Raw genomic sequence first — 52,849 nt, forward strand, 5'->3', positions numbered from 1 at the left:
CTGCGGTCAGCGTGGTTTTGCCGTGGTCAACGTGGCCAATCGTGCCGATGTTGACATGCGGTTTTGTACGCTCAAACTTTTCCTTTGCCATGATGGCCTCCTTTTTCGGTAATGAAGGGAGCCCCTTACCGGAGCTCCCTCAAATCTTCGCTTATGCGTATTTCGCCTGAATCTCGTCCGAGATGTTCTGCGGAACCGGATCATAGTGGTCGAACTGCATGGTGAACTGGGCACGGCCCGACGACATCGAACGCAGAGTGTTGATGTAGCCGAACATGTTCGCCAGCGGAACGAACGCGTCGATCGCGATTGCGTTGCCGCGCGGTTCCTGACCAGACACCTGGCCACGACGCGAGGTCAGGTCGCCGATGATACCGCCGGTGTATTCTTCCGGGGTGATCACTTCGACCTTCATGATCGGTTCCAGCAGTTTCGCGCCAGCTTTGCGCATGCCTTCACGCATACACATACGCGCCGCGATTTCGAATGCCAGAACGCTCGAGTCAACGTCGTGGAACTTACCGTCCAGCAGGGCAACCTTGAAGTCGATCACGGGGAAGCCAGCCAGCGGGCCGCTGTCCATAACCGACTGGATGCCTTTTTCGACACCCGGGATGTATTCCTTCGGAACGGCACCACCAACGATGCGGCTTTCGAACGAGTAACCTTCGCCCGGCTCGGTCGGAGTGATCTCGAGTTTAACTTCACCGAACTGACCCGAACCACCCGACTGTTTCTTGTGGGTGTAGGTGTGCTCGACCGGCATCGAGATGGTTTCACGATAGGCCACCTGCGGTGCACCGATGTTCGCTTCAACCTTGAACTCGCGCTTCAGACGGTCAACCAGGATGTCCAGGTGAAGTTCGCCCATGCCCTTCATGATGGTCTGACCCGATTCCAGGTCGGTTTCCACACGGAAGGACGGGTCTTCGGCGGCCAGACGGGCCAGACCCTGGGACATCTTCTCTTGGTCGCCCTTGGTTTTGGGCTCAACCGCGATCTCGATCACTGGATCGGGGAAGGTCATGGTTTCCAGAACCACCGGATCCTTCGCGTCACACAGGGTATCACCGGTGGTGGTGTCTTTCAGACCCGCCAGCGCGATGATGTCGCCTGCAAACGCTTCTTCGATCTCTTCCCGGTTGTTCGAGTGCATCATCATCATACGACCGATGCGCTCTTTCTTGCCTTTGGTCGAGTTCAGGATCGAGTCACCCTTGTTCATGGTGCCCGAGTAGATCCGGGTGAAGGTCAGCGAGCCAACAAAGGGGTCGTTCATGATTTTGAACGCCAGACCCGAGAACGCCATGGCGTCATCGGCACGACGGGCGATGTCACGAACTTCTTCCTCGTCGCCGGGTTTGAAGCCCATGTAATCAACAACGTCCAGCGGGCTGGGCAGATAGTCGATCACAGCGTTGAGCAGCGGCTGAACGCCTTTGTTCTTGAACGCCGAACCACCCAGAACCGGAACGAACGCGATGTCCAGCGTACCTTTGCGCAGCAGGGCGCGCAGGGTCGGAACGTCGGGCTCATTGCCTTCCAGGTATTCCATCATCGCGTCGTCGTCCATTTCGACGGCCGCTTCGATCATCTTGCCGCGCCATTCGTCAGCCATGTCCTTCAGGCTGTCGCGGATCGGAGCTTTGATCCAGCTTGCGCCCAGATCTTCGCCCTGCCACAGCCACTCTTCCATGGTGACCAGGTCGATCAGGCCTTCCAGCTCGGACTCGGCGCCGATCGGAATACCAACCGGAACAGCGCGTGCGCCGGTGCGGTCTTCGATCATGCGAACGCAGTTGAAGAAGTCTGCGCCGATCTTGTCCATTTTGTTGACGAAAACCATACGAGGAACCTTGTAGCGGTCAGCCTGACGCCACACGGTTTCGGTCTGGGGTTCAACACCGGCGTTTGCGTCCAGAACGCAGACGGCACCGTCGAGAACCGCCAGCGAGCGTTCAACTTCGATGGTGAAGTCAACGTGGCCGGGGGTGTCGATGATGTTCAGGCGGTGCTTAGGGGTATCAGCGGTCTGACCGTCCTCGGTGCGTTCCCAGAAAGTGGTGGTCGCAGCCGAGGTGATGGTGATACCGCGTTCCTGCTCCTGCTCCATCCAGTCCATGGTGGCTGCACCATCGTGCACCTCACCGATGTTGTGGGATTTACCAGTGTAATACAGGATACGCTCCGAGCAGGTGGTCTTACCTGCGTCGATGTGCGCCATGATACCGAAGTTACGGTATAGTTCGAGAGGATATTCGCGTGCCATTGGTCTAAAGCCTCTAGATTACCAACGATAGTGGCTGAAGGCTTTGTTCGCCTCGGCCATCTTGTGGGTGTCTTCGCGCTTCTTAACAGCGGTACCGCGGGACTGTACAGCGTCCAGCAGTTCGCCGGCGAGGCGTTCTTCCATGGTGTTTTCGTTGCGGGCGCGGGCAGCGGAGATCAGCCAGCGGATGGCCAGAGCTTCGCGGCGCTCAGGGCGCACTTCTACCGGAACCTGATAGGTTGCACCACCAACGCGGCGCGAGCGAACCTCGACCGACGGTTTGATGTTGTCGAGCGCTTCGTGGAACACTTCGACCGGTGCGCGCTTTACCTTGTTTTCAACGCGGTCAAACGCGTTGTAAACGATGCGTTCTGCGACCGACTTCTTACCGTCGATCATCAGGTTGTTCATGAATTTTGTCAGAACCTTGTCGCCAAATTTGGCGTCAGGCAGGACTTCGCGTTTTTCGGCGGCGTGACGACGTGACATATCAGCCTCTCCTTCTTACTTGGGACGCTTCGCGCCGTATTTCGAACGACGCTGCTTACGGTCTTTAACGCCCTGAGTATCCAGAACACCGCGCAGGATGTGGTAACGCACACCGGGAAGGTCTTTCACACGGCCGCCACGGATCAGAACAACCGAGTGTTCCTGCAGGTTGTGGCTTTCACCCGGGATGTACGAGATGACCTCGAACCCGTTGGTCAGGCGCACCTTGGCGACCTTACGCATAGCCGAGTTCGGTTTCTTAGGTGTGGTGGTGTATACACGTGTGCAGACGCCGCGTTTCTGCGGGCACTGCTCCAGGTGCATGGACTTCGAGCGTTTTACTTTGGGCTGCCGCGGTTTGCGGATCAGCTGTTGAATAGTTGGCATTCCGGTTTCTTCCCCGTTTTGCAACACACATGACATGCACGCGCATTGCGTGCGGTTAAACTTGCTGCACTTATGCGTCCACAAGCGCAAAACCCGCGAGCGTTCCCATTCCGAGGTGAACGTCGCGGTTGGTTATCAGAGGACGCGAACGGCAAAATTGTCCGGGTCTTGACCAGTCCATTACTGAAATCGGTTTTGGGGCGGCCCCCAGTACCGAGATGACGCGCGTAATAGGGGGAGTCGGCCCGACTGTCAACAGTGCGACCCGATTGGGTGCCTCGCCGGGCCGGTTCAGGCAAATTTATCAGGGCGTGACAGGGATTTCCAGCGCCACAGTCGTTGCGGGGCCCTGTCTGCAAGGGCATAGTCCCGTTACCAGACTGACCCACGGATGAATCATGCAAGTTATCGGCCTTTGCCGTTTTTCCTATCCTGCTTATGGCGGCTTTCAGGTGGAACATGACACGATCGAGGAACGCAGGCAGTACCTCTATAACCCCGCGCGTCTGGAAGAACGGTTTCGCCTGTTCGAAACCGTTACGCTGCCCTGCTTCAAGGAACAGACCGATGAGGACTTTAAGCTCCTCATTGTGATCGGAGAGTGCCTGCCCAAACCTGCCTGCGACCGCTTGCACGACCTGACCGCAGGAATGAAGCAAGTGAAGATCGTCAGCCGCGAACCGGTGCGCCACCGCACGGTGATGAAAGAGGTCATAAACACCGCGCGCGGCAATACCGACGCGCCCTGCCTGCAATTCAGACACGATGACGACGACGCCGTATCCGTGGACTTCGTTGAACGCCTGCGCGGTGCTTTGGACGATGGCAGAGGACTGATCGAGAAAAATAGAACCGTCGCCATCGACTATAATAGCGGCTTTCTCGCGCGCTTTGGGCCCGACGGGATTCTGGCCAGGCAGAAATTCCAACCCCTGCTAGGGGTAGCGCTGGGTATGTATGTGGGCGAGGGGTGCGACCAGACGATCATGAACTTCGGCCATCACCGGATCGGGAATTTTATGCCGGTGATCAGTTACCCCGACGCACCGATGTGGGTCCGCACACTGAACCAATTCAACGATTCCATCCATGCCCGTAAAAACAAGGCCGAGCTTCTGCCTCTGACACCGGAACAAGAAGGCGAATTCATCGCGCGTTTTGCTATTGACCAGAACGCCGTGAGGCGGGTTCATTCGGCAGCGCGAGACTGACGTTCGCGGAACAGAGTGAACAACCCTGCCCCAACGACCAGAGCAGCCCCGAACGTCGTAATCGTGTCCGGCCATTCGTCGAAAACAAGCCAACCAAGCCCCAATGCCCAGATCAGGCTGGAATAGCGAAACGGTGCGATGAAACCGACCTCTCCCACGCGCATAACCATCACGCTAAACAGATAACCCATCAACACGAACACAGCCGCCGACGCGACAAGCATTCCGGCCCCTGCCGACACGGGCGCCCACCCTTCGAACACCGAAACGAGACTGGCGGTCAGAGTAATCGTCAGTGATGTGGCCAACGTCACAACCATCGACGGCACATGGGCCGACATTCGGCGCGTTATCAGATCGCGAACAGTCACAGACGCCATCGCGGCCAAGGCATAGATCGCATAGATACTGAACCCATCCGGCCCCGGACGCACAATCAGCAGCATACCCGCAAACCCGATCACAATGGCTGTAATCCGTCGCCACCCGATTTGCTCTGAAAAAAACAGGGCCGCGCCCAGCGTCACCGTCAGAGGCAAAGCCTGCAGAACCGCAGTGACGTTGGCCAACGGCATGTGTTTCAGCGCGATCAGAAAGAAAAACGTCGCTGAAATCTCAGCACAGCATCGAACCGCCACCAGCCATTTGTCATGGCGCGGAAAGTTCAGATGCAACGCCCCCAGATTGCGCGCCAGCACGTAGACTAGGGCGGTGGCCAGCGCCCCGCGTATCGCCACCAACTGGAACAGAGGCATCTCCTGCAAGGCCACCTTGACCAACGTGTCGTTCACGGTAAACGCGGCCATGCTGCCCATCATCAGCAGCGCGCCTTTCACATTCGGGGTCATGCAGAGAATTTCCAACGCTTCGAAATAGCGTGCATTGGCAAGATCACCTCAGCCCTTGTCAAGACGCCTTTCCGTTCTGTCGCAGAAAGCGGTGAAACATGGAAGCGCCGAGAAGACAAAAAATGTGTATACTACGGTCATTCCAACCGTGGTCTGGTTATGCGGAACGCTCGTCTGTTTGAAATTGGGGTTATTTCTATCGGCGTTATCATCCTAACGCTCTCGGTGATCTCGGCCATTCTCTACTCAATTTTGCTCGGACTACTGCTGTTTGTCGTGCTGACCGCAGCTTTTGTCTGGTACGTCTACAACCACGACGCATGGATCGTAAGTCGGCTGACATCGGACGATGACCCGCTCATCCTGAACCTTTGCATGACAGGATTTGTTGGCCGAGTCCGAGCGATAACGCGGTTTTTGCCTGCTTCACCCCGTTGCCGGTTTTGTCTCGTGCCATTTCAAGGTTTGGGAAAAATTCTGGGAATTAAGCCCTCGGCTAAGAACCCTAACTTTTGTCAAAGCTGTTTTACAGCTCTGCCTGCGGTGACAATCAACCTTGAGGTTGGGATTCTCTTCGCCGATCTCCGAGGGTTTACAGCTTGGTCCGAAAATCACGCGCCTGACGAAGTTGCGGACGTATTGACCCAGTTCTACGAGATCGCAACCAAGGAGATCACGCGCGACGACGCGATTGTGGAATACATCGGTGATCAGATAATGGCGATCTATCCTGTGCCCTTGCCGTCGCTGGGTGTACGTACAGCAGACAAGATGCTGGCAGCTGCAAAAAGGCTGGTCGCAGGCATAGACCAAGGACATCTGCCTCTCGATGTCGGGATTGGAATGACTTTGGGAACCGCAAATGTAGGGTCAATTCAGACCGGTGCCGCCAAGGATTTTACTGCAGTTGGAGATACTGTGAACACAGCCGCACGATTCCAGGCGGAAGCTGGACCAAGGGAACTGGTCTATTCCGAAGCTTTCTCTGAAAGCCTTAGCAGCGAACCAGATATAGCGGAAGACCGCACATTCAGCCTGAAAGGCAAGGCCGATCCTGTGAAAGCCCATGTGCTGTTTGTGTGAATGCTGACGAGCATCTTCTGACGTGATCCGGGCGGCACGCACATAACGAAATGCCCGTGGTCTACAAAAAAGGCCCCGCGAAATCGCGGGGCCTGATCTTTGGATTAAGAAGCCGCTTACTCGCGGCTTTCCGGAGTATCCACCAGAACGTCCAGCTCGTCGCCGACCATGTCGTCGTCGATCATTGGCGCAGCCAGAGCAGCGGCCGCTTCGGCCTCTTCCCGGCGGGCTTCGATCACGACGTTGTCGCGCGACTGGGCAACCTGGCGCACAGCCTGGGTCGCACCACCGGTACCGGCGGGGATCAGGCGACCGACGATGACGTTCTCTTTCAGGCCGACCAGTTTGTCCTTCTTGCCCTGAACCGAAGCTTCGGTCAGCACGCGGGTGGTTTCCTGGAACGACGCCGCCGAGATGAACGAACGCGTTTGCAGCGAGGCTTTGGTGATTCCCAAGAGGATCGGCTCGCCCTGTGCCGGACGACCACCGCGAGCGATGGTCTTCTCGTTGGCCGCGTCGAACTCCTGCTTGTCGACATGCTCGCCTTTCAGCAGGGTGGTGTCGCCTGAATCCAGGATCTCCCACTTCTGCAGCATCTGGCGCACGATAACCTCGATGTGCTTGTCGTTGATCTTCACGCCCTGCAAGCGATAGACGTCCTGCACTTCGTCGATCATGTAATCCGCCAGCGCTTCGACACCCATGATGGACAGGATGTCATGCGGAGCCGGGTTACCGTCCATCAGGTATTCACCCTTCTGGATGAAGTCCCCTTCGGCGACCGGGATGTGCTTGCCCTTGGGCACCATGTACTCGATGGTCTCCATGGACTCGTCAGCCGGTTCGATGCTGATGCGGCGTTTGTTCTTGTAGTCGCGGCCAAAGCGCACGTAACCATCGGCTTCTGCGATGATCGCGTGATCTTTCGGACGGCGGGCTTCGAACAGTTCGGCCACACGCGGCAGACCACCGGTGATGTCCTTGGTCTTGGCGCCTTCACGCGGGATACGCGCGACAACGTCACCGGCCTCGATGGTCTGACCATCTTCGACCGACAGGATCGCATCCACCGACATCGGATAGTGAACCGGGTTGCCCGCATCGTTGCGGACCGGCTCGCCATCTTCTCCGACCAGTATGATTTCGGGCTTCAAGTCGCTGCCTTTGGGGGCGGCGCGCCAGTCGATCACGATCTTCTGGGTCATACCGGTTGCTTCGTCGGTCTCGTCGCGGACAGCAAGGCCCGAAACCAGGTCAACGTATTTCGCGGTACCGGCTTTCTCGGCGATGATCGGTAGGGTGTAGGGATCCCACTCGAACAGCTTGTCGCCACGGGCCACCTTGGTGCCGTCCTTGACAAACAGCTTGGAGCCGTAGCCCAGCTTGTGGCTGGCACGCTCTTCGCCGTGCTCGTCCTTGATCACCAGCTTCATGTTCCGGCCCATGACCAGGCTTTCGCCTGCCGCATTGACCAGGATCTGCGGGTTCTCGAAGGAAACAACACCTTCCTGGCTGGCTTCCTGGAACGACTGCTGACCACCTTGCGCAACACCACCGATGTGGAAGGTCCGCATGGTCAGCTGCGTACCGGGTTCACCAATGGACTGAGCGGCGATGATGCCGACAGCTTCACCCGTGTTCACCATGGTACCGCGTGCAAGGTCACGACCGTAGCAGGTTGCACAGACGCCTTCCTCGGACTCACAGGTCAGAGGCGAGCGGATGCGCATCGACTGAACACCAGCTTCATCGATGGTGTCAGCCATACGTTCGTCGATCAGCTGACCCGCAGCCACGATCACCTCATCGGTGCCCGGACGCAGAACATCGTCAGCCGCCACACGACCCAGCACACGCTCAGCCAGCGAGGCGACAACCTCACCGTCGTTCACGGCGGCTTCGGCAGTGATCGCACGCTCGGTGCCACAGTCGATCTCACGAACGATACAGTCTTGCGCCACGTCCACCAGACGACGGGTCAGGTAACCCGAGTTCGCCGTCTTCAGAGCGGTATCCGACAAACCCTTACGAGCACCGTGGGTCGAGTTGAAGTACTCGAGAACGGTCAGACCTTCTTTAAAGTTCGAAATGATCGGCGTCTCGATGATGTCGCCATTCGGCTTGGCCATCAGGCCGCGCATACCGCCCAGCTGCTTCATCTGCGTGACCGAGCCACGTGCACCCGAGTGCGCCATCATGTAAACCGAGTTCGGTTCCTGTTCCGAGCCGTCCGCTGCCCGATCCGAAGACGAGATCGTGCTCATCATCGCCTCGGTGACACGGTCGTTACACTTCGACCAGGCATCGACAACTTTGTTGTACTTTTCGCCCTGAGTGATCAGGCCGTCCATGTACTGTTGTTCAAAGTCCTTCACCTGACCGCGGGTGTCATCGACGATGCCCCACTTGTCGTCCGGGATAACCATGTCGTCCTTACCGAACGAGATGCCCGCCTTGAACGCTTCTTTGAAGCCCATCGACATGATCTGGTCACAGAAGATAACCGACTCTTTCTGACCGCAGTAACGGTAGACGGTGTCGATCACCTGCTGCACTTCTTTCTTCCGCAGCAGGCGGTTGACCAGATCGAACGGCGCTTTGTTGTTCATCGGCAGCAACGCACCCAGACGCAGACGGCCCGGAGTGGTTTCATAGCGCTTCTGAACTTCGTTGCCTTCGTCGTCGATCTGCGTGATCCGCGCGGTGATCTTGGTGTGCAGATGCACTTCACCCGCGTCCAGCGCGTGCTGAACTTCTTCGATCGAACCAAAGACCTTGCCTTCGCCAGGCATACCTTCTCGTTCCAGGGTCACATAATACAGACCCAGGATCATATCCTGCGACGGTACGATGATCGGCGCGCCGTTTGCAGGCGACAGAACGTTGTTCGTCGACATCATCAGAACACGGGCTTCCAGCTGTGCCTCAAGGCTCAGCGGCACGTGAACGGCCATCTGGTCACCGTCGAAGTCGGCGTTAAAGGCCGAGCAGACCAGCGGGTGCAGCTGGATGGCTTTACCTTCGATCAGAACCGGTTCGAACGCCTGAATGCCAAGACGGTGCAGCGTCGGCGCACGGTTCAGCATGACAGGGTGTTCGCGGATCACCTCGTCGAGGATATCCCACACTTCGGGACGCTCTTTCTCGACCAGTTTCTTCGCCTGTTTCACGGTCGAAGACAGACCCTTGGCCTCAAGGCGCGAGTAGATAAACGGCTTGAACAGCTCCAGCGCCATCTTCTTGGGCAGACCACACTGGTGCAGCTTCAGCTCGGGGCCGGTCACGATGACCGAACGGCCCGAGAAATCGACGCGCTTACCCAGAAGGTTCTGACGGAAGCGACCCTGCTTACCTTTCAGCATGTCCGACAGCGATTTCAGCGGACGCTTGTTGGCGCCGGTGATCACGCGGCCACGACGGCCGTTGTCGAACAGAGCATCCACGGATTCCTGCAGCATCCGCTTTTCGTTGCGGACGATGATGTCAGGCGCGCGCAGTTCGATCAGACGCTTCAGACGGTTGTTCCGGTTGATGACGCGGCGATACAGATCGTTCAGATCCGACGTCGCGAAACGGCCACCATCCAGCGGAACCAGCGGACGCAGTTCCGGCGGAATGACCGGGATCACAGTCATCACCATCCATTCGGGGCGGTTGCCCGACTCGAGGAAGGATTCAACAACCTTCAGACGCTTGATGATCTTCTTGGGCTTCAGCTCGCCGGTTGCTTCGGCCAGATCAGCACGCAGCTGCTCGGCTTCGGCTTCCAGATCGATCTGGGCCAGCATCTCACGGATGGCTTCAGCACCGATATTCGCGGTGAACGCGTCCATGCCATAAGCATCCTGTGCGTCCATGTACTCTTCTTCGGTCAGCATCTGGCCATAGGTCAGGTCGGTCAGACCGGGCTCGATGACAACGTAGTTTTCAAAGTACAGAACGCGTTCCAGATCGCGCAGCGTCATGTCCAGCATCAGACCGATGCGGGACGGCAGCGATTTCAGGAACCAGATATGTGCGACGGGCGCGGCCAGTTCGATATGGCCCATACGCTCACGACGGACTTTCTGCAGGGTGACTTCCACACCGCATTTCTCGCAGACAACGCCGCGATACTTCATCCGCTTATATTTGCCACACAGACATTCGTAGTCTTTGATCGGGCCAAAGATACGCGCGCAGAACAGACCGTCACGTTCAGGCTTGAACGTCCGGTAGTTGATGGTTTCGGGTTTCTTGATCTCGCCATAGGACCAAGACAGGATCCGCTCGGGCGACGCCAACGAGACCTTGATCTCGTCGAATACTTTCGGGGGCGTCAGCGGGTTGAACGGGTTGTTGGTGATTTCCTGGTTCATTGGATTTCCTTTCCAAGCTCCGGGCATTCGTAGAATGTTCCACGGCGGTATGCGCGCCACTTGATTGTTTCGTCAGTGACGCGTCCCACGCGCGGCTGTTCAAACATGGGAACGTCGACACGTTTTAGGTTCTTGCGGATTGGAGGAGTTTCCACCGGCTCGCCCCATTGCCAACCGAAGCCATCGTCGGTTGGGCACCACATTCCACTTTGGCTTGTGGCATGAGACTCAGCTACAGCGTAATACTTGCCCGTTGAGGCATCATACGCTGCGTACCCGCCAAATACTTGGCAGGCACTCAAAGCAACCGGTGAGATAGCTATTGCTACCATAGCTCTCACTCATCGACCTCCGCATCCAGGAGTTCCATATTCAGGCCGAGGCCACGGACTTCTTTAACCAGAACGTTGAACGATTCCGGTACGCCCGCTTCAAAGTTATCCTCGCCCTTGACGATCGACTCATATACCTTGGTCCGGCCGGCGACGTCATCCGATTTCACGGTGAGCATCTCCTGCAGGGTGTAGGCGGCACCGTAAGCTTCCAGAGCCCAGACTTCCATCTCACCAAAGCGCTGACCACCGAACTGCGCCTTACCACCCAGCGGCTGCTGGGTAACCAGGCTGTACGGCCCGGTCGAACGCGCGTGGATCTTGTCGTCCACCAGGTGGTGCAGTTTCAGCAGGTACTTGATGCCCACGGTCACCGGACGTGCGAATTGCTCACCGGTACGACCGTCGAACAGAACCGACTGACCGCTTTCCGAGAAGCCTGCACGCACCAGCGCGTCGTTGACGTCCGCCTCTTTGGCACCGTCGAAGACCGGGGTTGCGATCGGAACACCACGGGTCACGTTGCCCGCAGCCTCGATCAGGCCATCCTCGTCCAGACCGGTGATGCCTTCTTCGTAGACATTCTCACCATAGGCCAGCTTCATCGCTTCGCGTACCGGAGTCAGATCGCCGGACCGGCGGTATTCACCCAGAGCGTCGTCGATGTTCAAACCCAGACCGCGCGCGGCCCAACCCATGTGGGTTTCCAGAATCTGACCAACGTTCATACGCGAAGGCACACCCAGCGGGTTCAGACAGAAGTCAACCGGCGTACCATCGGCCAGGAACGGCATGTCTTCCATCGGAACAACCTTGGAGATCACACCCTTGTTCCCGTGACGACCGGCCATCTTGTCGCCCGGCTGCAGCTTACGCTTCACGGCGATGAAGACTTTGACCATCTTCATCACACCCGGCGGCAGGTCGTCGCCACGGCGAACCTTTTCGACCTTGTCTTCAAAACGGGCGTCCAGAGCACGCTTTTGCACTTCGTACTGCTCGTTCAGAGCCTCGACGATCTGTGCGTCCTGCTCACCTTCCAGCGCCAACTGCCACCACTGACCACGGGTCAGAGTTTCCAGCAACTCCTCGGTGATCACCGACCCTGCCTTTACGCCTTTCGGGCCTTTGACAGCGGTTTTACCCAGGATCAGGCCTTGCAGACGCGCATAGATGTTGCGGTCAAGGATCGCCAGCTCGTCGTCCCGGTCACGGGCCAGACGTTCGACTTCCTCACGCTCGATCTGCAGCGCACGCTCGTCTTTTTCGACACCGTGACGGTTAAAGACGCGGACCTCGACGACCGTACCGTAATCGCCCGGCTTCACGCGCAGCGATGTGTCGCGCACGTCAGATGCTTTTTCACCAAAGATGGCGCGCAGCAGCTTTTCTTCCGGGGTCATCGGGCTTTCGCCCTTCGGAGTGATCTTGCCGACCAGAATATCGCCCGGCTCAACATCCGCACCGATGTAAACGATGCCCGCCTCGTCGAGGTTGCGCAGCGCTTCTTCACCGACGTTCGGAATGTCGCGGGTGATCTCTTCCGGGCCCAGCTTGGTGTCACGGGCGGCGACTTCGAATTCCTCGATATGGACCGAGGTAAAGACGTCATCACGCGCGATACGTTCCGAGATCAGGATCGAGTCTTCGTAGTTGTAGCCGTTCCACGGCATGAACGCGACGACCACGTTCTTACCCAGAGCCAGTTCACCCATGTCGGTCGACGGACCATCAGCAATGACTTCGCCCTTCTGGACGGTGTCACCCACTTTGATCAGCGGACGCTGGTTGATGCAGGTGTTCTGGTTCGAACGCTGGAATTTGCGCAGACGGTAGATGTCAACGCCAGCGTCGCCCAGTTCCAGGTCTTCGGTGGCGCGGATAACGATACGCTGGGCATCGACCTGGTCGATGATACCGGCGCGTTTCGCCTGAATCGCAGCACCCGAGTCGATCGCAACCTTTTCCTCGATCCCGGTACCGACCAGCGGCGCTTCGGCGCGCAGCAGCGGAACCGCCTGACGTTGCATGTTCGAGCCCATCAGAGCGCGGTTGGCGTCGTCGTTTTCAAGGAACGGGATCAGCGATGCGGCAACCGAAACCAGCTGTTTCGGCGACACGTCGATCAAGTCCACATTCTCGCGCGGAGCCAGAGTGTAGTCACCGGCCTGACGGGTCGAAACCAGATCGTTGATGAACTTGCCGTTCTGATCCAGCGTCGCGTTCGCCTGCGCCACGGTGTGACGCATTTCCTCAGTCGCGGACATGTAGTGAACCTCATCGGTCACCTCGGCGTCTTTGACGACGCGATACGGTGTTTCAATGAAGCCATACTTGTTCACGCGGGCAAAGGTGGCCAGCGAGTTGATCAGACCAATGTTCGGACCTTCGGGCGTTTCAATCGGGCACATCCGGCCATAGTGGGTCGGGTGTACGTCGCGGACCTCAAAGCCCGCACGCTCACGTGTCAGACCACCCGGGCCAAGCGCCGAGAGGCGGCGTTTGTGGGTGACCTCGGACAGCGGGTTGGTCTGGTCCATGAACTGCGACAGCTGCGACGAGCCGAAGAATTCGCGGACAGCAGCCGCAGCCGGTTTCGCGTTGATCAGGTCTTGCGGCATGACGGTGTCGATCTCGACCGACGACATACGCTCTTTGATCGCGCGCTCCATGCGCAGCAGACCGACGCGGTACTGGTTTTCCATCAACTCGCCGACCGAACGTACACGACGGTTGCCGAGGTGGTCGATATCGTCCACGTCGCCTTTGCCGTCACGCAGTTCCACCAGCGCCTTGATGCAGGCCACAATGTCTTCGCGGCGCAGAGTGCGCAGGGTATCCGGCGCATCCAGAGCCAGACGCATGTTCATCTTCACGCGGCCAACGGCGGACAGGTCATAACGCTCGCTGTCGAAGAACAGGGTGTCGAACAGGGCCGAGGCCGCTTCGACGGTGGGCGGCTCGCCCGGACGCATGACGCGGTAGATGTCCATCAACGCGCTTTCACGGTTCAGGTTCTTGTCCTGAGCCATGGTGTTGCGCATGTAGGGGCCAACATTGACGTTATCGATGTCCAGAACCGGAATGTCGGTGATGCCCGCATCGATCAGTTCCTTGACGGTGCCACCGATCAGGTCGCCGTCCTTGTCGTATTCCAAGGTCAGCTCATCACCGGCTTCGACATAGATCGCACCGGTTTCTTCGTTGATGATGTCCTTGGCGACGAACTTGCCAACGATGTTGTCGAACGGAACCAGCAGGTCAGTGACCACACCTTCTTCGATCAACTTCTTAACCGCGCGCGGGGTAACTTTCTTACCCGCTTCAGCGATTACTTCACCGGATTTCGCGTCGATCAGGTCATAGGTCGGACGGGTGCCGCGCACACGCTCGGGGAAGAACGGCGTGACCCAGCCCTTCTTCTTGTCCAGCTTGTAGGACACAGTGTTGTAATACGCGTCCATGATCGCTTCCTGATCCAGACCCAGCGCATACAACAGGGTGGTAACAGGCAGCTTACGGCGACGGTCGATACGGGCGAACACGATGTCCTTGGCGTCGAACTCAAAGTCCAGCCAGCTGCCGCGATACGGGATGATGCGGCAGGCAAACAGCAGCTTGCCCGAAGAATGGGTCTTGCCCTTGTCGTGGTCAAAGAACACACCGGGCGAACGGTGCATCTGGGACACGATCACACGCTCGGTGCCGTTCACGATGAACGTTCCGTTCGGCGTCATCAGGGGCATGTCGCCCATGAACACGTCCTGTTCCTTGATGTCCTTGACCGATTTCGCGCCGGTGTCCTCGTCGACATCGAACACGATCAGACGCAGAGTGACCTTCAGCGGCGCGCTGTAGGTCATGTCGCGCTGCATGCACTCTTCGACATCGTATTTGGGTTTTTCCAGATCGTATTTCACGAACTCCAGAACGGAGGTTTCGTTGAAATCCTTGATCGGGAAAACCGACTGGAACACGCCTTTGATGCCTTCGCCGTCAGTGGGCTGCTCTGCATCGCCGGAGCGCAGGAAAAGATCATAAGAAGATTTCTGTACCTCAATAAGGTTCGGCATCTCCAGCACTTCGCGGATTTTGCCGTAATATTTACGAAGACGTTTCTGGCCAAGGAACGTTTGAGCCATGTCAGATGTCACCTTTCGATGTTCTCAGCGGGCAAAGACACCGTCGGGCCCCGGCGCCTTGCACATTCGAGAGGACACGTCCGGATCAATTCATGGCCACCGTCCCGAAGGCAGCCTCCCGATCCGCGAACCGCGTCTTAGAAAACGCCCCCTGAAAGAGGCCCTTTCTAAGACAGGTTCGGCTGGACCCGGATTTCTCCGGACCCAGCCAAATTTTTCGGCGCATCAGCGATGCACCAGAGACTAAGCTTAGGCCAGCTCGACTTCGGCGCCAGCTGCTTCCAGCTTGGCTTTGACGTCTTCTGCTTCTGCTTTGTCCACGCCTTCTTTGATCTTGCCGCCGGCTTCGACCAGTTCCTTGGCTTCTTTCAGGCCCAGGCCGGTGATGCCGCGAACTTCTTTGATGACGTTGATTTTCGAAGCGCCGGCGTTCTTTAGAACGACGTCGAATTCGGTTTTTTCTTCCTCAGCTGCACCGCCGGCGTCGCCACCAGCAGCCATGACAACTGCGCCGCCTGCTGCGGGCTCGATGCCGTATTCGTCTTTGAGGATGGTTTTCAGTTCTTGTGCTTCCAGCAGGGTCAGGCCCACGATGCTTTCTGCGAGTGCTTTCAGATCAGCCATTGTATTAGCTCTTTCCGTTTTACAGTGTGTGTTCCAACGTCAGGGTGTTTCCCCTACGCAGATCATTCAGTGCCAACCGCTTACGCAGCTTCCGCCTTCTCTTCGATGGTGGAAAGGATGCTTGCGATGTTGCTTGCAGGTGCGCCAATTGCACCGGCGATGTTCGAAGCAGGCGCGCCAAGCATACCGGCGATCGTAGCAATAAGCTCTTCACGCGACGGCATTTTCGACACGGCTGTAACACCAGCACGGTCCAGAGCGTTCTCACCCATCGCACCGCCAAGAATTTCGAACTTTTGGTTCTCCTTGGCGAAGTCCTCGGCCACTTTGGCTGCTGCCACAGGGTCCTCGGAATAGGTCAGAACGGTCATCCCTGTCAGCAGGTCGGCCATGCTTTCACACGGCTTACCCTCAAGGGCGATTTTGGCGAGCCTGTTTTTGGCAACACGCACGGAGCCACCCGCGTCACGAGCACGTGCGCGAAGGTCCTGCATCTCGGCAACTGTCAGACCGGCGTAATGGGCAACCACTACGACGCCAGAGCTTTCGAAGATTTGGCCGAGTTCCTCGACCACTTTCTCTTTCTGGGCTCTATCCACAGTTCTCTCCAAGTTAGGGGCGATACCTCACCCCGGCTCATATTTGCCAAGGCTAAAACCCCGGCGTTCAGGTCCGTTGTCACGGGATGGGCCAAAATGCGCCCGAGGGTGGGACCCTCAGAATTCTTTGGTCTTACCCGTCTCAGGCAGGGAATTAAGGGACCGGATGGACCCACCCACCGTCTTGGACGAAACGAAATAAAGCGCACGACGAATCGCACGCTTTACTCCGCAGCTCTCATTAGGGCAAATACGAGGGGTTTCCAAGGGGTAAATTGCGCTGTTTTTAGGTTTGGCAAGACCCTACTTTTGTCAGCGATTGACATGCCCTGCAGGCTGGGGTCCTGTCAAACACAAAACTCGATTGCGTCCCCTCCCCATTGACTTGCCCCAGCATGCTGACTCTCACCAAAGATGAACACAGACGCGCCACTGGCTTTGTCGAGGAATTTTCTCACAACATTTCAGCTGGTGGCGTGTTGCCTTTTGAGTGCATGTATCGATCACACGACTTTCCTGACACGCGCATAGTACTGCGGGTCAAAGGGCCGTCACGTGATTTTGCCCTGAAAATTGATACTGCTTCGCCCGGCTCGGGTCGGCTGCAAAACGAGTTCGAACTACTGACCCGGCTTACGCATGCTTTTGAGCAGCACAAGACATCCCGAGTGGTGCGCCCATGCTATATGTCCCCTGGATGCAGGTTCTTTGTCACAGAACTGATTGACCGCCCCACCTGTGTTGACGTGATCCATAACAGCAGGGACGACGACCAAGTTTCACAAATCTACCGCCGCGCCGGGGCGTGGCTGCATGATCTTCACAGTTTTCGGCCCCACAAGGATTACGGCTTTCGCCCACGCTGGATGACCGACAGCATCAATGCACTGCTGACCGAGGTACCGGCTGAAAAACGGCAGGAAGCGCAACCAATGGCCGAACGGCTTGAAAAGGATGCCCAGTTGCTGAAAGGCATCCCGGAAACGCAGGTCTTCTCACACGGAGATTTCCACGGCCAGAACCTCCTGGTCGGCCAAGGCGAAATGATTGGACTGGATTTCACCGAGGCGCGCGAAAAGTTGGCCGTCTATGATATCGTTGACTTCCTGAAATCGGACATTTTCCGGGAAGCATCCCCCTCGGCCATTGACCGCAGTGGCATAGTGAAACGCAACAAGGACATGTTCTTTCGACGGTATCGGCACTCAATACACATGGGGATTCTGGATTTCTGCCTTCGCGGCCGCCTTTTGAAGGACTGGCTTGCCCTTTGGCAATTCAACTATGTCTGCAGTCCCCATGAAGAAGACAGGCGGCAGCGCTTGGGCGACAGGCTGCGGATCGCCTTTCAGCGCTGCTGACTCGCAGCGGCATTCTCAAAATTGACATGATTGTGTAATGGCACTGATGTACAATGGCGTTGACGGCGCGTTCTCGACCCGATCTTTATTCCGGGTATAAACACCGAGCGGCTGCACACAGGCATGGCCATCGTAACAAGTAAGTAATGGGTGATCACGCCAATGGTTCTTCGCAGTTTCTTTGCTCAGGACAGCTCCAGCCTCATCGCTACGTTTGTTCCCAGTACAGCGGATTCCAATGACATTGCGGTTGGTGGATCGGTCATCAACAACTCGGACACGCCGAATGGAACGGTCTTTGTATATTCCGGTGGCACAGGAACAACCGTCACACTGGACGACACCAGCGGCAGTTCGGACGTGTTCAATGACGATCAGGAAACCGGCCACGTTATTACAGACGGCGGTGGCATTGTCGCTAATGGAACTCAGGTCGAATCCGAATCCATCATTACCGTGCGCGCGCTCGACGAAGATGGAAACCAAACCGGCCCCGAGATTGACATCTATGTGTTCTCCCAGAACGGAAACACACAAGACGTTTGGGGCTATGGCACCTCGGCCCCGCTGGAACCCGGAATCTCCTACGTCAAAATCAGCGGCTCAAATGCAGGCAGCTCGGGTTATTCGGACTACATCACCTGCTTTGGCGCCGGGACGTTGATTGAAACCGCTGAGGTTGAAGTCGACGTGCAAGATCTTGAGCTAGGACAGCTTGTCTGGACCAGGGACAATGGGCTGCAACCGATCCAGTGGATCGGAACAACAGAGGTTGCCGGTTTTGGCGCATATGCTCCGGTGGTAATCGAGGCCGGAACGCTCGGGAACACGCGCGACCTTATCGTGTCGCAAGAACACCGGGTGCTGGTCACGTCACCCGCGACAAACATGCTGTTCGCAACACCCGAGGTCTTCGTTGCCGCCAAACATCTATGCGGGCATCCGGGGATTTCGATCCGCGAAACGGATCGCATCACCTATGTGCATTTCATGTTTGATCGACACCAAATTGTAAGGTCGAACGGAGCGTTGACAGAAAGCTTCTACTACGGAAACGCCGCAAAATACGCGCTCTCATCCCCTCAGCGAGCAGAAATTAGGGCGCTCTTCCCGACGATTGGGAACACAACGGATGCCCTCTGGCATACAGCTGCGCCCACAATCAACGCACGTGAAGCCAGCGTACTGCGCGCCTATCTCTAGGAAAATTTAGGCCAGAAACGAAAAAACCCGGGCTGCGACAGCAACCCGGGTTTCTCTTGAAAGCACTTGGCTTGGGCTTATTCGCCCGCCGCCGCAGCTACGTCCAGAGTCACGCCCGGACCCATGGTCGAGCTCAGCGCGATTTTCTTCATGTAGGTGCCTTTGGCGCCCGACGGTTTCGCCTTGGCAACAGCAGAGACGAAAGCACGGACGTTTTCGGCCAGCTTGGCTTCGTCGAACGACGCTTTGCCAACGCCAGCGTGCACAACGCCGCCTTTTTCCGCTTTGAACTGAACTTCACCGCCTTTGGCTGCTTCCACGGCCGCTTTCACGTCCATGGTCACGGTGCCAACTTTGGGGTTCGGCATCAGGTTGCGGGGGCCCAGAACCTTACCCAGACGACCGACGATCGGCATCATGTCCGGGGTGGCAATGCAGCGATCGAATTCGATGGTGCCGCCCTGAATGGTTTCCATCAGGTCTTCTGCGCCAACGATGTCCGCACCAGCTTCTTTCGCTTCATCAGCTTTCGGGCCGCGAGCAAAAACAGCAACGCGCATCGCTTTGCCGGTGCCGTTCGGCAGGCCGACAACACCGCGAACCATCTGGTCTGCGTGACGGGTGTCAACGCCCAGGTTCAGTGCGATTTCGATGGTCTCGTCGAATTTCGAGGTTGCGTTGGCTTTGACCAGGGCAACTGCTTCTTCGACCGACAGGTTTTCCTTGCCGGCGACAGCTTCGCGCGCAGCGCGGGTACGTTTACCGAGTTTTGCCATCTTACTTCACCTCGATGCCCATAGAGCGGGCCGAGCCCAGGATGATCTGCATTGCGCCTTCGACGTCGTTGGCGTTCAGATCTTTCATTTTGGCTTCGGCGATTTCACGAACCTGCTTCGAGGTCACAGTTGCCACGGTCTCACGACCTGGGTTTTCCGCGCCACGGGGTCGGTTACGTTTGCCAACCGGCTTCAGACCAGCTGCTTTTTTCAGGTAGTAAGACGCGGGCGGCGTCTTGATGTCCATGGTGAAGGACTTGTCCTGATAATAGGTGATCACGGTCGGGCACGGAGCGCCGGGCTCCATGTCTGCGGTCTTGGCGTTGAACGCCTTGCAGAATTCCATGATGTTGATGCCGCGCTGACCCAGCGCCGGACCAACTGGCGGCGACGGGTTCGCCTGACCTGCAGGAACCTGCAGTTTCATTGTACCAGCAAGCTTCTTAGCCATTTGGTTTTCCTTTCAACGTAGGTGAAACGCGTTCCACCCGGTTTATGTTGCGTGGTCCGATCCGGGATCGCGATCCCATCAACCTCCCACAAGAGATTCTCGCCAGAAGACGATAGGGGCGGCGTTTAAAGGGGAATGCGGGGATTGGCAAGTGCCGATGCCACTCCGTTCCGAGCAATCGAATCGAACTCGGTGAGGGTCCAGCAAGGCTGACGGAATGCGAATCCTTATTGATGCGGCATAGCACCCCACCAAGACCTTAATAGAACAGCATAATAACCGTACAAGTATACCCTTAAGCCAAGGCCAGACCTTTGTATCACATTAAGACCACCTGTCGTGCTATACTCCGTGAAAATGAATTTTCAGTGGAGGCTTATTATGTTCTTTCGGTTAATAGTAACGCTTGGTGTCGCGCTCTCGTTCGCGACGTCCTCTCCTCAGACAGCACGGGCCGATGCTGGCGAGATTTTAGGCGGCGCTGTCGTTGGCGGCGTAATTGGCTATGCGATTGGTAAAGACCAACAAAGGAAACAGCAGGCCCGCACAAGAACGACCACGCGCTCATACCGATCGGGCATACCGTCGACCTCGCAAGGAGCGCAGACCCAGACAGCACTCAATTACTTCGGCTACAATGCCGGACGGGTCGACGGACAAGTTGGTCGCGGCACACGTGCAGCGATCGAACGTTACCAAGTGTCGATGGGTTACCCCGTGAATGGCTATGACTTCCAGCCGTATCAGCGTGATTTCCTGATGCAAGCCTATTACTGGGCGACAAGCGGCGGGCAGGCAACAACGCAACTTGCCGGTCAACCTCTGCTTATGGCGTACCGCCAACGCCTCCATAGCGGATCTGCTGTGGCGGCTGCCCCTCAGGCGCCCGTGGCACCGGTTCCTCTGGCTCCGGCAACGGCTGCTCCTCTGCCTCAGGCAGCGCCCACGCCCGTTGTCACGCCACAGGCGGCTGAACCTCAGCCACCCGCGACCGAAACAGCTTCTGCCAGCTTGCCTAGCCTGTTTTCCGGTGGCACCGGAGGCCCTTCACTCGCCAATCGCTGCAGCGCAGTTATGCTTCAAACGTCGACCAATGGCGGCTATACGACTCTGTCAAACATGTCCGACCCTGATTTTGCGCTCAGCGAACAATTCTGCCTCGCGCGTAGCTATGCGATGGGGCGCGGTGAGGACCTGATGCAAGACATTCAGGGGCTGACACCGGATCAGGTGACCGCTCAGTGCGACTCGTACGGTGAAATGTTGGCGCCGCAAGTTGTTGCGCTGCCTCTTAGCTCAAAAACGGACGCGGAAACTCAGATGCGCAAGTTGGCGTTGGACTCCGGGCTTAGCCCAGCAGATCTGGCAGCAACCAGCAAAGTCTGTCTGGCGATTGGCTACCGTCAGGACAACATGGATGCCGCAATCGGTTCTGCACTGATGCTGGTCGCAATGGGCGAACCTGCCTACGGCGAACTGATCGGCCACCACCTGCGCGAAGGCTTCGGCGTGCAGGAACGCCGCGATCTTGCGATGCAGTGGTACGATGCGAGCCTTTCGGCGCTGGACTCCGGCTCGGAAGCCGTATTCCTGCCGTCCCAGTCGGATCGGCCGCAACTTTTACGAGCGGCTATGGTTCAGGCGCAATAAGCGAGGCACCTGACAAATTCACCCGCTTCCACAAGCAAACGCCGCGGTGCTCATTGCATCGCGGCGTTTCAATTTCGTTATGAACCTGTTTAGCTCTGCTTCGTAACCTGCGTGAAGTCCAGCTCGACAGGCGTCTCGCGACCAAAGATCGAGACCGAGACCTTCAGCTTCTGGTTCTCGTCGTCCACGCCTTCGACCATGCCGTCGAAATCTTCGAACGGGCCGTCGTTGACCTTGACCTTTTCGCCGACCTCGAAGCTGATCATCAGCTTCGGCGCCTCTTCACCTTCCTGAACGCGGTTGAGAATCTGGTTCACCTCGGCATCGCGCATCGGCATCGGGCGGCCTTGCGGCCCTAGGAAGCCGGTAACGCGGTTGATCGAGTTGATCAGGTGATAGCCCTGATCCGACATTTCCATATGCACCAGAACATAGCCGGGCATAAAGCGGCGTTCGGTCGTGACCTTCTTGCCCCGGCGCACTTCGATCACCTCTTCGGTGGGCACCAGAACCTCGTCGATATCGTCCTCAAGGCCCTGTTCGGCCACGGACGTGCGGATCTGCTCTGCGATCTTCTTTTCGAAATTCGAAAGAACGCTGACCGAGTACCACCGTTTCGCCATGAACCTGTCGTCCTTGTTTGCCTTAGGCTGTCCTGATTGCCGGACATGCCGTTATTGAAATCCTGTCACGTCACCCGGAATAAAAAGCGGCGCGCAGCCCGAATCGCCGCACGCCCATTCCGAATAGTACCGCGTCAACTACTCTGACATTGCGTGCTGTGCAAGAGGGCAGTGGCGTTTCCACCATGCCTGAACCGACTTAGCCGAACGCGCCCAGGATCAGTTGCAGACCGCCGCGAATGCCCAGATCAACCAGAGCAAAGAATACGGCCGTCAGAGCCGCCATGATGAACACCATGACCGTGGTCAGCAGCACCTCGCGCCGGGTCGGCCAGACGACCTTCGCAACTTCGGCACGGACTTGCTGAATAAACTGGATCGGATTCATAGTTGCCATTTGGCTTGGTTCTCTCTGCTAGCGGACAGGCCGGACATAACCGGACATTGCGGCAATTTCAAGGGCGGTTGGCGGTTGCTCAGGGCTTGGGCTTGTCGTCCCACTCATCGCTGAGAATACGCCGCGCGTCGCCCTCGGGGTCGTCATATTGGTTTGAACGAACCGTGTAGACAAAAGCCACAAGGCCAACCCCGCCCAAAAACAGGGAAATCGGTATCAGATAGGCCAGAACTTCCATTAGCTTACCTTAGTCGCAGAGCGTTCAGAGACACGGTGATAGACGAAGTCGACATTGCGAGCGCCGCAATCAGCGGTGTGGCAAGGCCGATCACCGCCAGCGGTACTGCAATGATATTATAGACGGTGGCGATGCGGAAGTTTTCACGAATCCGTTTGGTCGCCTTGACCGCCGTCTCACAGGCATCGGCGATTGGGGCCAGATCATTCCCGAGAAGAACGATGTCCGAGGCCACCCGCGCCGCGTCCAACGCCGAGGCCGGAGAGATCGACACATGCGCCGCCGCCAGGGCTGCGGTGTCATTCAGACCATCGCCAACCATCAGCACGTGACAACCCTGATCACTCAGTTCCTGCACGCGGGCTGCCTTGTCCTGCGGCAGGGCCTGAGCAACCCAATTGTCGATCCCCAGCTTTCCGGCCAAAGCCTGAACCGCGCCCTGCGTGTCGCCGGAAATCAGAATGACCTCTTTCCCCGCATCGTGGAATGCCTGCACAGCTTCGGCGGCACCGGGGCGCAACGAATCCGAGAACATAAAGGCCACGGGCTCTTGCCCTGAAACCGACAACCAGGCGGCAGTTTGATCGCCCTCTTCTGCACCCGTCCACGCCGCGCGACCCAGGCGGGCGCGCTGACCGTGATAGGTGCCTTCGGTGCCATAGCCCGGCACCTCGGCGATATCGGTGACGTGGGCCGGTTTGATGCCCGCCTCTCGAGCCGACTTAACCAACGCCACCGACAAGGGATGCGAAGACGCCTCGGCCAGCGCCAGTGCAACCTCCAGATCAGCGCGCGAATGATCACCCAGATTGGTGAGTTCGGGCGTGCCCGAGGTCAGCGTGCCGGTTTTGTCGAAAACGACCGTGTCGACCTCGGCCAAGCGCTCCAGCGCAGTAGCATGTTTGATCAGCATGCCCTTTCGGAACAACCGGCCCGAGGCGGCGGTCGTCACGGCTGGCACCGCCAACCCCAGCGCACAAGGGCATGTGATAATCAGAACGGCAGCGGCGATGTTCAAAGCCGTACGAATATCGCCGGAATAGATGTACCAGCCCAAAAAGCTGAGCGCCGACAGGATGTGAACGCCCGGCGCGTAAAGCTTGGCCGCCTTGTCTGCCAACGAGGTATAGCGCGACCGGCCGGATTCAGCGATGGCGACCAGATCGGCCATGCGGTGCAGCGAAGTCTCCTCTCCCACCGCAGTCGCGCGGATGGTCAGGGGGCCAGTCAGATTGACCTCACCGGCGCTGACGGTCAGGCCCGCCTCGGCGAAGACCGGCAGGGTTTCCCCGGTCAGCAAAGAGCGATCCAGTTCCGACTGACCGGATACGATTTCGCCGTCCACCGGCATGCGCCCCCCGGGCCGGACAAGGATCAGATCACCGACGGACAGCGTGGCCACGGCCACCTCTTCTTCGGTCCCATCAACCAGCTTGATGGCACGGGGCACTTCAAGCGCGGTCAGTTCCTCGGCCGCTGACCTTGCCGCGGCACGGGTCCGGTAATCCAGATAGCGCCCTGCCAGCAGGAAGAAGGTCAGCGCCAGGGCCGCGTCGAAATAGGCATGCTCACCGCTGAGCGCGGTTTCCCAAAGCGATGTGATCATCGCGAGCACGATCGCCAGCACAATCGGCACGTCCATGTTCAGTCGGCGCACGCGCAGAGCGCTCCACGCGTTGGCAAAGAAAGGCTGCGCGGAAAAGGCTATTGCGGGCAGCGCAATCGCTGCCGAAATCCAGTGGAACATGTCGCGCGTCGCGTCCGAGGCCCCTGACCAGACAGACACCGACAACAGCATCACGTTCATCGACGCAAACCCGGCCACCGCCAGCCGCATCAACAAATCGCGCCCCGCTTTGTCAGCACTGGTGGCCGACAACGCGCCGGGGTCCAGCTCATGCGCTTCAAACCCGGCCTGCTCAAGCACCGGAATCAGATCGGTGGCGCGCAGATCGGGTGCAGCTTTGACCATTGCCCGCTTGAGCGTCAGGTTGACCCGCGCATCCTCGACCCCCGGATGGGCGTTCAGCTCACGTTCGACCGTGGCAATACAGGCCGAGCAATGAATGCCCGGCAGCGACAGCGCAATCTGCACATCCTGCGGGATAGGCCGCGCCGGTTCCGCCGGGCTGGCGATACATCCCGGACAGGCCGCTGTGCCAGAGGTCATTTGCGCCGTCATCCAATCACCCCTTCACATACAGCGGGACCCGCTGCGCAAATTCCGCGCCATCATGATCTTTGGCGACCAGACGGATGTTCCAGTTGCCCTTGCCCAGCGCCGCAGGGGTCGAATACGCCTGACCGTCAAAGACGAAATCGGGCGAGAAATCCTCTTTCACGTGGGTCGCGCGCCCCACAACGGCTTGCAATTCGGCAACTTGGACAGGGGCACCCGTTTTGTCGATGATGTGCAGGATCAGCAACCCACCCGACACTTCAGCGCGAATTTCCCAACCCAGCGCCTGCTGTTCCTGCAGGCGCTCGTTGAATTCCTGACTGGCGACGTAGGAGTTTTTGACCTCAAGCCCCGGAAAGGTTTTGACCGCGCTGTAGGCCAGAACAAGGTTCACGGCAATGATCACACCAAAGGCTGCGACGAACACCGCGAGGGCATGCTTTCCGGTGAATTGACGCTCAGCCATCTCAGTTTCCTTGTCCGTTGAACGTGGTGTCCTTGTAGGCGCGTTCGCCACTTTGCACATCTTCGACCCAAATCCGTACCGGCGTCACATCCACACCAGCAGGCCCGGTGCCTTTTGCCGACGTGATGTAAACCCGCGTCAATTGTGCCGTATCTGCGGTGACATTGACAGAGTTGCCTTCGACCCCTTCGATCTGCAGTTGCAACGCCGGGTCACCGGACAGTGTCAGCTGGAAAGGACGATCTTCGCCATGTTTGTTGCGCAGGCGTACATCATAAGTGTTACGGATGGTGCCGTCAGACAGGGTCACGAAGGTCGGGTTACGCACCGGCGCCACGGTCAGGTCGATATCGGACCGTATGAACAAGGCAAGCAACAGCGCAAAGCCGACCGCCGCCCACATGGACGTATACATAATTGTCCGAGGCCGCAGAATATGTTTCCACACATTCTTGGGTGGCTGGCCCGCGCGCTCGCGCGTCTCATCGCTCAGCGCCATATAGTCGATCAGGCCACGCGGTTTACCGATCTTGGCCATCATGTCGTCACAGGCATCAATGCAAAGGGCGCAGGTGATGCACTCCAACTGCTGACCATCCCGGATGTCGATGCCCACCGGGCAGACATTCACGCAGGCCATGCAATCGATACAATCGCCCAACTCGGAATCGGCGGTGCGTTTCCCCTTGCCGCGCGGCTCACCCCGCCATTCGCGGTAGCCGACGACCAGAGTGTCCTCGTCCATCATCGCAGCCTGAATACGCGGCCACGGGCAGGCATAGATACAAATCTGTTCGCGGGCAAACCCGCCAAACAAGAAAGTCGTGCCGGTCAGAATAAGCACAGTCGTATAGGCAACCGGATGAGCGTTGCCTGTCACCAGATCATGCAGCAAAGTCGGCGCGTCCGCGAAATAGAACACCCAGGCCCCCCCGGTGGCTACACCGATCAGCAGCCACACGGTCCATTTCGTAAGCCGCAACCGAGCCTTGCGGAAATCCAGTTTTTCCTGACGATGCAAGCGCAGCCGGGCGTTTCGGTCGCCCTCGATCCAGCGTTCGACGAGGATATAGAGGTCGGTCCAAACGGTCTGCGGGCAGGCATAGCCGCACCACACACGTCCAAGCGCTGAGGTGAACAGGAACAGGCCAAGACCAGCCATGATCAGCAAACCCGCCACGAAATAGAATTCGTGCGGCCAGATCTCGATCCAGAAGAAGTAGAAACGACGGTTTGCCAGATCCAGCAGAACCGCTTGATCCGGCAGGCTGGGGCCACGGTCCCATCTGATCCAAGGCGTCACATAGTAAATACCCAGCGTGACCGCGAGGATGATCCATTTCAGGTTTCGAAATGGCCCGGACACGCGTCTGGGAAAAATGGGCTCCCTAGCAACGTAAAGGCTGGGGGCGGGGTCGGAATCGCTCACGAGCTGGCTCCAAATGTGGCTGTTTTTTAGGCGTCTTGTTCCAGATCACAAAGATAGCCTCTTTGACATGGGTCAAAAGCGCATCGTACAGACACCTTTTGTCACATCTTACCAGCTTGTCGCCTCAGCCACCCAACAAAAGTTTTGACCGCAGGGCGCAATGGCGCATCGCCGGTGACAATGTGGTATCCAAGCGCTCCGGGCTCGCGAAACAGCTCGATGATGCGACCGGCTTCGATATCCGCTTCGACAAAATGTCGCGCCGTGACTGTGACCCCCTGCCCGGCGCGCAGCCCCTCGAGCACAAGGTTGCCCGGCAAGGTGATACGAACGGCGTGCGGTCCATGCTCGACACCCCGCCGCGCCAGCCAAGTGGTGGCTTCGGTTGTCCCAAGCTCTTCGAGCCAGGGCAATTGGCCCAGCTCTTCCGGCGTCATCGACGTCCGACCGCCTAACAGCGAGGGCGCCGCGACGATCACGATCGGGCTTTGCATCAGCAGCTCTGCGTCCAAACCGGGCCAATTTCCATCCCCATAGCGGATTGCCACGTCCACCCCGCCCGGACGGAAGCTGACCAGATTGGGCGAAGGGTCCAGCGCCAAGGGGATATCCGGGTGTTCGGCCTGAAACACCGGCAGGCGCGGCATTAGCCATGATGCGGCAAACGATGCGGTCAGCGAGACGTGAACCGGGCGATCTTCGGTGATGTGCATCAGGTCGGCCACGGCATCCCCGATGGCGCCAAAACCAAGATGCAGGGCGCGGGCCAGTTTTTCACCTTCGGCGGTCAGGATCATCGACTTACCACTCCGGTCCAGCAGGGCCGCGCCCAAGTGTCTCTCAAGCGCGCGCAACTGCTGACTGATAGCAGCGTGGCTGACATTCAACCCCACGCCTGCATCGACAACATTTCCCTTTTCGGCGAACGCAGAAAAGGCCCTGAGCGCCGCAAGCGGCGGCATCTTCAACCAATCCATATGTAATCCAGTCTTACATTACGAAATTCTAATTGAGTCGCATTTCAAATCTTAAAAATCAATCCTGACCTTAAATCCAAGCTACTTAAGGAGGGATCACATGCTTTCGATTTTTGCCCGATCTTTCATGATCGCCACCCAAACGGATGAGCGCAGCGCTCAGCAGAATCTCGAACAACGCACAGAAGATAACTGGTGGAAGAAAACAACGCGCGCTTCACGTTCCTGTTCCAAGTGACTGGTCCTCTGGACCGGATTAACGCAGACAACTAGTCTGAGCTAATAGCACCGGCTGTTCAGGAAACGCGCGAACAGATGGAACAGCCGGTGCATTAACCTTCGGGCGGCGAACCGTCCGAAGGTATTCTTTTGTCGTTACTGACCGCCACCCAATTGGTGGACATAAGCCGTGACAGCGCGGATTTGCGCGTCGGTCAGACGGTTTTCCCAAGCAGGCATCACACCAAAGCGGCTGTAGGTGACCGTCTCGGTCAATGCCTCTTCGCTGCCGCCATAGAGCCAGATCGCGTCGGTCAGGTTCGGCGCACCCTGAGTGACGTCGCCTGCGCCGTTCTCGCCGTGGCAGACTGCACAATTGTCCTCAAAAACAACCTTGCCCGCCTGCGCCGCCGCATCATCGGACTGCGCATTGGTCAGCGACATGACGTACTGAACCACCTGAGTGATCTCTTCCTTTTCGAGGATTTCGCCAAAGGCCGGCATTTCGGAATAGCGCGCATCGTCGCTTTCTTCGTTCCGGATACCGTGGGCAATGGTGAACTCGATATCTTCGAGCGAACCACCCCATAGCCAAGCGTCGTCCAGAAGGTTCGGGAAGCCCGGCGCACCTTGCGCGCCCGAACCGTGACACTGCGCACACCAGGTGCGGAAGACAGCGCCACCCGAGTTCACCGCATATTGCTGCAATTCCGCGTCGGCCGAAATCTGCTCTAACGGGGTTTCGACCAGTTTCGCATTCCAAGGGGCGTTGGCCTCTTCGAAGGAGACCATCTCCTCTTGCACTTCAGCGCGCGAAGACCAGCCGGTCACACCAGCCGTTGCCGACTGAACCAGAGGCCATGCTGGATACATGATCGTATAGATCACACCCCAGATGATGGTGGCGTAGAAGGTCCACAGCCACCAGCGGGGCATTGGGTTGTCAAACTCTTCCAAACCATCCCAGCTGTGCCCGGTTGTCTTAGGATCGCCCGGCAGTTTTTCAGGTGTCTTACTCATTGCCGCGCCTCCTTAGATTCAGATTCGGCGGGTTTATCTTGATGCCGGAAGGGGATGTTGGCAGTGTCCTTGTATTCCTTGCTGGCACCGGGGCGGAAAACCCAGATGATGATGCCAACAAAAAAGACAAACAGCACAAGCAGCATCCAGCTATCCGCGAACTGCCGTAAGAGAGTATATTCTTCCATCACACCCTCCTTAGCGGCTTGCGTCAGGGGTGAAGGTCGAGAAATCGACCAGCGTGCCCAGCATCTGCAGATAAGCAACCATCGCGTCCGCCTCGGTCAGTTCAGGCTGACCGTCGAAGTTGCGCACACTGACCTTGTCGCCATAGCGCTCCAACAACCCGTCATAGTCACTGTCCGGGTCGGCCTGCGCACGGAAGTCGGCCTGAGCATTCTCCAGCATCTCCTCGGTGTAGGGCGTGCCAAGAACCGCGTTCGCCTTCATGATATCGGCGATGTACTTTCCGTCGATCTTACGGTTCTCGAGGAAACCGTATTTCGGCATCACCGATTCAGGCACCACAGACTGCGGATCGCGCAGGTGGTCGATATGCCACTGATCCGAGTAACGCCCACCAACGCGAGCCAGATCAGGTCCGGTGCGCTTGGACCCCCACTGGAACGGATGGTCATACATCGACTCAGCCGCCAGAGAGTAGTGGCCGTAACGTTCGACCTCATCCCGCATCGGGCGGATCATCTGGCTGTGGCAGACATAGCAGCCTTCACGCAGATAAATCTCACGCCCTGCCATTTCCAAGGGGGTGTAAGGGCGCATCCCCTCCACCTTTTCGATGGTGTTCTCAAGATAGAACAACGGGGTGATCTGAACGATGCCACCGATGGTCACGACCAAAAAGCTGAACACCAGCAGGAGGGTCGCGTTGGTCTCGAGGATCTTATGTTTGTCGAGAATTGCCATTGCTCCGGCCCTCCTTATTCAGCCGGGACCGCGACGGACAGGCTGGCCTCTTTGGCCGGCGCTTTCCGCACAGTCATCCACAGGTTGTAGCACATGATCAGCGAACCAGCGACGAACATCACGCCACCCAGAGCACGCACCACATACATCGGGAACTTGGCGGCCACGGTGTCGGCGAACGAGTTCACCAGGAAGCCGTTGGCATCCACTTCGCGCCACATCAGGCCTTCCATGATACCGGTCACCCACATCGACGCGGCGTACAGAACGATGCCGATTGTGGCGAGCCAGAAGTGCCAGCTGACCATTTGCAGCGAATACAGACGCTCACGCTTCCACAGGACAGGCACCAGGAAGTACAGCGCACCAAAGGTGATCATGCCGTTCCAGCCCAGCGCGCCCGAGTGCACGTGACCAATGGTCCAGTCGGTATAGTGGCTGAGCGAGTTCACAGCGCGGATCGACATCATCGGGCCTTCGAACGTGGACATGCCGTAGAAGCCAACCGAGATCACCATCATGCGGATCACCGGGTCGGTGCGCAGCTTGTCCCATGCGCCCGACAGCGTCATCAGACCGTTGATCATACCACCCCAGGACGGCATCCACAGGATCACCGAGAACACCATGCCCAGCGTCGAGGCCCAGTCAGGCAGCGCGGTATAGTGCAGGTGGTGCGGACCGGCCCAGATATACAGGAAGATCAGCGCCCAGAAGTGGATGATCGACAGCTTGTACGAAAAGACCGGACGCTCGGCCTGTTTCGGGATGAAGTAGTACATCATGCCCAGGAAGCCTGCGGTCAGGAAGAAGCCCACAGCGTTGTGGCCGTACCACCACTGGATCATGGCGTCTTGAACACCCGACCAGACGATGACAGATTTCGAACCCCAGATGCTGACGGGGATGGTCATGTTGTTGACCACGTGCAGCATCGCAACGGTGACGATAAAGGCCAGATAGAACCAGTTCGCCACATAGATGTGGGGTTCTTTCCGCTTGACCACGGTGCCAAGGAACACGGCCAGATAGGCGACCCAGACGATGGTCAGCCAAAGGTCAACGTACCATTCGGGTTCGGCATATTCTTTCGACTGTGTACCGCCCAGAACATAGCCGGTCGCGGCCAGAACGATGAACAGCTGATAACCCCAGAACACGAACCATGCCAGATTGCCGCCCCACAGGCGCGCGGCGCTTGTCCGCTGTACCACGTAGAACGAGGTCGCGATCAAAGCGTTGCCGCCAAAGGCAAAAATCACCGCCGAGGTGTGCAGAGGACGCAAACGGCCAAAGTTCAGATAGCCCTGCGCCCATTCGAAGTTCAGCGCCGGAAAGGCCAACTGAAACGCGATAAAGGTTCCCGCAAGGAACCCGACCACGCCCCAAAAGGCGGTTGCGATCACGCCATAGCGGATCACGCCATCCATGTATTCCGCAGAGCGGTCCACGAGAATATCTGGCTCATCTGTGTTTCTAAGCGTCCAGATGAACAAACCACCGGCGATCAGCATCACCAGAATTGCATGCACCTGATACGCCAAATCGCGTGCATAATTGGACCCGATCGCGGCGAAAACCACAACGAGACCAAGCACGATCAGCTTGATGTAATTTGACATATTGCGTCCCTTTGCCATGCCCCGCGTGATTCTTTTGTGTCGCAGGACCTTTTTGACTGGCCGCTGTTTTGTCGGACGGCGGCCAGTTTTGCTTTGATCTGTGTCAAGACAATAGCCTGAAATCTGTGACAATCGTAAATTGACAGCTGGGCCATTGAGCCGCAGGTGGATGGCCTATGAAGACAAGAGGTTCAAATGGCTTACAAATCTCTTCTCACCGTCATGACAGATACACGGCAGAGTGACTCAGCCCTGGCGCAGATCGCTGCCCTGGCATCCGCGCAGGACGCGCATGCCGAAGCCCTCTGCCTTGGCGTCGACCGCAGTCAGACCGGGTATTACTACGCCGGGGCAAATGCATTGATCCTGCAAGAGACCTTGAATCGGGCAAACGCCGAAGCCGAAGAAACCCTAAGCTATGCCAAGTCGTATCTTGGTAAGACTGGAACCCGCTGGTCCGCCGAAAGTGGTGTAGCCCAGATCGCGGATATCGGACGCCATGTCGCGCACAGGGCCCGGTTTTCTGACCTTGTCGTCCTGCCTCAACCTTACGGAGATGATCGGGGGGCCGAAGCCGAACCCATCCTTGAGGCAGCCATGTTCGAAGGTCATGCGCCCGTACTGGTCACCCCGGATGATGCAACCCCCTTTACGCGCCCCGGCACGATCCTGATCGGTTGGAATGAAAGCGTCGAGGCCATGCGGGCCATTCGCCGTGCCCTGCCCTTCCTGATTGAGGCCGATTTGGCGCGCATCGTTGTGATCGACCCGCCGCGACACGGCCCCGACCGATCAGACCCCGGTGGAATGCTGTCACAGATGCTGGCCCGTCACGGTGTGAAATGTGAAATCGACGTGCTGAGCAAGACCATGACCCGTGTGTCGGATATCCTGAACCGACACGCCTCGGACACCTCAGCCGACATGATCGTAATGGGCGCTTACGGCCATTCGCGGTTCCGCGAAGCCATTCTGGGCGGGGCGACCCGAAACATGCTTGAACAGGCCTCGGTCCCGGTGTTCCTGGCCCATTGAGGAGAACAACCTAAAAACCGCCCATCAGGGCGGTTTTTTACTTTTTCACCAAGCCGATCAGGAACAACAAGATCACCGCGCCAATGGTGGCGAAGAATATGGACGAAAAGAGACCACCGCCTACAGAAAATCCAAGCGCCGGGAAAATCAATCCTGAAAGAAATGCGCCGACGACACCAACAATGATGTTGCCGATCAGGCCGAATCCCCGGCCTTCCATGATCTTGCCCGACAGCCACCCGGCGATGGCGCCAATGAACAGCATCGCCAGAATGCTACTGAATTCCATGACTTACTCCTGCGGTTATTCTGCTCAGGCCCAGTTAAGCATGGCAGCAAGGCCCAGTCACGCCTCAAGCGTATCAGACCAGAAACCCACCATCTGAGTCGTCACCAGCCTCTTCCATCAGACGGCCCATATCGGGGATCGTGACGTGGCGTTTACCCTCAAGCAGGATGACCTCGTCCTTTTTCAGGGCGGAGATCTGACGACTGACCGTTTCCAGCGTCAATCCGAGATAGTCCGCCATCGCCTCGCGGGTCAGGGGCAGATCAAACACGATCGGGCCGGTATTGCCCTTCTGGTTGATTGACGCATCTCGGCGCGCGATGATCGACAACAGGCTGGCAATCTTTTCTCGCGCGGTTTTGCGCCCCAGCACAAGCATCCATTCGCGGGCAGCGTCCAGCTCGTCCAGCGTCATTTGCAACAGGCGATGCGCGATATGGGGTGTGGTGCCCATCAATTCCTCAAACGGCTTTTTGCGAAAGCAGCACATGACCAAATCGGTGGTTGCCTGAACGTCATATGGGGCCGAGTCGCGCCCCGGTCGCCCGACGAAATCGCTGGGCAACAACAAGCCCACCATTTGCGTGCGCCCGTCCTCCATTGTCTGCGTCAACGACGCGATCCCTGACACGACAGAGCCGACAAAATTCATCTGGTCGCCAGACCAGATGATCGTCTGACCGGCTTCAAAACTGCGGTAATATTTAATGCTTTCAAGTTCTTCCAACTCGTTCGCATCACAGTGCGCGCACACTGCGCGATGCCGGATGGGGCAATCTTCACAGTTCGTATGGTCGATTTTGAATATCGGTGTCATGCACGTTCCCACTTGATCTCTGTCAAAGCATCCAGGCGAGCTGTCATTTAAAGGTATCGCCATGATAGTGAAACCACAATTGGCAAAGCTTGGACTATTTGACGCGAAAGTTCCGCGTTACACAAGCTATCCCACCGCCCCCCACTTCAGCAATGATGTGGGGTCAAGTCTTTATGGTGACTGGATTTCCGGGATAACGCCCGGCAGCGAAGTGTCGCTGTACATCCACGTTCCGTTTTGCCGCAGACTGTGCTGGTTCTGCGCCTGTCGCACCCAAGGGACCCAAACTGACAACCCGGTAATTGCCTATGTGGATGTCCTAAAAGCCGAACTGGATCTTCTGGCCGCACACCTGCCCGAAGGTGTCACCCTATCGCGTCTGCATTGGGGCGGCGGCACTCCGACCTTGCTGAACCCCGATCTGATGCGCGAGCTGGCGGCGCGGATTCTGGACGTGTTGCCACTGGGGCCGAACGCCGAGTTTTCGGTTGAGATCGACCCGAACGAGATTGATGAGGCGCGTCTTGACGCACTGGCCGAGGCTGGGATGAACCGTGCCTCAATTGGGGTTCAGGATTTCGATGACGAGATTCAAAAGACCATCGGGCGCATCCAAAGCTATGACACAACCCGAGATGCGGTGGACATGATCCGCGCCCGCGGTATCACCAGCCTGAATGCTGATATCCTTTACGGTCTGCCGCATCAGACCAAATCGCGCATGACGGAAAGCGTGCAAAAACTGCTGTCGCTTAGCCCCGACCGGGTGGCGTTGTATGGCTACGCGCATGTACCGTGGATGGCCAAACGGCAGCAGATGATCCCGTCGGACGCGCTGCCCACGCCCGAGCAACGGCTCGACCTGTTCGACACTGCCCGCCGTCTGTTCATGTGGGACAATTACGCCGAAATCGGCATCGACCATTTTGCGACTCAGGACGATGGCCTGACCCATGCGCTGAAAGCCGGACGGCTCAAGCGGAACTTCCAAGGTTATACCGACGATCAGGCCGAGGTTCTTATCGGCATCGGCGCCAGTTCAATCTCGCGCTTCCCGCAAGGGTATGCACAGAATGCGCCTGCGACGTCGGCGCATACCAAAGCCATTCGCGAAGGAAGGTTTTCGACCTCACGCGGGCACCTGTTCAAAGGGCAAGACGCCCTGCGCGCCCGCCTGATCGAAGCGCTGATGTGCGATTTCCAGATCAATTCAGCCGAAATCCTGCGCGACCACGCGATTACCGAGGCTGAATTGCAAGGCATGTATCAGGCCGCGAACGCAGCCTTTGACGGGTTGCTGCGGATCACCGAGGACGGTTTGTTCATCCCGGTCGAAGCCCGCCCGCTGACCCGCATGATCGCCCGCAGCTTTGACGCCTATGATCTAAGCAAGGCGGGTCACAGCTCGGCCATCTGATTTGTTCGAAGGTCAGGGCTTGACGCGACGGGTCGGTTTTTTCCACACTTGCAGGGTGGGCGGCACCCGCCCGCGCCTGAGGCAGGCCCCGTATCAGACAATGCGCCAGCGCATCCGCGTAAGGCTTTCCCTTTCGTGCAGCTGAACTGCAATTTGAAAGAGGGACAGCACTCATGCGCGTTTTCACCGTCCTCGGCCCCAGCCAATCGGGCAAAACCACTCTGGTCGAGGCTATCAGCCGCCTCGACGGGCGGCCCACAACCTTCGACGTATCCGGAACCGTGCATTTGCACGGTTTTTCTTATTTGGACGAGCCATGGTGTGCCATCGACGTAGACGGCGGCGGCGACAATCTGGCCTATGTCGGCCCGGCCATGGCAATCTCGGACGCCGCCGTGGTGGTGGTGCCCCCCGACCCGAATGCAGCCGTTTTGAGCGCGCCGTACCTGCGATTGGTCGAAGAGGCCGGCATTCCCTGTTTCCTGTTCATCAACCGCATGGACAATCCAAACGGACGCATTCGCGACATCATCGCTGCGCTTCAGACCTATTGCACGCACCACATCGCCCTTCGCCAAGTTCCGATCCGCGAGGGTGATACGATCATCGGCGCGGTCGATCTGATCTCGGAACGGGCATGGAAGTATCAGGAGGGGCAGCCTTCAGCCCTGATCGAACTGCCGCAATCGGTCGAGGATCGCGAACAGGAAGCCCGCACCGAATTGCTGGAGACCTTGTCGGATTTCGACGATCACTTGTTGGAGCAACTGATCGAAGACAAACAGCCACCCAGCGCCGAGGTTTATGATTTGGCCGCGCAGGTGTTACAGAATCATCAACTGATCCCCGCCTGTCTGGGCGCGGCCAGCCACGGCAATGGGTTGACCCGTCTAATGAAGGCCTTGCGGCACGAAGCACCTGAATTCAACATCGCTGCCGATCGGGACGAAGCCGAAGAGAACGCACGCGCAATCGCAGGCTTTGCGGATGTGAAGAAACATATCGGCAAAATCGTTGTTCTGCGCGGGCTGGGTGCTGGTGTGAAAGCGCATGAGAATCTGGGCGGAGAAACCGTTGGCAACCTGACCACTTTGGACGCCAAAACGCAGATCTCCGATCTGCCCGCGGGGCAAATCGGGTTGGCCGTGAAGTCAGACCATCTGAACCCTGGCAACCTCTATGACAGTTCCTCCGCCACCCCTCTGCCCGAATGGGCGGCCTCGCATCCCGCTGCGCATCGGCAGATCGTGTCCCCCGCCCATGAGCGCGACGACGTGCGCCTGTCCAACGCCTTGCACCGACTGGTCGAGATCGACCCCGGCCTGCATCTGGGTCAGGACGAGCTCAGTGGGCACGCCGTTCTGGGTTCGCAGGGGCCGCAGCACATGCGGCGGGTTTCGGCCAAGCTTGACGAAGATTTCGGCATTGAGATTGCCACCGACACGGTCGAGACCGCCTATCGCGAAACCATCCGGTCACCCGTCGAGCACCGCCATCGCCATCGCAAACAATCCGGCGGGGCCGGGCAATTTGCCGACGTGGTAATCTCGGTCGCGCCGATGCCGCGTGGTTCCGGTTTCCAGTTCGAAGAGATCGTCAAGGGCGGCGCGGTGCCTAAGAACTATATCCCTTCGGTCGAGCACGGTGCCAAGGACGCGCTGGCGCAAGGCCCGGAAGGTTTCCCGGTGGTGGACGTCAAAGTCACGCTGAGCGATGGCAAACACCACAACGTGGACAGCTCGGACTATGCGTTCCGCACGGCAGGCAAGAACGCTGTGCGCGAAGCCCTGCCACAGGCAAAACCTGTGGTTCTGCAACCAATTCTGAACGCCGAGATTCACCTGCCCTCGGATTTCGTCGGAGACCTTGTGCCGACCATCAGTTCTTTGCAGGGTCAGGTTCTGGGCTTTGAAGGCAACCCCAACGCCTCGGGCTGGGAGATCTTCAACGCACAATTGCCTGCCGTGGCCGAAGACGAGCTACATCGTACCCTCGCCAGCGCCACGCGTGGAACTGGATGGGTCAGGCTGACCTTCGATCACTACGAGGAGTTGCGCGGGCCGGTGCCAAAAGCGGCTGCCAAAGAAAGCGCAAATGCCTGAACCAGTGGCGCGGGCTGGGGTCAGCCCGCTGCCGCAATCAGTTCGCGGGTATAGTCGGTCTGAGCGTTTTCGAACAGATCTTCGGCCGATCCCATTTCGATCACGTCACCGTTCCGCATGACGATCACCTTGTGCGACATCGCCCGCACGACCTTCAGGTCATGGCTGATGAACAAATAGGCCAGCCCGTATTTCCGTTGCAGATCCCGCAACAGATCAACGATCTGCACCTGCACGGTCATATCCAGCGCACTGGTGGGTTCGTCCAACACCAGAAGCTTGGGCCGCAGCACCATGGCCCGCGCAATCGCAATACGTTGCCGTTGACCACCTGAGAATTCATGCGGATAGCGGTCCATCGCTGCCGGGTCCAGGCCCACTTCGGTCATCACCTCGGCCACCAACTCGCGCGGGGCGCGGTGTGGGTCGACTTTGTGAATCGCCAGCCCCTCGGCGATGATCTGTTGGCAGGTCATCCGAGGGCTGAGGCTGCCGAACGGGTCCTGAAACACGATCTGCATGTCTTTGCGCAGCCGCCGCAGCTCACGCGTGGACCAGCGCCGCACGTCCTGATCACGGAAGGTGATGCCGCCCTCGGACGCTATCAGCCGCATGATCGCCAGCGCCAGCGTGGTCTTACCCGAACCGCTTTCGCCGACAATGCCCAAGGTTTCACCCGCACGCACACTAAGCGTCGCATCGTTCACGGCCTTTACATGACCAACAGTGCGCTTCAGAAACCCGCGTTGGATCGGGAACCAGACCTTCAGGTGGTCGGTTCGGGCGACCTCTTCTGCCTTGGGTGCAACCGGATCAGGTTGGCCCGAAGGCTCGGCCCCCAGAAGCTTGCGCGTGTAGGGATGCTGCGGGTTGTCAAAAATCTCGGCGGTGGCGCCAGTTTCGACGATCTCACCATCCTTCATCACGCAAACCCGGTCGGCGATGCGGCGCACAATGCCCAAATCATGTGTGATGAAAAGCATCCCCATATTCTCGGATTTCTGCAGCTCGGCCAGCAGTTCCAGAATCTGTGCTTGAATGGTCACGTCCAGCGCGGTTGTCGGCTCATCCGCGATCAGAATATCCGGCTTGTTGGCCAGCGCCATGGCGATCATGACCCGCTGCCGCTGACCGCCTGAAAGTTGGTGCGGATAGCTGTCCAACCGCTCACGCGGATCACGAATACCAACCTTGGTCAACAGTTCGACAATGCGTTCCCGTGCCGCGTCACCCGTCAGCCCCTGGTGCAGGGCCAGTGACTCGGCCATCTGCTTTTGGATCGTGTGCAGCGGGTTCAGCGAAGTCATCGGCTCTTGGAAAATGAAACTGATGTCATTTCCGCGCACATCCATCAGCTTGTCCTGCGAAGCGCCGATCATCTCATCCCCGTCATATTTGACGGACCCCTCGACAATCGCACTGTCGCCCAACAGCGACACGGTCGAGAGCGCCGTGACCGACTTGCCCGAGCCGGACTCTCCCACCAGCGCCACGGTTTCACCGCGATCCACGGTGAAAGACACCCCCTTGACCGCCGCCGAAACTTGCCCGTCCTGCCGGAACGAAACCTTGAGGTTGTTCACATCCAAAAGGCTCATGAGAAGGTCTTTCTGGGATCAAACGCATCGCGGACGCCTTCAAAGATGAAGACCAGCAGCGACAGCATGATGGCAAAAGTGAAGAACGCTGTGAAAGCCAGCCACGGAGCCTGCAGATTCTGCTTCGCCTGCAAGGTCAGCTCGCCCAACGAAGGGGCCGAAGATGGCAAGCCAAAGCCAAGAAAGTCCAGCGAGGCCAAGCCACCGATCGTGCCGGTCACAATAAAGGGCATGAAGGTCAGTGTCGCAACCATCGCATTCGGCAACATATGGCGGAACATGATGGTCATGTTGCCAACGCCAAGCGCCCGCGCGGCACGGACGTATTCCAGATTTCGGGCGCGCAGGAATTCGGCCCGAACCACACTCACTAACCCGGTCCAACTGAACAGGATCATCAGCGCCACCAACAGCCAGAAGCTTCGGCCCAAAATGGCGAACATGATGATGATGACGTAAAGCGACGGAGTGGCCGACCAGATCTCGATAATGCGCTGGAACACCAGGTCGAGCCAGCCGCCAAAGAACCCCTGAATGGCCCCTGCGAAAATACCGATCATGCTGGCAACGCCTGTGACCATCAGCGTGAAAAGGATCGACAGGCGGAAGCCGTAGATCACCCGAGCCAGAACGTCGCGTTTGGTGTCATCCGTGCCCAGAAGGTTTTGCCCATTGGGCGGCAGCGGCGCGGCTCCGGGGCGGTCAACGCTGGTGTTGAAGGAATATGGGATCAGCGGCCAGATGGCCCAGCCACGTTCGAACCCTTCTTCTTCAAATGTCCCGGCCTTAATCTCGTCGATGATCCCCTCTGGGTCGTCGAAACATGACTCGAGCCCACCGCTGTCGATCAGGCATTGCACCTCGGGGTCGCGATAGATCGCTTCGGTCTGGAAATCACCGCCGAAGCGGGTTTCCGGGTAGAAGTTGAAGATCGGCGTAAAGAACTCACTCCGGTATTTCACGAGGATCGGTTTGTCGTTGGCGATGAACTCGGCGAACAACGACAATCCGAACAGGACCGAGAAAATGATCAGCGACCAGAACGCCCGACCATTGCGGCGGAAGTTGCGCCAGCGGCGCTGATTGAGTGGGGACAATGCCATTTACCCCTCCCGCTTTTCGAAGTCGATGCGCGGGTCGACCAGCACATACATCAGGTCACTGATGATGCCGACAACCAGCCCCATCAGGCCAAAGATGAACAGCGTGCCGAAGATCACCGGATAGTCGCGGGCCACGGCGGCCTCAAACCCAAGACGGCCCAGACCGTCCAACGAGAAGATTGTTTCGATAATGATCGAGCTTCCAAAGAACACGCCGATGAACACCGCAGGGAAACCCGCAATGACGATCAGCATGGCGTTGCGGAAGACGTGGCCATACAGCACTTTACCTTCACTTAAGCCCTTGGCGCGGGCGGTCATGACGTACTGTTTTTTGATCTCATCCAGGAACGAGTTCTTGGTCAGCAAGGTCAGCGTCGCAAAGGCCGAAATCGTCAGGGCAATCACCGGCAGAGTAATGTGCCAGAAATAGTCGATGACCTTGCCAAACAGACTAAGGCTGTCCCAGTCGTCCGAGGTCAGCCCCCTCAGCGGGAAGATTTGCCAGTAAGACCCACCGGCAAACAGGACCAGCAGCAGGATCGCAAACAGAAAGCCGGGGATGGCGTAGGCAACGATGATAGTGCCGCTGGTCCAAGTGTCGAACCGCGACCCATCTTTCACGGCTTTTCGAATACCCAGCGGAATCGACACCAGATAGGCAATCAGCGTCGACCACAGGCCAAGTGAAATTGACACCGGCATCTTCTCAAGCACCAGATCGGTCACGCTGATGGAACGGAAATAGCTCTCTCCGAAATCCAGCGTCAGGTAATTGCCCATCATGGTCAGGAACCGCTCGACCGGGGGTTTGTCGAACCCAAACTCCTTTTCCAGTTCTTCGATGAACTCAGGCGGCAGGCCGCGCGCCCCGACATAGCGGTCGTTGGCCCCACCGGTCTGCTGCTCGATATCGCTGCCACCGCCGGCGATGCCTTCGAATACGTCACCGCCGCCTTCCATCTGGGCGATGATCTGCTCAATCGGGCCGCCGGGGACGAACTGAACCAGCGTGAAGTTGACGATCATGATCCCAAGCAAAGTGGGGATGACCAACAACAGGCGTCTTAGAATATATGCTCCCATGGGGGCGGATTACCTCAACGCGCCTGACGATTTCAACTCGGCTTCTTTCTCGGCGTTGATCCACCAGAGGTCTTGCACGCCCAAGGCATAAGGCGGCAGGTTTTCGGGGTATTCGTACATGTCCCAATAGGCGACCCAGTATTTGCCCAGATACCAAGTCGGCACCATAATCCGCTTGGCGCGCAGAACGCGATCCAAGGCGCGAACATTGGAAAAAAGCTCCTCGCTTTCGGTGGCTGCCACGATGTTGTCGATCAACGGTTCAATATCTGGTCCGTGCGCGCCCGACGGGTTGAATACGGAATACGAGGCCGCTTCGGTCCCGAATTGCTGATACAGGCCGGTCGACGGCTGCAGCGAGGTCGGATAGCCGCCAACGATCATGTCGAAATCCCGGTCCCGGCGGCGTAGGGTAAACTGGGCATTGTCGACGCGATTGTAAATTGCGTCGATCCCCATGGCGCGAAGGTTGTCAACAAAAGGTTGAACAATGCGATCCAGCGTTGGTTGATCTGACAGGAATTCGATTGAAAGCACCTCTCCGTCTGCGTTGCGGCGGATGCCGTCGTCACCCACAAGCCAGCCGGCTTCGTCCAAAAGCTTCATGGCGGAGCGCAAATTGCGACGGTCATTCTGACGTGCCGGGCGGGATTCATGGGCGCTCACGGGTTCTTCGGTCAGAACTGCCGGATCGACGGCATCACCAAGGGCCTGCAGCACCTCCAACTCGCGCCCTTCGGGCAGGCCAGTGGCCTCAAGATGCGTGCCCTCCCAGAACGAGCTGCGCTGCTGGAATAGCCCATATTGCAGGCTTTCGTTGGTCCATTCGAAGTTATAGGCAAGTTGGACCGCTTCACGCACGCGCGGGTCCTGAAACTGCGGACGGTCAAGGTTCATGACGAACCCTGTTGCCGACGGGACGTTACCGTCTTCTAGTTCGGCCCTGATCACATCACCGTTGGCAATCGCCGGAAAGTCATAAGCCGTGGCCCAGCTTTTCGAGTTGTTTTCCTGACGCAGTGTGAACGTACCGGCCTTGAACCCTTCCATCGCGGCAATCGAGTCGCTGAAATACTCGATACGAATAGTGTCGTAGTTGTTGCGGCCGACATTCACGTTGATGTCGTCGCCCCAATAGTCAGGGTTGCGCTTGTAAACGATGCGACGGTTGATGTCGTAGTTGTCCAAGACATACGGCGCCGATCCAATACCCGGAACCAGACGGGATTTGTCCAGACGACGGTTTTCAGGATCAGCTTCAAACCACGCCTTCGAAAACACCGGCGTGCCGCCCACCTGCGAAATCAACGCCCGGCGCGAGATGTCCGGTGCAAAGTAGAACTTAACCCGATGCTCATCCAGCGCCTCGGCGCGGGGGATACGTTTACGCACCGCGTCTGCGTAGGACTTAAGTCCTTGATCCAGCAAAAGGTTATGCGAGAAAACAACATCTTCGGCGGTAACAGGGGTGCCATCTGAGAACCGCGCCTCGGGCCGCATGTTGAAAACAACCCAGTCCTGGCTTTCCGGGTATTCCAGGCTTTCCGCTAGCAAGCCGTAGTAAGACGCAGGCTCGTCATAAGACGGAACCAGCAGAGATTCGTACTGATCTGCCGACCGCGCCCCGGCCCGACCCTGTCGCGTGAACGGGTTGAAGCTGTCGAACGTTCCCTGCGCGGCATAAGACAACTCTCCGCCTTTGGGCGCATCCGGGTTTACATAATCGAAATGGGCAAAGCCTTCGGGATACTTCAGATCACCGAATTCCGAGAACCCGTGGCTTTTGATGATCTTTTCTTCGGCAAACAGCTGAGTTGCCGCCAGCAGAAACAACACGAGACCCGCCATCGAAGCGTGCAACCAACCTTTGAAATCCAATACGCGCGCCTGTGTGGTTACTCTGCCGGATCTCATATTGCTCATCCCCTGCTTGGCCTCTGCCTTTAATCTTATACGCGCCAGCTAAATGACCAGCACTGTCAGGTTCAAGTTTAGAATGCGTGAACGCTTTGTGAAGATGTTCTTAGGCAAAAATAAAGCCGCTGCACGAGGCAGCGGCTTTGAAACTTGCCATTCTGATCACAGGATCAATTGCCGATGGTCTGCAGATAAGCAATCAGATCGGCGCGTTCCTGCGGCTTTTTCAGGCCCGCAAAGCTCATAGAAGTGCCCGAGATATAAGCGCTGGGACGGGTCAGGAATGCATCCAGTGCTTCGGGCGTCCAGTTGCCGCCGTGCGCCTGCATGGCCGCCGAATAACCGGTGAAACCCTTGGCGGCAGCCACAGGGCGGTCCACAATTGCGTAAAGGTAGGGGCCGGTGCCATTTGCGCCGTCTTCCAGCTTGTGGCAGGCCGTACACTTGCGGAACACCTTGGCGCCTTTTTCTGGGTCAGCAGCGGCCAGCATGTCTTCGAACACCACCTCTTCGCCGTCGGCGCTTTCACCCGCGCTTTCGGTCTCGATAATATAAGAGGCCGTCTCGCCATGGCCATCCGCATGATAGAGCATCTCGGCTCCCCATTTGGCCAGAAGCAGCACCAGAAAGGTGCCAAACAGGCCTGCCGCGGCCTTTGTAACTGTCATCGTGTCGAACATTGATCGCGTGTCCATTTCAGCTGTCTGCGGGGTGTCTAAGGCTTCCCCTTGCAAGAGGCAAGGTATAGACACCGCGACTAAACGCCCAATTCACGAACTTGTTGCACGGAATCGACCAAATGACCAATCGCATCGCATTTCAGGGAGAACCCGGCGCCTATAGTCACGAGGCTTGCCGCAATGCCCGCCCCGATATGGAGCCCCTGCCCTGCCGCACGTTCGAAGATGTGATCGAATCGGTCCGCTCGGGCGAGGCTGATCTGGCGATGCTGCCCGTCGAGAACACCACTTATGGCAGAGTGGCCGACATTCACCGTCTGTTGCCCCATAGCGGGTTGCACATCATCGACGAAGCTTTCGTGCGCGTACATATCAACCTGCTGGCCGTGCCCGGTGCAACGCTTGAGGATATCACCGAGGCGCATTCCCATCTGGTCTTGCTGCCGCAATGTGCGGGCTTTCTGAAGGAACACAATATCCGTGGCCGTGTCAGCCCCGACAACGCCCGCGCGGCGCGTGAGGTCGCCGAAGTCGGGGACAAACACTCGGCCGCGTTGGCCAGTGAACTGGCGGGGGAAATCTATGGTCTGGACGTGCTGGCCCGGCACATCGAGGATCAGGACAACAACACCACCCGCTTTCTGGTGATGTCGCGGCAGGCGGACCTTTCACGGCGCGGCCCACACGGAATGATCACCAGCTTCGTATTTCAGGTGCGCAATATCCCTGCAGCCCTGTACAAGGCGCTGGGCGGCTTTGCGACCAATGGTATCAACATGACCAAGCTGGAGAGCTACATGGTCGACGGTTCATTCACCGCGACGCAGTTCTATGCCGATATTGTCGGTCACCCTGAGGACCGCAATGTGCAGCTTGCGATGGACGAACTAGAGCACTTCACCACCAATGTCGAAGTGCTGGGCGTCTACCCTGCCGCAGAGCCGCGTGGGTAGCGGCGGTCAATGAGTTGACTGGATGGAAACACCGACCTTAACGTTAGTCGATTCAGTCAACCTCCATGCAGATGGCGCTCTTCCATTTCTCGGGCAAATTCACTGAGCCGCACTTGAAACTGACGCCGAAATCGCGCCTGACCCAGCCGCATCGATTGCAACAATAGCCGCGCGGGCAGAGATTTCGCGGTCAGCGACATTTCTATGCTCAGGCGGGTGCGGCGCTGCGACAAGGCCAAAAATTCAACGGTCGTTATTCCATTCATGCCCTTGCCTGAGGCTTCAAAACGCATGTGTGAAGGGGGTTCACACTCGGCCATGTGAATCGCAACGTGGCGCGGCTTGCCACGCAGTTTGAATTCGGTTTCCCACTGTGTACCCGGCACCACGCCCATGTGACCGGATAACCGACGCACCTCAACCCCTCGGCGCATCGCCATACGCTCGAAACGCTCAAAATCGGCTACCATTTCGAAGACCGCATTGATCGGGGCCTCGATATCTTCGCGCGCTGTAAACTGCATGGTGCTTCGTGGTTTTCTTTTCTATTGGGCCAGTATTTTTTCAGTCCAACGTATCCGCAAGCCAGTTTTGCAGCAGAAAATGCGCAATGGCACCCTTGCGGGCGGGCAACAATTTAGGGTGCTCTCCGGCGAAGGCCTGCATCATCTCAGGTTTGCTCACCCACATTCCGTCTTCGATTTCCACCGGATCAAGGGTGATCTCGCGCGACAGTGCCTCTCCCGCGCAGCCGAACATCAGCGAGGCTGGGAACGGCCAGGGCTGGCTGGACAGGTAACTGACGGACCCAACCGGAACGCCTGCTTCTTCCATCACTTCGCGCCGCACCGCAGCCTCCAGCGTTTCGCCGGGTTCCACGAAACCCGCCAACAGCGAATACATCCCCTCGGGCCAGCCCGGAGACCGCCCCATCAGCACCGAATCCCCGTGCGTGATCAGCATGATGACCACCGGATCGGTGCGCGGAAAATGCTGCCCTCCGCAAGAGGGGCAACTACGCTGCCACCCGCCCTGCGACACCTCGCTGGCGGCACCGCAACGCGCGCAGAACCGATGAGTTTCGTGCCAGCCGATGACCGCCTTGGCCGCCGCGGCCAGTTCCGCATCCCGTGCGGACAAACGGGTCATGATCCGGCGCAGCTCGGCAAACACATAGCCTTGAGGCAGGTCCGGGTGCTGCTGTTCAGATGAGTCGACAAACCCACCGATCTGCGACATGTCCATCCCCTCGGGCGACCAGTTCGAGATATCCAGTGCAAAGACCGGCACGCCATCCGACAGACCAAGAAACACTGGTTCTTCGATGCTGCCACCGGGGCCATTTTCCACCAACCCATGGGACATGGAAACAAGCCCCAGCTGATCCAGCCTTTCCCCCTGAACCAGCGGTTTGCCGCGCCACAGCAACAAGCAGGACGCCTTGGGATGGGTGCGCGCGTGTGCCAATTCCTCGGCATCGCCTCGAACATACGCGGCACGATCCAGACCCGAACTGCCAAACGTCACAAGTTCTGCGTGTTTCATTAAAAATCCTCTGGCGCGTCGACACAGGGCTGCCACGGCTGCCGCGACAGTGCAACGGCAATTTACAGCACCCTGAATCCCGAGGCCGTGAAAAAGAACGGAGGTCTGCGTTACAAGTTGCAATTACTATACTATTTGGCGAAAATACTTAACATATAACTGCTAAAAGTAGAAGTTTGTCACAGTCTCTTTCCCCTTTGCACACGTCATTGAAGATCCGGATTCTGGCTACCTCCGATCTGCATATGAACCTTCAGGGATTCGATTATTATTCCGATCAGGCGGACCCTGCGGTCGGTCTCAGCCGTACGGCCACCCTGATCCGCGATGCGAGGGAAGAAGCTGAGGCTGATGGCGCAATCGTCCTGCTGTTTGACAATGGCGATTCCCTACAAGGCACGCCCGTTGGGAAATGGGCGGTCGAGCCGGAAAATGCACCGCATATCCTGATGCGGGCCTTCAACGACCTTGGATATGACGCCATCGGACTGGGAAACCACGATTTCAGCTTCGGTCTTGATGTTCTGGATCGCGTGATCGCCGACGCGACCTGTCCTGTGATTTGCAGCAATGCACGCCGTCTGGACACGAAATCTGCTTGGCAGGATCAAGCCATTCTGACCCGAACAAAAAGTAGCGAAAACCAGCGTATTTCACTGAAGATCGGAGTATTTTCTGTGCTGCCGCCGCAGACCGCAAACTGGGAGGCGCATCGGCTTCAGGGCCGAGTGGTCGTGGAAGACATCCTGTCATGCGCCCAACAAAAGATGCTGGATTTGTCGGCACAAGGTTGCGACGTGATCCTAGCGTTGGCGCATACTGGACTTGGGCCGGTTAGCCCAGAGCCGGATCTTGAAAACGCAATCATTCCTCTTGCGGCCATCGACGGGATCGACGCTTTGATTGCAGGGCATTCGCACCTTACGTTACCCGGCCCGGCGCATGATGGGTTGGACCATGTCGACGCGACTTTGGGTCGGGTGCACGGCAAACCCGTCGTCATGCCCGGCGCGGCAGGGGCATATTTGGGTGTGATTGATCTGATGTTGCAGCGCGTGGACAACGGAAGATGGAAGGTATTCAATCACAAAACTGAATTGCGGCCCGTCTGCCCGGCAAAACACAGTGGAACGCCGCAACCAATCGCCGAAGACCCCGTTCTGGCGCGCCTTTTCTCCAGCGCGCATACGGAAACGCGCCGTCGCGCGGCGCGGCCGGTCAGCCATAGCGATCACCCTCTTCACAGCTATTTCAGCTTTTGCGCTCCTGACCGAGGTCTTGCCATTGCTGCGGCGGCTCAAGCCGCAGCCTTGCGTCCATTTTTGCACGGGACGCGCCTTGCAGGGCTACCATTGCTGTCAGCAATCGCACCGTCAAAGTTCGGAGGCCGCGCCGGCCCCAGACACTACACGGATGTCCCTTCTGGCCAGCTATGCCTGCGTCACGTGAACGACCTGTATGTGTTCCCCAACGAATTACAGGCGGTTGTGGTCACCGCCGAGCAGATTAGCGATTGGCTGGAAATGTCTGCGGGGGTGTACAATCAGATAACACCCGGTCATCCGACGGAGCTGGTCTCGTCTGACCGGGCGGGGCATAACTTTGATGTTTTACAAGGGCTGACTTACCAGATCGACCTGTCCCAACCGCCCCGTTTTGAGGCAAGTGGACGTCTGACCGACCCGGCACATCGGCGCGTGCGTGATATCCGGCTCGACGGCCGCTTGCTGATGCCCAGCAAGCGCTTTGTCGTTGCCCTGAACAACTACCGCGCCAATGGCGGCGGTCATTTTCCCTTTGTCGAACAGGCGGAACCGGTCGCGCTGCCTGTGCTGCCCATCCAGCGCGTGTTGCAGGATTACCTGTCCAAAGATCTTCCACCTGACTCGTTGCAACATGCACCTCGTCCCTTTCACCTGACCTCGTTTCCTGGTTCGTCGGCGCTTCTGCGCACCGGGCCAAAGGCCCAGGCACATCTGGATGAACTGTCTGAATACAACCCACAGATTGTGAGAAAAGACGACGAAGGCTTTCTGCTGATCCGCTTGTCGTTCTGACGGGTTGTCTTTCCCCCGGTCATTGCCTATATCAACCGTTGAGAGGTTGGCGCGGGCGAGCGCCTCGCCAACCTGGTCAGGTCCGGAAGGAAGCAGCCACAACGAGCCCCGCTTGGGTCGATGTCCAACCTCTCACTTCTCCTCACTGAAAAACATGCGTCCGTTGGTTGGGTATTCAGTCGATCAATCGAGGCCAGACGGCTGCGCTGCGCCGGGCAAATGCACCGATATGGCCAACTTCGGACAAACCGAACTCAGCCGGGGACAACAGATGGCGGCGCGCGTTAGGCCCATAGAGGTCCGCCAGCCGCCAAACCGCGTTCGGTGGCACGACATCGTCATCTTCAAACGTGAACAAATCCACAGGGGTCTCCGACTGCGCCCACCGCGCTTCGGGCAGAGTAGTGCCGATTTCCGGCAAGTAGTTGCGCGGCGCGGTACACCACCTGCGCCACTGCCAATAGACGCTGGCAGGCAAATCCGCCCCAAAACCCACCGCCTTGCCCGGCAAATAGCCAAGGGCTTTGACAGCCAAGGGCGCGTGGCCGTACCAAAACAGCAAAGCCAATGCCCGGTAGGGCCAAGGATGGTCAGACACCGTCACCGGCCCGGAACAGACGCAAATCATCCGGTCGATCTGTTCGATATCGGGCTGGATCGGCCCCAGCATTCCGCCAACGGAATGGCCGATGCTCCACTGCTGCGCGCTGGGAAATCTTCGCCGCATTTCGGCGCGGGCGGCAGGCATGTCGATCAACGCCCACTCCGCCATTGTGGCCTGTGCCGCCTTCAGCGATCCGTTCAGAGAGTGGCCGAAATCGCGGTAATCATAGGTCAAACAGGCCATGCCATTTTCTGTGACCAGCCAGCGGGCAAAGTGCTGATAGTAATCCCGTGGTACGCCCGTCGCGCCATGAATGACCACTGCGGTTTCGGGCTCGCCCACCGGTAAATACAACCGGGCCGACAATTGGGTCGACCCTGAAGGGAACAGAAAATCCTCGGTCAGTATTGTCTGCGTAGTGTCCAGCATGTTACCCTCATTCTGAACTGTTCAGTTCACCTTTCAATCCGCATAGTTTGCCGCCTCAAGTCAATCCTGTTTCCAGATGACCACGCGTCCACTTCACTGCTCCATTTGGCCGCTTGACTCAGGTCCCCTGTACCCGCTAGCGATGACGTGATGGTTCTCGTCCCCGATCTTCGGGGCGGGATGAAAAGGGAACACGGTGCGGTTCTGACTGGGAAACCGGAATGGACCAAAGCCGCGACTGCCCCCGCAACTGTAAGCGGTGAGCAATGCCGAAATACCACTGGCCGAAAGGTTGGGAAGGTCGGCAAAGCGACGACCCGCAAGTCAGGAGACCTGCCATCGAACCAAAACCGAAACTCGGGCGGGGTGTCCGGGCAGGTCGTCAGCATGCTGTCACACCTGATCCACGTCCCCCGTCCTACGCGCGGAGGGCGCATTATGATCTGGAAGACAAAGACACACCAATTCACCGCGACCGTATGCCAGAAAACCGGCAAAACCTGCCCGGCGCTGGCTCAGGCGGCACGCGCCATCGTGCAGGCGATGGAGGCCGCCGTGCCCGCAACGACCCCCGATTTTGAAATCGACGGCAGCTGCGAGCTTAGTTATTGCGCGCAGGGCTGCACCGCGCGGTTCCGGGCGCAAAAGGACCAGATCCGCGTATTTTGCGGCACCAGCGCAGTCACCTCGATCGAGGCATTGGACGATTACGCGGACATGCTGTTCGGCCTCGACTTTACCATGCGCCCCTCAGGTATTTTACCCACCCCGCCCTGCGCGATGCTTGAGGTTTCGGCACTTGAACCGCAGGCCGCAAAGCAAGCGGATCGGCATATAGCCCTCTGATCCGGCGAACCTACTTGGCGCGTGCGGCCCACTCGAACTGACCATTGGTTTCGACAGCACAGGGCCGCACCCCGCGCAGGCGCTTAAGCGCCGCGTCGGGGTTTTCCCCATGCTCAACCATGAGGCGCAGAACGATCATCCCCGATCGACCGCAGCCACCCCGGCAATGTGCCAGCACCCGACCGCCCTGAGCCAGGATGCTCGCTGCAGCCGCGCTGACCTCAGTCCAAGCTGCTGCAATCGCAGAAGGCGGAGCGCCGAAATCATCAACCGGCAGATGCGCCCACTTGATCGCAATCGCACGAAGGTCATCCCCAAGCTTGCCAGCGCCTTCTCGCTGCATCTCAACCTCGGTGGTCATGGAAATCACCAAATCCGGTTGCCAGTTTCGAAGCACATCCAGGTCTTGCGCATAATCTCCACCGCCCCCCGGCAATGGCGACAACGCAACAGAGCCGTTGCCAACCTGCACAGAATATATTGCGAACTGACTCAAGGCGGGTCCTCCTTTGGCGGTTTTAAGATGGGTAATCTGGCTTGCAAACAGAAATTCGCCTACGGGGGCTGTGGACGCGGGACGCAGTGGTCTCTACGCTGCATCAGAACCCGAATCCGACAGAGCAGACATGAACGACACGCCCAGCCCCGCCTATCAGGTTCTTGCCCGCAAATACCGCCCGGAAACCTTTGCCGACCTCGTCGGTCAGGACGCGATGGTGCGCACACTAAAAAACGCGTTCGAAGCTGACCGGATCGCCCAAGCCTTCATCATGACCGGCATCCGCGGAACCGGCAAAACCACCACCGCGCGGATCATCGCCAAAGGCATGAATTGCATTGGCCCCGATGGTGAGGGCAAACCAACCACTGAACCTTGCGGTCAGTGCGAACATTGCGTCGCAATCATGGAAGGTCGCCATGTCGATGTGATGGAGATGGACGCCGCCAGCCGCACCGGCGTGAATGACATTCGCGAGATCATCGACAGCGTTCGGTATCGCGCTGCGTCTGCCCGCTATAAGATCTATATCATCGACGAAGTTCACATGCTCTCGACCAGCGCCTTCAACGCGCTGCTCAAGACGCTCGAGGAACCGCCCGAGCATGTGAAGTTCATCTTCGCCACCACCGAGATTCGCAAAGTGCCGGTAACGGTCCTGTCGCGATGCCAACGGTTCGATCTGCGGCGGATCGAGCCGGAGGACATGATCGGCCTGCTCAACAAGATCGCAGCGGCCGAGAACGCCCAGATTGCCGATGACGCGCTGGCGTTGATTACCCGTGCGGCCGAAGGATCGGCGCGGGATGCAACCTCGCTGCTAGATCAGGCGATCTCACACGGGGCCGGGGAAACAAGCGCCGATCAGGTGCGCGCCATGTTGGGCCTCGCGGATCGCGGACGCGTGCTGGACCTGATGGACATGATCCTGCGGGGCGATGCAGCCGGAGCGTTGACGGAGCTGGGCGGTCAGTACGCCGAAGGCGCTGATCCGCTGGCCGTGCTGCGTGACTTGGCCGAGATTACCCATTGGGTGTCGGTTGTCAAAATCACCCCGGATGCAGCCGAAGACCCAACCGTTTCGCCTGATGAGCGCGCGCGCGGCCAGCAGATGGCCGAAGCCTTGCCGATGCGGGTTCTGACGCGGATGTGGCAAATGCTGCTGAAAGCGCTGGAGGAAGTATCCGCCGCGCCAAACGCCATGATGGCGGCTGAGATGGCCGTAATCCGACTGACCCATGTGGCCGACCTGCCCAGCCCGGAAGAACTGATCAAGCGGTTGCAGGATGCGCCCCCACCGCCCCCGAATGGTGGCCCTGGAGGCGGCATGCCCAAGTCATCGCAGACCACTGTTCAGGCGCAGGCACCAATGGCGTCAACTTACGCGGCACCCGCAGGCGGCGCAGCGGGTGCACCCAGCGCCGCTTTGGCGCAAGACGCGCAAACCGCTCTGGCGCGTTATCCGACCTTCGACCACGTGGTTGAGCTAATCCGCGTCAACCGCGACGGCGTTCTGCTGGACGAGGTCAAACGCTCATTGAGGCTTGTTGCTTATCAACCGGGACGGATCGAGTTTCAACCCACCGAGCGCGCCTCGGCCCAACTGGCTCAGCGTCTGGGCACTGCATTGCAGCGCTGGACCGGCAACCGCTGGGCGGTCACCGTTGTCAACGATGGCGGGGGAGAGACGATCTATGAAAAGGAAAACGCTGTTGAGGAGGCGTTAAAGGCCGAAGCCAGTGCCCATCCGCTTGTGCAGGCAGTTCTGGCCCATTTCCCGAAAGCACGGATCAAGAACATCGAAACGCCAGAGCAACGCGCCGCCAAGGTCGAAACCGAAGCCTTACCCGAAGTCGAGGATGAATGGGACCCGTTCGAGGAAGAATAAGCCAAATCCATTCTGAGCCGAAACCCTCCCGCGCCCGCCACGGGTCATCGGCTGACGCCGATACCCCTGAGCGGCCTTGGGCCCGGCAGCGCGGGCAACGCCCG

The 52,849-nt window shown here is 58.2% G+C and carries 46 protein-coding genes, 1 other RNA gene and 1 riboswitch; of the genes, 14 read left to right on the top strand and 33 right to left on the bottom strand.

Annotated elements, in window-relative coordinates; translation table 11 throughout:
- From ACR0LN_RS19715 to rpsL, 4 genes are all read right to left on the bottom strand, one after another.
- Positions 1-91: GTP-binding protein (locus tag ACR0LN_RS19715; RefSeq protein WP_215675807.1), on the bottom strand; the 91-nt coding region annotated here is incomplete at its 3' end.
- A 60-nt stretch (positions 92-151) separates the two neighbouring features.
- Entirely contained in the window at positions 152-2,269 is a 2,118-nt protein-coding gene (gene fusA, locus ACR0LN_RS19720) for an elongation factor G (protein WP_171096025.1), read from the bottom strand.
- A gap of 18 nt (positions 2,270-2,287) precedes the next feature.
- A complete protein-coding gene (gene rpsG, locus ACR0LN_RS19725) occupies positions 2,288-2,758 on the bottom strand; it encodes a 30S ribosomal protein S7 (protein ID WP_480432037.1) in 471 nt (156 codons plus the stop codon).
- A 15-nt stretch (positions 2,759-2,773) separates the two neighbouring features.
- Positions 2,774-3,145: a 30S ribosomal protein S12 gene (gene rpsL, locus ACR0LN_RS19730; protein ID WP_005621086.1), complete on the bottom strand. Its 372-nt coding sequence runs from the start codon at positions 3,143-3,145 to the stop codon at positions 2,774-2,776.
- Positions 3,146-3,543: 398 nt separating this feature from the next.
- Between rpsL and ACR0LN_RS19735 the strand changes: the two genes are divergently transcribed.
- Positions 3,544-4,356 carry a putative rhamnosyl transferase gene (locus tag ACR0LN_RS19735; RefSeq protein ID WP_480432039.1) on the top strand — a complete coding sequence of 271 codons (813 nt, stop codon included), beginning with the start codon at positions 3,544-3,546 and terminating at the stop codon, positions 4,354-4,356.
- Here ACR0LN_RS19735 and ACR0LN_RS19740 read toward each other — a convergent pair.
- Positions 4,335-5,204, bottom strand: a complete 870-nt coding sequence (locus tag ACR0LN_RS19740; RefSeq protein WP_480432041.1) for a DMT family transporter — start codon at positions 5,202-5,204, stop codon at positions 4,335-4,337. The genes ACR0LN_RS19735 and ACR0LN_RS19740 overlap by 22 nt on opposite strands.
- Positions 5,205-5,363: 159 nt before the next feature.
- Between ACR0LN_RS19740 and ACR0LN_RS19745 the strand changes: the two genes are divergently transcribed.
- A complete protein-coding gene (locus ACR0LN_RS19745; RefSeq protein WP_480432043.1) occupies positions 5,364-6,287 on the top strand; it encodes an adenylate/guanylate cyclase domain-containing protein in 924 nt (307 codons plus the stop codon).
- Between the two features lie 116 nt (positions 6,288-6,403).
- On the opposite strand, the gene rpoC is transcribed toward ACR0LN_RS19745, so the two are convergent.
- The 4 genes from rpoC to rplJ form a co-directional block, all read right to left on the bottom strand.
- Complete coding sequence (gene rpoC / locus ACR0LN_RS19750; RefSeq protein ID WP_480432044.1) at positions 6,404-10,645, bottom strand: DNA-directed RNA polymerase subunit beta'; 4,242 nt, start codon at positions 10,643-10,645, stop codon at positions 6,404-6,406.
- 337 nt (positions 10,646-10,982) lie between these two features.
- On the bottom strand, positions 10,983-15,119 hold the full coding sequence (gene rpoB / locus ACR0LN_RS19755) for a DNA-directed RNA polymerase subunit beta (RefSeq protein WP_480432046.1): 4,137 nt from the start codon (positions 15,117-15,119) through the stop codon (positions 10,983-10,985).
- A gap of 249 nt (positions 15,120-15,368) precedes the next feature.
- A complete protein-coding gene (gene rplL / locus ACR0LN_RS19760) occupies positions 15,369-15,743 on the bottom strand; it encodes a 50S ribosomal protein L7/L12 (RefSeq protein WP_008204003.1) in 375 nt (124 codons plus the stop codon).
- 80 nt (positions 15,744-15,823) lie between these two features.
- Positions 15,824-16,342 (bottom strand): 50S ribosomal protein L10, encoded by a 519-nt coding sequence (gene rplJ, locus ACR0LN_RS19765; RefSeq protein ID WP_170375385.1) that lies wholly within the window; start codon positions 16,340-16,342, stop codon positions 15,824-15,826.
- Between the two features lie 494 nt (positions 16,343-16,836).
- Between rplJ and ACR0LN_RS19770 the strand changes: the two genes are divergently transcribed.
- Together ACR0LN_RS19770 and ACR0LN_RS19775 are read left to right on the top strand one after the other, a co-directional pair.
- A complete protein-coding gene (locus ACR0LN_RS19770) occupies positions 16,837-17,703 on the top strand; it encodes an aminoglycoside phosphotransferase family protein (protein WP_480432048.1) in 867 nt (288 codons plus the stop codon).
- A 162-nt stretch (positions 17,704-17,865) separates the two neighbouring features.
- Positions 17,866-18,906, top strand: a complete 1,041-nt coding sequence (locus ACR0LN_RS19775; RefSeq protein ID WP_480432050.1) for a Hint domain-containing protein — start codon at positions 17,866-17,868, stop codon at positions 18,904-18,906.
- 77 nt (positions 18,907-18,983) lie between these two features.
- Here ACR0LN_RS19775 and rplA read toward each other — a convergent pair whose 3' ends face one another.
- Positions 18,984-19,682: a 50S ribosomal protein L1 gene (gene rplA, locus ACR0LN_RS19780; protein WP_170407486.1), complete on the bottom strand. Its 699-nt coding sequence runs from the start codon at positions 19,680-19,682 to the stop codon at positions 18,984-18,986.
- Position 19,683: 1 nt separating this feature from the next.
- Positions 19,684-20,133: a 50S ribosomal protein L11 gene (gene rplK / locus ACR0LN_RS19785; RefSeq protein ID WP_010440985.1), complete on the bottom strand. Its 450-nt coding sequence runs from the start codon at positions 20,131-20,133 to the stop codon at positions 19,684-19,686.
- A 381-nt stretch (positions 20,134-20,514) separates the two neighbouring features.
- On the opposite strand from rplK, the gene ACR0LN_RS19790 reads away from it, so the two are divergent.
- Positions 20,515-21,783: a peptidoglycan-binding domain-containing protein gene (locus ACR0LN_RS19790; RefSeq protein ID WP_480432052.1), complete on the top strand. Its 1,269-nt coding sequence runs from the start codon at positions 20,515-20,517 to the stop codon at positions 21,781-21,783.
- A gap of 89 nt (positions 21,784-21,872) precedes the next feature.
- On the opposite strand, the gene nusG is transcribed toward ACR0LN_RS19790, so the two are convergent.
- From nusG to ACR0LN_RS19825, 7 genes are all read right to left on the bottom strand, one after another.
- On the bottom strand, positions 21,873-22,406 hold the full coding sequence (gene nusG / locus ACR0LN_RS19795) for a transcription termination/antitermination protein NusG (RefSeq protein WP_152459924.1): 534 nt from the start codon (positions 22,404-22,406) through the stop codon (positions 21,873-21,875).
- Between the two features lie 199 nt (positions 22,407-22,605).
- Complete coding sequence (gene secE / locus ACR0LN_RS19800; RefSeq protein ID WP_058272489.1) at positions 22,606-22,803, bottom strand: preprotein translocase subunit SecE; 198 nt, start codon at positions 22,801-22,803, stop codon at positions 22,606-22,608.
- A gap of 79 nt (positions 22,804-22,882) precedes the next feature.
- Positions 22,883-23,041 (bottom strand): cbb3-type cytochrome oxidase assembly protein CcoS, encoded by a 159-nt coding sequence (ccoS, locus tag ACR0LN_RS19805; protein ID WP_170355309.1) that lies wholly within the window; start codon positions 23,039-23,041, stop codon positions 22,883-22,885.
- A gap of 4 nt (positions 23,042-23,045) precedes the next feature.
- Positions 23,046-25,223 (bottom strand): heavy metal translocating P-type ATPase, encoded by a 2,178-nt coding sequence (locus ACR0LN_RS19810; protein ID WP_480432055.1) that lies wholly within the window; start codon positions 25,221-25,223, stop codon positions 23,046-23,048.
- 4 nt (positions 25,224-25,227) lie between these two features.
- On the bottom strand, positions 25,228-25,686 hold the full coding sequence (locus tag ACR0LN_RS19815) for a FixH family protein (protein ID WP_480432057.1): 459 nt from the start codon (positions 25,684-25,686) through the stop codon (positions 25,228-25,230).
- A 1-nt stretch (position 25,687) separates the two neighbouring features.
- Positions 25,688-27,115: a cytochrome c oxidase accessory protein CcoG gene (ccoG, locus tag ACR0LN_RS19820; RefSeq protein WP_480432059.1), complete on the bottom strand. Its 1,428-nt coding sequence runs from the start codon at positions 27,113-27,115 to the stop codon at positions 25,688-25,690.
- Positions 27,116-27,216: 101 nt separating this feature from the next.
- Positions 27,217-28,092, bottom strand: a complete 876-nt coding sequence (locus tag ACR0LN_RS19825) for a LysR family transcriptional regulator (RefSeq protein WP_480432061.1) — start codon at positions 28,090-28,092, stop codon at positions 27,217-27,219.
- A gap of 100 nt (positions 28,093-28,192) precedes the next feature.
- Here ACR0LN_RS19825 and ACR0LN_RS19830 point away from each other — a divergent pair, with 100 nt between their 5' ends.
- Positions 28,193-28,330 (top strand): hypothetical protein, encoded by a 138-nt coding sequence (locus ACR0LN_RS19830; protein WP_480432063.1) that lies wholly within the window; start codon positions 28,193-28,195, stop codon positions 28,328-28,330.
- 137 nt (positions 28,331-28,467) lie between these two features.
- Here the strand turns inward: ACR0LN_RS19830 and ccoP are convergent, their stop codons facing one another.
- From ccoP to ccoN, 4 genes are read right to left on the bottom strand one after another with little or no spacing between them, the layout of a single operon-like run.
- The gene (gene ccoP, locus ACR0LN_RS19835) at positions 28,468-29,331 is read right to left on the bottom strand and encodes a cytochrome-c oxidase, cbb3-type subunit III (RefSeq protein ID WP_480432065.1); all 864 of its coding nucleotides are present in this window, start codon (positions 29,329-29,331) and stop codon (positions 28,468-28,470) included.
- Complete coding sequence (locus ACR0LN_RS19840; protein WP_480432067.1) at positions 29,328-29,519, bottom strand: cbb3-type cytochrome c oxidase subunit 3; 192 nt, start codon at positions 29,517-29,519, stop codon at positions 29,328-29,330. Before ACR0LN_RS19840 ends, ccoP begins: the two co-directional genes overlap by 4 nt.
- Before the next feature lie 10 nt (positions 29,520-29,529).
- Entirely contained in the window at positions 29,530-30,258 is a 729-nt protein-coding gene (gene ccoO / locus ACR0LN_RS19845; RefSeq protein WP_480432069.1) for a cytochrome-c oxidase, cbb3-type subunit II, read from the bottom strand.
- A 14-nt stretch (positions 30,259-30,272) separates the two neighbouring features.
- Complete coding sequence (ccoN, locus tag ACR0LN_RS19850; protein ID WP_480432071.1) at positions 30,273-31,880, bottom strand: cytochrome-c oxidase, cbb3-type subunit I; 1,608 nt, start codon at positions 31,878-31,880, stop codon at positions 30,273-30,275.
- A gap of 195 nt (positions 31,881-32,075) precedes the next feature.
- On the opposite strand from ccoN, the gene ACR0LN_RS19855 reads away from it, so the two are divergent.
- Positions 32,076-32,915 carry a universal stress protein gene (locus tag ACR0LN_RS19855; protein ID WP_480432073.1) on the top strand — a complete coding sequence of 280 codons (840 nt, stop codon included), beginning with the start codon at positions 32,076-32,078 and terminating at the stop codon, positions 32,913-32,915.
- Positions 32,916-32,952: 37 nt separating this feature from the next.
- Here ACR0LN_RS19855 and ACR0LN_RS19860 read toward each other — a convergent pair whose 3' ends face one another.
- Positions 32,953-33,204 (bottom strand): GlsB/YeaQ/YmgE family stress response membrane protein, encoded by a 252-nt coding sequence (locus tag ACR0LN_RS19860; RefSeq protein ID WP_480432074.1) that lies wholly within the window; start codon positions 33,202-33,204, stop codon positions 32,953-32,955.
- Positions 33,205-33,277: 73 nt separating this feature from the next.
- Positions 33,278-34,021 (bottom strand): transcriptional regulator FnrL, encoded by a 744-nt coding sequence (gene fnrL, locus ACR0LN_RS19865; RefSeq protein WP_480432076.1) that lies wholly within the window; start codon positions 34,019-34,021, stop codon positions 33,278-33,280.
- Between the two features lie 61 nt (positions 34,022-34,082).
- On the opposite strand from fnrL, the gene hemN reads away from it, so the two are divergent.
- Entirely contained in the window at positions 34,083-35,438 is a 1,356-nt protein-coding gene (hemN, locus tag ACR0LN_RS19870) for an oxygen-independent coproporphyrinogen III oxidase (protein ID WP_480432077.1), read from the top strand.
- A 173-nt stretch (positions 35,439-35,611) separates the two neighbouring features.
- Entirely contained in the window at positions 35,612-37,540 is a 1,929-nt protein-coding gene (locus ACR0LN_RS19875; RefSeq protein ID WP_480432079.1) for an elongation factor G, read from the top strand.
- A 20-nt stretch (positions 37,541-37,560) separates the two neighbouring features.
- Here the strand turns inward: ACR0LN_RS19875 and ACR0LN_RS19880 are convergent, their stop codons facing one another.
- From ACR0LN_RS19880 to ACR0LN_RS19900, 5 genes are all read right to left on the bottom strand, one after another.
- Positions 37,561-39,138, bottom strand: coding sequence for an ABC transporter ATP-binding protein (locus tag ACR0LN_RS19880; protein ID WP_480432081.1), 1,578 nt, complete (start codon positions 39,136-39,138; stop codon positions 37,561-37,563).
- Positions 39,135-40,241, bottom strand: a complete 1,107-nt coding sequence (locus ACR0LN_RS19885; protein ID WP_480432083.1) for an ABC transporter permease — start codon at positions 40,239-40,241, stop codon at positions 39,135-39,137. Before ACR0LN_RS19885 ends, ACR0LN_RS19880 begins: the two co-directional genes overlap by 4 nt.
- The gene (locus ACR0LN_RS19890) at positions 40,242-41,327 is read right to left on the bottom strand and encodes a microcin C ABC transporter permease YejB (protein ID WP_480432085.1); all 1,086 of its coding nucleotides are present in this window, start codon (positions 41,325-41,327) and stop codon (positions 40,242-40,244) included.
- A 9-nt stretch (positions 41,328-41,336) separates the two neighbouring features.
- Positions 41,337-43,241, bottom strand: a complete 1,905-nt coding sequence (locus tag ACR0LN_RS19895; RefSeq protein WP_480432087.1) for an extracellular solute-binding protein — start codon at positions 43,239-43,241, stop codon at positions 41,337-41,339.
- Between the two features lie 173 nt (positions 43,242-43,414).
- Positions 43,415-43,924, bottom strand: a complete 510-nt coding sequence (locus ACR0LN_RS19900; RefSeq protein WP_480432105.1) for a c-type cytochrome — start codon at positions 43,922-43,924, stop codon at positions 43,415-43,417.
- Positions 43,925-44,043: 119 nt separating this feature from the next.
- On the opposite strand from ACR0LN_RS19900, the gene ACR0LN_RS19905 reads away from it, so the two are divergent.
- The gene (locus ACR0LN_RS19905) at positions 44,044-44,877 is read left to right on the top strand and encodes a prephenate dehydratase (protein ID WP_480432090.1); all 834 of its coding nucleotides are present in this window, start codon (positions 44,044-44,046) and stop codon (positions 44,875-44,877) included.
- Between the two features lie 56 nt (positions 44,878-44,933).
- Here the strand turns inward: ACR0LN_RS19905 and ACR0LN_RS19910 are convergent, their stop codons facing one another.
- Entirely contained in the window at positions 44,934-45,401 is a 468-nt protein-coding gene (locus tag ACR0LN_RS19910; protein WP_480432091.1) for an SRPBCC family protein, read from the bottom strand.
- A 40-nt stretch (positions 45,402-45,441) separates the two neighbouring features.
- Complete coding sequence (gene nudC, locus ACR0LN_RS19915; RefSeq protein ID WP_480432093.1) at positions 45,442-46,422, bottom strand: NAD(+) diphosphatase; 981 nt, start codon at positions 46,420-46,422, stop codon at positions 45,442-45,444.
- 209 nt (positions 46,423-46,631) lie between these two features.
- Here nudC and ACR0LN_RS19920 point away from each other — a divergent pair, with 209 nt between their 5' ends.
- Both ACR0LN_RS19920 and ffs read left to right on the top strand, forming a co-directional pair.
- Positions 46,632-48,479: a bifunctional 2',3'-cyclic-nucleotide 2'-phosphodiesterase/3'-nucleotidase gene (locus ACR0LN_RS19920; protein ID WP_480432095.1), complete on the top strand. Its 1,848-nt coding sequence runs from the start codon at positions 46,632-46,634 to the stop codon at positions 48,477-48,479.
- A 39-nt stretch (positions 48,480-48,518) separates the two neighbouring features.
- Positions 48,519-48,617: signal recognition particle sRNA small type (gene ffs, locus ACR0LN_RS19925), an RNA gene on the top strand.
- A 37-nt stretch (positions 48,618-48,654) separates the two neighbouring features.
- On the opposite strand, the gene ACR0LN_RS19930 is transcribed toward ffs, so the two are convergent.
- Complete coding sequence (locus tag ACR0LN_RS19930; RefSeq protein ID WP_480432097.1) at positions 48,655-49,512, bottom strand: alpha/beta hydrolase family protein; 858 nt, start codon at positions 49,510-49,512, stop codon at positions 48,655-48,657.
- A 134-nt stretch (positions 49,513-49,646) separates the two neighbouring features.
- Positions 49,647-49,867: riboswitch (cobalamin riboswitch) on the top strand.
- Positions 49,868-49,950: 83 nt separating this feature from the next.
- On the opposite strand from ACR0LN_RS19930, the gene ACR0LN_RS19935 reads away from it, so the two are divergent.
- Positions 49,951-50,358 (top strand): hypothetical protein, encoded by a 408-nt coding sequence (locus ACR0LN_RS19935; protein ID WP_480432099.1) that lies wholly within the window; start codon positions 49,951-49,953, stop codon positions 50,356-50,358.
- A 10-nt stretch (positions 50,359-50,368) separates the two neighbouring features.
- Here the strand turns inward: ACR0LN_RS19935 and ACR0LN_RS19940 are convergent, their stop codons facing one another.
- Complete coding sequence (locus tag ACR0LN_RS19940) at positions 50,369-50,854, bottom strand: protein-tyrosine phosphatase family protein (protein WP_480432101.1); 486 nt, start codon at positions 50,852-50,854, stop codon at positions 50,369-50,371.
- 130 nt (positions 50,855-50,984) lie between these two features.
- On the opposite strand from ACR0LN_RS19940, the gene ACR0LN_RS19945 reads away from it, so the two are divergent.
- The gene (locus ACR0LN_RS19945) at positions 50,985-52,745 is read left to right on the top strand and encodes a DNA polymerase III subunit gamma/tau (protein WP_480432103.1); all 1,761 of its coding nucleotides are present in this window, start codon (positions 50,985-50,987) and stop codon (positions 52,743-52,745) included.
- Positions 52,746-52,849: the final 104 nt, after the last annotated feature.

The organism is Ruegeria sp. AA6, from assembly GCF_056542865.1.

What these genes read in the sequence shown, in the direction of transcription:
- fusA (WP_171096025.1), bottom strand. Translation starts at nt 2,269, where the DNA reads ATGGCACGCGAATATCCTCTCGAACTATACCGTAACTTCGGTATCATG.
- rpsG (WP_480432037.1), bottom strand. Translation starts at nt 2,758, where the DNA reads ATGTCACGTCGTCACGCCGCCGAAAAACGCGAAGTCCTGCCTGACGCC.
- rpsL (WP_005621086.1), bottom strand. Translation starts at nt 3,145, where the DNA reads ATGCCAACTATTCAACAGCTGATCCGCAAACCGCGGCAGCCCAAAGTA.
- ACR0LN_RS19735 (WP_480432039.1), top strand. Translation starts at nt 3,544, where the DNA reads ATGCAAGTTATCGGCCTTTGCCGTTTTTCCTATCCTGCTTATGGCGGC.
- ACR0LN_RS19740 (WP_480432041.1), bottom strand. Translation starts at nt 5,204, where the DNA reads ATGACCCCGAATGTGAAAGGCGCGCTGCTGATGATGGGCAGCATGGCC.
- ACR0LN_RS19745 (WP_480432043.1), top strand. Translation starts at nt 5,364, where the DNA reads ATGCGGAACGCTCGTCTGTTTGAAATTGGGGTTATTTCTATCGGCGTT.
- rpoC (WP_480432044.1), bottom strand. Translation starts at nt 10,645, where the DNA reads ATGAACCAGGAAATCACCAACAACCCGTTCAACCCGCTGACGCCCCCG.
- rpoB (WP_480432046.1), bottom strand. Translation starts at nt 15,119, where the DNA reads ATGGCTCAAACGTTCCTTGGCCAGAAACGTCTTCGTAAATATTACGGC.
- rplL (WP_008204003.1), bottom strand. Translation starts at nt 15,743, where the DNA reads ATGGCTGATCTGAAAGCACTCGCAGAAAGCATCGTGGGCCTGACCCTG.
- ACR0LN_RS19770 (WP_480432048.1), top strand. Translation starts at nt 16,837, where the DNA reads ATGTATCGATCACACGACTTTCCTGACACGCGCATAGTACTGCGGGTC.
- ACR0LN_RS19775 (WP_480432050.1), top strand. Translation starts at nt 17,866, where the DNA reads ATGGTTCTTCGCAGTTTCTTTGCTCAGGACAGCTCCAGCCTCATCGCT.
- rplA (WP_170407486.1), bottom strand. Translation starts at nt 19,682, where the DNA reads ATGGCAAAACTCGGTAAACGTACCCGCGCTGCGCGCGAAGCTGTCGCC.
- rplK (WP_010440985.1), bottom strand. Translation starts at nt 20,133, where the DNA reads ATGGCTAAGAAGCTTGCTGGTACAATGAAACTGCAGGTTCCTGCAGGT.
- ACR0LN_RS19790 (WP_480432052.1), top strand. Translation starts at nt 20,515, where the DNA reads ATGTTCTTTCGGTTAATAGTAACGCTTGGTGTCGCGCTCTCGTTCGCG.
- nusG (WP_152459924.1), bottom strand. Translation starts at nt 22,406, where the DNA reads ATGGCGAAACGGTGGTACTCGGTCAGCGTTCTTTCGAATTTCGAAAAG.
- secE (WP_058272489.1), bottom strand. Translation starts at nt 22,803, where the DNA reads ATGGCAACTATGAATCCGATCCAGTTTATTCAGCAAGTCCGTGCCGAA.
- ccoS (WP_170355309.1), bottom strand. Translation starts at nt 23,041, where the DNA reads ATGGAAGTTCTGGCCTATCTGATACCGATTTCCCTGTTTTTGGGCGGG.
- ACR0LN_RS19810 (WP_480432055.1), bottom strand. Translation starts at nt 25,223, where the DNA reads ATGACGGCGCAAATGACCTCTGGCACAGCGGCCTGTCCGGGATGTATC.
- ACR0LN_RS19815 (WP_480432057.1), bottom strand. Translation starts at nt 25,686, where the DNA reads ATGGCTGAGCGTCAATTCACCGGAAAGCATGCCCTCGCGGTGTTCGTC.
- ACR0LN_RS19825 (WP_480432061.1), bottom strand. Translation starts at nt 28,092, where the DNA reads ATGGATTGGTTGAAGATGCCGCCGCTTGCGGCGCTCAGGGCCTTTTCT.
- ACR0LN_RS19830 (WP_480432063.1), top strand. Translation starts at nt 28,193, where the DNA reads ATGCTTTCGATTTTTGCCCGATCTTTCATGATCGCCACCCAAACGGAT.
- ccoP (WP_480432065.1), bottom strand. Translation starts at nt 29,331, where the DNA reads ATGAGTAAGACACCTGAAAAACTGCCGGGCGATCCTAAGACAACCGGG.
- ACR0LN_RS19840 (WP_480432067.1), bottom strand. Translation starts at nt 29,519, where the DNA reads ATGGAAGAATATACTCTCTTACGGCAGTTCGCGGATAGCTGGATGCTG.
- ccoO (WP_480432069.1), bottom strand. Translation starts at nt 30,258, where the DNA reads ATGGCAATTCTCGACAAACATAAGATCCTCGAGACCAACGCGACCCTC.
- ccoN (WP_480432071.1), bottom strand. Translation starts at nt 31,880, where the DNA reads ATGTCAAATTACATCAAGCTGATCGTGCTTGGTCTCGTTGTGGTTTTC.
- ACR0LN_RS19855 (WP_480432073.1), top strand. Translation starts at nt 32,076, where the DNA reads ATGGCTTACAAATCTCTTCTCACCGTCATGACAGATACACGGCAGAGT.
- ACR0LN_RS19860 (WP_480432074.1), bottom strand. Translation starts at nt 33,204, where the DNA reads ATGGAATTCAGTAGCATTCTGGCGATGCTGTTCATTGGCGCCATCGCC.
- fnrL (WP_480432076.1), bottom strand. Translation starts at nt 34,021, where the DNA reads ATGACACCGATATTCAAAATCGACCATACGAACTGTGAAGATTGCCCC.
- hemN (WP_480432077.1), top strand. Translation starts at nt 34,083, where the DNA reads ATGATAGTGAAACCACAATTGGCAAAGCTTGGACTATTTGACGCGAAA.
- ACR0LN_RS19875 (WP_480432079.1), top strand. Translation starts at nt 35,612, where the DNA reads ATGCGCGTTTTCACCGTCCTCGGCCCCAGCCAATCGGGCAAAACCACT.
- ACR0LN_RS19880 (WP_480432081.1), bottom strand. Translation starts at nt 39,138, where the DNA reads ATGAGCCTTTTGGATGTGAACAACCTCAAGGTTTCGTTCCGGCAGGAC.
- ACR0LN_RS19885 (WP_480432083.1), bottom strand. Translation starts at nt 40,241, where the DNA reads ATGGCATTGTCCCCACTCAATCAGCGCCGCTGGCGCAACTTCCGCCGC.
- ACR0LN_RS19890 (WP_480432085.1), bottom strand. Translation starts at nt 41,327, where the DNA reads ATGGGAGCATATATTCTAAGACGCCTGTTGTTGGTCATCCCCACTTTG.
- ACR0LN_RS19895 (WP_480432087.1), bottom strand. Translation starts at nt 43,241, where the DNA reads ATGAGATCCGGCAGAGTAACCACACAGGCGCGCGTATTGGATTTCAAA.
- ACR0LN_RS19900 (WP_480432105.1), bottom strand. Translation starts at nt 43,924, where the DNA reads ATGTTCGACACGATGACAGTTACAAAGGCCGCGGCAGGCCTGTTTGGC.
- ACR0LN_RS19905 (WP_480432090.1), top strand. Translation starts at nt 44,044, where the DNA reads ATGACCAATCGCATCGCATTTCAGGGAGAACCCGGCGCCTATAGTCAC.
- ACR0LN_RS19910 (WP_480432091.1), bottom strand. Translation starts at nt 45,401, where the DNA reads ATGCAGTTTACAGCGCGCGAAGATATCGAGGCCCCGATCAATGCGGTC.
- nudC (WP_480432093.1), bottom strand. Translation starts at nt 46,422, where the DNA reads ATGAAACACGCAGAACTTGTGACGTTTGGCAGTTCGGGTCTGGATCGT.
- ACR0LN_RS19930 (WP_480432097.1), bottom strand. Translation starts at nt 49,512, where the DNA reads ATGCTGGACACTACGCAGACAATACTGACCGAGGATTTTCTGTTCCCT.
- ACR0LN_RS19935 (WP_480432099.1), top strand. Translation starts at nt 49,951, where the DNA reads ATGATCTGGAAGACAAAGACACACCAATTCACCGCGACCGTATGCCAG.
- ACR0LN_RS19945 (WP_480432103.1), top strand. Translation starts at nt 50,985, where the DNA reads ATGAACGACACGCCCAGCCCCGCCTATCAGGTTCTTGCCCGCAAATAC.